Here is a 57,671-nt window from a genome sequence, read left to right as displayed (position 1 = left end):
GATTAAACATGTACAAACCGATGACATCGGTGGACCCGTACGGCCCGCCATTTGTCAGGATGAGAATATTTTCGAAGCTCTTCAAGGTTCCAACGACTAAGAAAAGCACTGCAACCTTAACAATTGGCATAATAAGCGGCATCGTAATTTTAAATAATCGAGTCATATGGCCTGCACCTTCAAGAATGGCTGCCTCGTATAATGATTTTGGTATTGCCAGCATCGCATTAGCGAAGATGATCACATACAAGGCGACCCCACCCCATACCCAGGGCGGGATTACTGCTAAAATCGCAGTCCGTTCGTCACCAAGCCAATAAAAGTTTTTCATGTCGAATCCAAACAGCTCAATGATCCCATTCAATAAGCCATACGAGCCGTCATAAATAAACGCCCATAAGAGCGCGATGACAACCGTAGAGAGCACGTTTGGAAAGAAAAACAACACTTTCAAAAATTTATTTTCATGATAGTTTTTATTCGAAATTAAATAACCAAGCAGCAGTGAAATCAACACAACAAACGTTGGGATAGCCAGCATAAATATAACGTTGTGTCCGAGCGCACGCCATACATATTTGTCATTGAAAGCCGTAACGAAGTTATCGAACCCTACAAACTTTGGTTCTGTAAACCCGTCCCAATCCAGAAAAGCATAATAAACAGATAGTATATTCGGAAATAGCGTGAACAGTAAGTACCCTCCGAAGGGGGGGACGATGGCAACGAACAGAAAAATCCATTTTTGCGTGTTCTTTTTATCAAGACCCAGTCTTTGCAGCCAAGTGCGCTGTGTCTTTACTACAGTCGTATCAGACATGGGAGGACAGCTCCTATTCTACAAACTTAAGCGGCTGGTGCCGTTATTATTTTAAAATAAGGAAGCGGAGAGGAAGCCCTCCCCGCTCGCTCGCAGCAAAACTGTTTATTTCTGCGCTTCTAAAGCCTTCGTCAGCAATTTTTCTGCTTCTTCCAAAATTGGCATCGGATCTTGCTGACCCAAGACGATCTTGATTGTATTTTCATCCATTAGTTTCGTAGCTTGAGCATAGTTTGGATCGGAAATACTAACAGACCTGCTTGCTTTATAAGCTCGTGCATCGTTTTCTGTGATGTATTTCAGAACAGCTTGTGCCGAGCTGGACAGGTTAACCGTTCTAGCGGCATCTTCTGTCAAGTCACTACGCATAGGCAAAGCGCCCGCTTTCTCAGCGATATATTGCTGATTATCCAACGTCATCAGCTCAACGATAAATTCCTTTGCCCATTTCTTGTTCAGCTCAGGCTTGTTTGCCCAAATGTAATTGAAGTTTGTCGTTCCGCTTCTTACCCAAAGCTTCTGATCTGTGCTCTCTCTGAAAGGAACAATCATAAAGCCCCAGTCAAAGTCTGTCGGTGTCGCTTCCTTCATTTCATTCTCAACGTGGCTTCCTGTTGATACCATTGCAGCTTCTTTTTGAATAACCTGCATCTGAGATTGCGTATGAGACAAAGCTGGCAAGCCTTCAGCAAAATACCCTAGTTGTCCCAGTTCATAAAGGCGATTCCAGTGCTCTACAACCTCTGTGCTCTTATACTGTGGGAGCGTAAAGATTTTGTAGTCCTCAATATATTGGTCTGCGTGACCGTTCATGTCGGCTAGCTCAAATAATTTCGCTGCTCCGAAAGCCCAATCGACATAGTTCGGATGCATGCCTGGGAAGGTAATCGGAGCGATTCCATCCGCCTTAATATCCGCAAGCAGCTGCTTGAACTCATCCCATGTTTTAGGATTTTGGTTCCAGCCATGCTCATCAAACAGCTTTTTATTGAAGAACAAGCCGCCGAAGCTGCTGGACGCTGCGAATTCATATCTTTTACCATTGATCAAAGTGGTCGATTCGTACATGCCCGGCAGTGTGAGGTCTTTAACGGTTTTATCCGGTGCGTCCGGAAGCTTCATATCCCAAATGTCATCCATTGGCTCAAGCTTACCCGCTTGCGCGAGGGATACAATTCCGCCCGCTGGCGTTGTGTTGAAGAGGTCGAACATCTCCTTATCATCGTTTGCGGAGATTTTAGTCGAGAGGATTGTTTTCATATCAGCTGAAGCTGTAATATCAAACGATACATTTGGATACTTTGCTGTAAAGTTTTCAACTGCATGATCGAACCATTCGCGTCCGTATCCGCCAACGAAGAAGCCGACCTTCAAGGTAACCTTCTCATCCTTAGGAAGCCCATTTTCATATACAGCGACTTCTGCAGGCGCGTTGCTTGCTGCTGGTGCATTTGCAGCGTTGTTTCCGCTGTTTGCGTTATTGCCTCCGTTACCGCATGCTGCAATAACGGCCATTGCTGTAACCAGACCAACGGATGCAAGCTTCTTAAACGTTTTGTCCATAAATTTTAGAACCCCCCAATTAATAAATAAATTTGATTTATTCAACTTCTAAAGTTATTTTATCGGTCTTGTGTTATCTAACTGTCATGAAATAATTAAGGTTATGTAAATTATCCCTGTTGAATAACCAAAACAAAAAAAGCCTCAAGATTACCCGTAATCAGCGGGTAATCAAGGCTTTCTCTTCCTCACCTACAGGTTAAGAAGCGGTCTGATAATTGGCGCAAGCGACTGCGCTATGCGAAGAAACCCTAGGTCGGTCAGATGTGTTCCGTCAACGGTAATTTCGCTGATGGAGTCCTCCCCGAGCAGCTCGAAGCCATTTGCAAAATGGATATGACTATCCCCTTCTGCCCGCCTCTGTTCAACGTTCTCAATCTGCACCAGCCTTCGGTGATTAAACAGCTCCTGCCTCTCCTCATAGAAATGGTCGCCGTCATTGCGGATTTTGGAGACAATTAATATAGGAACCTCAGGATGCCGCTCTCTTAGTATGTTGATGAACAGAGGCAACGTTCTTGCTATGTTCTCAGCTGCTCCAGTGTTGCCTTCATAATCCAGCACATAGAGCCCAGGTTCTTCAATATCCGCCATGATCTGAGCCAGCTCCGGCTCTCCTTTGCCAGAACCGGAAAAGCCGAGATTCACGAACGGCACCGGTAACGTGCGGCTGAGGATGTTGGAATAAGCCATGCCTGGTCTCGAAGCGCATCCGCCTTGTGTAACGGAGGTACCATAGATGACAACGGGTCTATTGCTGGAATAGGAAGGAGGAGCACTGACAGCAGCATCCTCATCTATACCTATCAAGACCTCCTCCACGCCTTGATATAATGGAAAGTTCAAGGTTACAGCGAAATCTCTTTTGGTATTCCACCGAAACAGCTGTGCTTCATATTCTATATCTTTATGATTAAATTTGGTTGTGGAGATGTACTTCTGGTTGCCGGGATCCCCTAAATAGCAGTCAAAACCACACTGCCCGGTTGCGGGCATATGGTACATATTCGCAGGACCAGCTAGACGCACCTTAATAACTAACCGTGAAGTATTCGTTCGAAAACGAATCTGGCCTCCAGCAGTGCAATAGGCAAGAGTATCGACTGCGGATGGCAAAGGCACCCCCGGATTAAGAGGGAGACGACGATAAACACCATCCTGGGCTAGCCATGGGAAGCCTACAATTTGAAAAGGAGGCTTAAGCGGAGAAAGCCACTTCAGCGGTTCTCCTTCAAACGTCTCCGGGCCTGCTTCTCCACCTAGCAGGTTTATGTCGATTTCTTTCGATTGAACGGACATCTGTAACCACTCCTCTATATTTTTACGTTCAACCCATACCGTTTTTTTACTCCATATCAAAAACATATTTCCGTATCGCTAGAGCAACCCCATCCTCATTATTAGAGGCGGTTATTGCACCCGCTATCGCTTTGACGTGCTCCTCGCCATTGGCCATAGCTACGCCAAGCCCTGCTGCTTGCAGCAGTTTGACGTCGTTGTCGCTGTCTCCCATTGCGATGACATCAGACATGGAGATGCCCAGTATTTCACAAACCTCGCGTACTCCGCTTTCTTTGGTTACCCCTTTAACGGAAATTTCAAGGTTAGTCGGGGCTGACCGGGTGATCTCAAGCGTTCCCCAGCTCTCTAGCTCTTCCCTTATCTGTGCAAGCATCATCACATCATGGCTGCCGATGCCGAACTTCATCCAATCCCGCTCGAACATCTCTGGCGTCCAGACATCCTCGTTCGTCAAGCTTTCCACACTGTAGCCCCAATACCATTGCCCCCGCTGTACGGCAATCTCGTGCAGTCGCCGAACAGTGTCCCGAGGTAGAAAGGTACGCTTCCGCAGCCTCCCGGGGCCTTCCCAAATTTCCGCTCCATTAAGAAGCACCATTGGAGAATCCAAGCCAAGTTCATCCCAAAATGATTTGGCATTCTGCAAGCCTCTGCCGGTTGAGAACATAACCTTAACGCCGTGATCGACCGCGTAGCGGAGCCACTTTTTGGACTCATCAGAAATTCGTTTGTCCTCCGTCAGCAGCGTTCCGTCCAGATCAAGGGCAATTAACTTATAGCCCGTCTTTACGGTATCCATAACACTCATCCTTTCACCGCTCCCATCGTCGCGCCTTCCATTAAAAGCTTTTGGAACATGATGTAAATGATAATGGAAGGGACCATTGCAATCGTAACGCCAGCGAACAGCGTCACCCAATCAGCCGTATACTCCATTTGCTTATTCGCTGAATACATTTGCACGGCAATCGGATATTTCTTAGGATCGCTCAAATAAATGAAAGGGCCTAAGAAGTTATTATAGTAGCCAAGGAACTTAAATACGGCTACTGTAACAATTCCCGGTGTCGATAAGGGAACGATTACTCGCCAAAACTTTTGGAACAAGGTAGCGCCGTCCATCGTCGCGCTCTCCTCCAGCTCCATCGGCAGAGAACTCATAAAGCCACCCAGCAGCATGAGATAAAATACACTTTCCCCCAGGCTGGACAACAAAATTAACCCGGTTAAGCTATTCGTCAAGTCCAGTTCCCGCATAATGACATACTGAGGCACGAGCGCATTGACGCCTGGCAAGAACAGGGACAGCATAATCAGACTCCAAATGATTTTTCTACCTTTGAAATTCATTCGCGTAAGCGCATAAGCGTTAATCGTCGTGAAGAACAGGCCCAGCACGAGGCTTCCGCCCACATAATAAAGGGTATTTAACAGCGATTGTCCAAAGCCATATTGATTCCAAGCCTTCGTATAATTTTGCCATTTGAACTCCGAAGGCAGCGCCCATATATCTTGGTAAAACTCAGGATTACTCTTCAGTGATTCATAGATAACCCAAATTAGCGGAAATATGATCGTCAGCGACCATGCATAAAGCAGAATGCGCCAGACGACATCCATTAATGTCCGTTTTTCCTTCAAGCTTATCCCTCCGAACCTTCAAATAGAAACTAAAACTCGTAGTCCTTGTTCGGCACGAATTTGTCGATCAGCAGTTTAGCTGTTACTAATATAACGAATAGAATCATACCGACAGCAGAAGCGTAGCCGTAGTTCCTATACTCTTCTCCGAAAGCTAAATTAAACATGTAAAGACCGATAACATCTGTCGACCCGAATGGCCCCCCATTCGTCATAATGAGAATGATCTCGAAACCTTTCATCGTTCCAACGACCAGGAACAAAGCGCTGACGCGGATTATCGGGGTAACCAGCGGCATCGTAATCTTGAACATGCGGGTCATATGCCCGGCTCCTTCAAGAATAGCGGCTTCATACAATGACTTTGGAATCGCAAGCATCGCATTAGCAAAAATAATGACATACAAGCCAACACCGCCCCATACCCATGCCGGAATAATAGACGCAAGCGCAGTGCTCTCATTGCCGAGCCAATAAAAATTGCCGATGTTGATTCCAATGAATTTAAGCAGGCCATTTAATAAGCCGTAGGAGCCGTCATAGATGAACGCCCATAAGAGAGCGACTACAACCGTGGACAACACATTCGGGAAGAAGAATAATACCTTCAGGAAGCCGGTCTCGTAATAGTTTTTATTTGTAATGAGATAGGCCAGTAACAGCGAAATAAGAATAACAAAAAAGGGCACGGTTATCATGAAGATAAGATTGTGGCCCAGAGCACGCCATACATATTTATCCTGGAATGCGGTGATGAAATTCGCCAGCCCGACAAACTTCGCATTTGTAAATCCATCCCAATCAAGCAGCGCATAATAAACGGATAAAATATTAGGAAATAACGTAAACAGCAAATACCCGCCAAAAGGAGGAACGATCGCAATGAACAAAAATATCCACTTTTGCGTACTTGCTTTATCTAGACCCAGCCTCTGCATGGGGGTCTGCGTTGTTTTCACTACAGTTGAATCAGACACGGGAGGTCAACTCCTATCATACCAGCGTTTGTAATGAGAGCGGAGAGGTATCCTCTCCGCTCGACAGTCTCTTATTTTTTCTTCTCAGCCTCTAACGCTTTCTTCAGCAGCTCTTCCGCCTGCTCCAAAATTGGTTTCGGATCCTGCTTTCCAAGTGCAAATTTGACTATATTTTCATCCATTAATTTCTCTGCTTGAGCCAGATTTGGATCTGAAATGCTGATGGAACGGCTTGCTTTATACGGATGAGCATCATTATCCGCAATGTATTTCAGAACGGATTGAGCCGAGCTGGAGAGACTAGCCGTCTTAGCGGGATCTTCAGCTAAATCCTTACGCATAGGCAGCGCGCCTGATTTTTCGGCTGCAAACTGTTGATTTTCAAGCGTTAAAACCCAAACGATCAGCTCTTTTGCCCATTTCTTATTCAATTCCGGCTTGCCCGCCCAGATATAATTGAAGTTGGTCGTTCCGCTTCTAATCCATAGTTTCTGGTCTGTGTTGTCTCTGAATGGAACAGCCATGTAGCCCCAATTAAAATCAGCCGGCGTCGCTTCCTTCATTTCATTTTCTACGTGGGTTCCTGTCGATACCATCGCCGCTTGCCCTTGAATAACCTGCATTTGCGATTGCGTATGATTCAAAGCCGGCAGTCCTTCAGCAAAATATCCTTGTTGACCCAGCTCATAAAGTCTGGTCCATGTTTCAACCGTTTCTGGATTTGTATATTGCGGGAGGCCATAGTTTTTATAATTTTCTATAAATTCATCAACATGTCCATTGATATCTGCCAGTTCAAAGTTTTTGGCTGTTCCGAATGCCCAGTTATGATAGCTTGGATGAATGCCAGGGAACGTAATCGGAGTGATGCCGTCAGCTTTAATGTCCGCTAGAAGCGCTTTAAATTCATCCCATGTGCGAGGATTTTGGTTCCAGCCTTGCTCCTCAAACAGCTTCTTGTTAAAGAACAATCCGCCGAAGCTGCTGGCCGTAGCAAACTCATAACTCTTTCCGCCAATCAAAGTCGATGATTCATACATCCCCGGCATCATGAGATCCTTCACCGTTTTATCTGGTGCATCCGGCAGCTTGTAATCCCAGATATCATCCAAAGGCTCAAGCTTTCCTGCTTCGGCGAGCGATACGATACCGCCTGATGGGGTCGTATTGAATAGATCAAACATATCTTTGTCGTCGGTTGCAGAGATTTTGGTGGAGAGGATTGTTTTCATGTCAGCTGATGCAGTAATATCGATCGTTACATTTGGGTACTTCGCTGTGAAAGACTTTACCGCATAATCAAACCAATCACGTCCATAACCGCCTACAAAGAAACCGACCTTCAGCGTTACCTTCTCGTCCTTTGGCAATCCGTTTTCATATACTGCAGCTTCCGGTGCCGGCGTGCTGCTGGCAGGCGCCACGGTTCCTGTGCTGCCGGTGTTTGTATTATTGTTGTTCTTACTGTTATTGCTGTTGTTGCCGCTGCAGGCTGCGAGCAACGTAAAGGACATCATTGTTGTTAAGCCGATGGTAAGAAGCTTCTTCCAACTCGTCTTCATGTGATAACCGCCCTTTCTTTGACACTTCATTTATTGTTTGCAATAACTGTTTTCCCGAATAGCCAATATGCAGCCCTCTCAACCGCTAAGCCCCACCTCCTATAAGCATCTATTGCGTGCAATTTGTATCCGCTTTCAAACCTTGCTTTAGAAGGAGCAGCCTTCTCGGCTGCACTTCCATCAACCAGCGGCATTTTGCTCTTTTCTGTTATTGATTGACCGCGCTATTTGTCTTCAAGGCTTTCTCAACCCAGGGCAGTGTCAAACGGAATGCGCGAATCTCGAGGAAGGTTAACCGAAGCTGCAGCGTCAGGATACTGCGTATATCCCTTTTGGCATAGAAAATAGCCGAAATGCCAAGCTTCTTCATAATGTACTTCATTCGCCGAATATGAAATGAATTGGAGACAAGTACGCACGTGCTGAGTCCATGTTGCCTGAGGAGCTGTCTGCAGTTGACTACATTTTGCACCGTATTGCGCGATTTCATTTCTAAGATCAGCCTCTCTTCAGCAATGCCCTGCTGGACCAGGTAGTCCCGCATAAGCTCTGCCTCTGAACGGTCCGAGCCTACAGCTCCGCCGGAAAGCATCATATAGGAATAATCATATTGACGGAAGAGCTTTATAGCCGTATCGAGCCGTTCCTTCAGCAGCGGATGAATACTGCCGTCATCGGAACGATAACCGAGTACAATAAGAGCGTCGGCGCGTCCCCGTCTCAGGCTTGCTGTATGCATCCAACAAACAAACACAAGTGGAATGCAGAGTACAAACATGATGATTACAATTCCAGCTATCCACATTTGCTATTCACGTTCCTCTTAAAGTAGGTTATAATAGGTGTATTATTAATAAATCAAATGACTTTATTAATATTCTACACAAACTGTATATACTGTCAATCAAAATTTAATAAAGTGAGGTACAATTCGTGCACGCCTTAAAAAACACGAGCAACAAGCTGCTGAAATCCATCAACCAGCAAAAGGTACTTTATTTGATATTTTCTGAAGGATCCATTTCGCGCGTTGAGCTGGCACATAAGACAGGCTTGAGCCAACAAACCGTAACCAATATCGTCAATCGCCTGCTGGAGGATGGTCTCGTCTTCGAAGGCGAACATATGCCATTAGAAGCCGGCAGCGGCAGAAAGCGGGTCGCACTCTCCGTCAACAGCTCCAGCCATTATGCATTAGGCATTGAAATCGCCGGCAAATATATCCGGGGCTGCGTCTATAACTTCCGCAATGAACGGATATCATTGACCAATCGTTCCGTGGATAAGTACAAAAATATAGACAACCTGCTTCAGCTGCTGCATGAAGTCATTGATGAGCTGCTGGAGCAGGTTCCGGAGCTTGCCAAGACGAAAGGAATCGGGATCAGCGTACAAGGGCTGGCCGATTCGAAGCAGGGCATCCTGCTGCGTGTGCCAGGTCTCGGCTTCTTACAGCTTCCGCTCAAGTCACTGCTTGAGGACAAGTATGAGCTGCCTGTCTATCTTGAGAATGATGCCAATTTATTAGCGGTTAATGAAAATATGAACGGCTGCCTTAGCGGTTCCACAGACAATATTACATTGAAATTCGATTACGGAATCGGCGGGGCGATCTTTTCAGATACGCGGCTCATCTCCGGATCGTCCTTCGTTGCAGGTGAATTCGGTCATTATAAAGCTTTCACGGGGCCGGAAGCTTATCCATGTCATTGCGGAGGAACAGGCTGCCTGACGACGTTGTTATCCATAAGCGGACTCCAATTTAATACTGGGCAATCGCTTGAAGCTTTCCAACAAGCCGTCCGATCAGGCGACGAGTCCATGATTCATTTGCACGATATAATGATCAAAACCCTGGCTCTAGCTATCAGCAATTTGGTGACCTTTCTAAACCCTGACCGCGTGCTGCTGACAGGTAGAGTATTAGATTCTTGGGGCAGTGATATCGTTTCGAAGCTGAAGGCGACGCTTATGGAAAGCGTTCCTATGACAAGCCGCGGCGTTGAACTTCTGTATATGGAGCAGATGCCGGATGAAACCCTTCTTGCAGCAGGCCTAGTACTAAAGCATGTGTTCGAAATTCCACTGGATGCGTTATCGTTATAAACGAGTGGTCGCAATACTGGCAACAATCCTCCATGCATCTTTGGCATGGAGGATTGTTTTGTCTTATCGACTAATTTTGCCAGCCGTTCCATAGCTGTATCAGTCTTTGTGTTTTCTCCTCTAAAAGCTGCTTGGCATCCTCAGACACAGATGAGGCTAATGCTTCATTCCACAGATGCTTGAGAAAGTCCTCCAGCTTCTTGACTGCTTGGTCATGATGACCATTCACCTTATGATACTCCGCCTGCTTTAGAGAATTGCTCAATTGATTCGTAAGCGGACTTAGCACCCCGCCTGAAGCGATCAACTGGTCAAGCGTTGCTTGAAGCGAAGCAAGGGTGATCAGTGTGCGGACAACCAGCTCTTCACTCGGCGCTGATACAACCCCTGATTCATGCACCGCTATGACTTTAAAACGATACTCCGTATCCGGCTCAAGGCCTCCAGCCGCATAAACGGATTCCGTAACCGTCGCAGCTTCAGCACCATTGACGGAAATACGATAAGCCACCGCTCCGCCGTCGCTCGGGAAGACTGGATTCCAGCTTACCAATGCTCCTGCCGCATCAATGTCAGATGCCTGCAGCCCTGTCGGAGCAGGAACGACGAGACGTGTGCGGAAGCTCGACAGCTCTGACGCTTTAAAGCCGCCGAATGCATCTTCTGCAACCGCGTACCAATAATAGGTCTGGCTTCCGGCAAGACCGCTCCATGTCATCTGCACGGTATCCCCGCTTGCAGCTTGAACGGTGCTTCCGATTGCCTCATCCGAATAAATCCGCACCTCCAGCATATCGGTAGCGACTCGTTTTACTTGAGGCTCAAGGTCCATCTTAAGCGTCCATTCGTCCTTTTGAGGCTCATAGTAATTATAATCATCAAGTACAGGCGAATACGTGTTGACGTACACCTGACCCGTTTCCGTATCGAAATGGAACAGCTTCAAATAGCCGGAGCCGCCGGTAACGCCGTCTTCAATTCCTTGGTAATCATTAAGAATTTGGTGCACATAGCGATCAGCCGTTCCGTCGTTATTGTCGTCAAGCGCATCGGTTTTTACCGAACTGCCGGTATAGTGGCCGCTAATGACCATGACAACGTTCGGGTTAGGTATAACTACGCCGTTATAAATCATTTCTCCTGTTGCGGAACGAGTCGCATTCGCCTTCATGTATTCGTGGAACACTAGTATCGCTTTTCGTTCCGGATGTTGCTGCAGCACCTCGTTCATCCAGTTCATGTCTTCCTCATTAACGCCCCAGCCCATGTAGACGAAAATATAGTCATTGCCGCTCGCTGAGATCAAGTCGTAATGACCGCGATTGTCCTTATAGGATTCACCATAGAAAGATTTATCCTCGAAGCGTGCCTTGCCAAAATACTGTGAAAACGCCGAGTAATCCGGTTCCGAGTTTGCTCCTCCATCAAATACATCATGGTTCCCGGCTACTACTCCGTATGGGATGTCAGCATCCTCAAGCACCTTCATGAACTTATCCGCCCGGTCCCACTGATCCATGTTAGCTGAGAAATTAACGATATCACCAACGTGCGCCACGTAGCGAATATTCATCGCTTCCTTATTGTCTCGAATCCATTCGACCTGAGCTTGGAAGTATTCAGGTATAATTTCCGCATAAAGCTGCGTATCAGGCATGGCTACAAACGTATAGTCGTAATCATCCGGTCCCGGAATCAGGTCCTGAATAAGCACTTGAACCCGGCCGTTGCTAACATATTCAGCGGCTGGTACGGAAGCAGCCAATGTGAAGTCCTCCTCTGAAAGGGCAACCATCGATGCGAGCGGCTTCCATTCTCCCGACCGATAGTTCCAGGCGTACAGGCTTACTTTCCGGCCTTCAAGTGAGTGTCCTTCCCAATAGAGCTCGATAAGATCACCCGCTCCAACATCGGGACCAACTTCCACCTCGAACCTTTGATAAGGGAATTGTTGGGTTGCATCTATTGTTACGTACTCATTGTCAGAAACGGCTAGTTTAGCTTTCTCGCTTTCTGACAGAAGCGCGTCGCCCGGGGTAACGAGCGTAAGCGGCGGCTCCCTGTCTATAGCATTGGCATAGGCTGTTACGGCTTCACTTCCTGCGCTAATCCGCTTCCCTTGGTAGAAGGTGACTTGCATGGAATCACCTGCAGGGTCCTGAACCTTCACCTGCAGCACGGCATCCGTATCGGCATCTGTCGTTCCATTTGCAGGTGCTTCCGGTACCGGTTTATACGGTTGTTCCTCTGGCGTAACGAAATGGACTGTTTTCTCCATAGTCTGTCCCGCTGCATCTGTCGCTTTCATATTCAGCACATGCCCCCCTGCATCCAGAACAGCTGAAGATGCCGAATAGGGGACTTGAATTGCAGCCCCATCCAAAGTTACCTTGAACGTTGAGATTGTCGATACAGCATCATTGGCCTCCGCAGTTATCATGAAACTGCCCTTGTATGACTGGCCCTCTGTCATATTGCTCGTAATGACCGGACCATTATTGTCTACGAGTACATTAGCGACAACACTCTGGCCATCCGCTGACGCCAGCGTCACTTGACTCGGTCCATCCGCAGCTTCTGTCGTATCCCAACGATAGGAGACCGCATTCCACTTATCTTCCGGTATAGCAAACTCGAAATAAACAATCGGCAGGAAGCGACCGTTATCCCCCATATCAAATTTAAGCGTTGGACTCGCATACTTAGGGTCCCTCAGCTCTGTGCCGTCAGCAAGCACAAGCCGAACGTTGCGGATATCGAAGTCATCCAGGCCGCCCTCCGGCGCATGCTCGTAGTAGGCTCTGTTCACCGAGCCCGCCCGGATGGCGATGCGATTCGGCGATGTCGAACGGAACAGCTCCGGCCTGACCGGAACAGCAATCGTTGTGTAGTTCGTCGTGCCAAGCGGAATCATGCTTATCTCCTCACGGCCAACTGTCAGATAATTCCTCCCGTTGTCAATTCCATTAGCTTCAAAGACGAAGTACGAAGGCTTGTCCATCGCCTTCTCGATACCTGACGTCTCCACCCACCCACTCTCTGGAATGTCGTAGTTGAAATTGACGATTGGCAAGAACCTGCCGTCATCCCCCATATCAAAATTAGTCGCAGGCGCGTATTGCGGGTCCCGCAGCACTGTACCGTCTGCTAAAATAAGCCGTACATTGCGGATATTATAGTCATCCAGATCCAGCGTCTCTGGAGCTTCCTCGTAATAAGGCCGATTAGTCGATCCAGCCTGAACGGTTATGGTGTTCACTTGCCCATACTTAAATAGATCCGGACTGACCGGTATTTGAACCGTTACATAGCCGGTCATGTTATGCGGGATGATTTGCACAATGTCCCCATCAACCGTAATCGCATTTTGACCGGCATTAATACCACTGGCTTCAAACGTAAAATAAGCTAGACCGGCTAAGCCCATTTTCGTTCCGGCGCCTTCGATGGATAACGTTAGGTTATTCGGCGAAATGCCATTGCCCGAAGCAACGACAACCTTCTCTCCGGATATGACGTCACCGTCTTTTAGATTCAACGCCGGTACGTTTTGCTCTCCTAGAAGTGATAGCTGCACATAGCTTGTCTCCGTCACATTCGTACCGTCGGATACCCTGAAGAAATAGTCTATCTTCGTGCTGCCGTACCATTCCGTAAAGTCCAGAGAATGTCGGAACAATCCGTCCTTGCCCTTGGCAATATGGGAATACTTATAGACCTGATCCCCGGCCTTTTTATAATGAAGCACAACCGATGTAAGCAATCGGTCATCATTTGCTTCCGCAACGAATTCGATCGGATGGTTTAAGTCAGGCGCGGCTGTGCTCGTCATATTCCGGACGGTCGGCGCAACGAAGTCCGTTTGAATCGAAACAGGCTGTGCCGGTGCTTGTCCAGGTTCGAGACTGCCCGGTGTTCCCCGCACTACCTTAGAACTCAGCAGATTCATCTCGAGACTCCCAGTGTCTGGAATAGTATAGATAATGCCCATATTCGGCTTCGTATCCACGACACCTTTGTTATAGCTGGCTGTCACAATATCCTGCCCCGTGCTGGTCGCTACCGCAATCGTGCGCTCACGCAAGTCATTCATCCCGCTGGGGATCCGGATAATGTTTACATTCTCGACAAGATTTGTACCGTAGTTCGCATTGAATTCGCCGACTGTCCGGTTTGGCGTATCTGCTGTTGTCATCCCCCAAAGCACTAATGTTTGCTGCGGAGGTATAATAACTGATGCGTAAGGCCTCCAGTGTAGATCATCGTCTGGGGCTCCCGGGTACCGGTAAACAATCATATAATCTCCAAAGTTGATCGGCTGATCGGTATTGTTGTACACCTCTACATATTCGTAGGCGTCCTCATCGCCAACATTCGTGGATTCAGGAACAAGTTCTGTTATGAGCAATTTTGGAGGTGTATCAGAGCTCTGTACCCCAGACGTATCAGCTGCAGCATAACCTATTGGAAGCAAAGAAACCCCAAGCATGACTGCCGTTAACAAAAGAGACAAATGATACTTCCATCTTTTTGCTGCCATTAATCCCTTCATCTCCTCTTCTATTCATTTCGCCTCGATTCTGGATGCAATTACGTTAATCAAAACTCGATAAGTTAAAATTGCCTGTTCATCACCACCTTTCAGAAGTCCGGCCAATAGGAAAGAAAGAGCAATATGCCATATCACCTTTTTTATTAATCCATTTGATGTATTAATTATTCTTCGCTCTTTTTATTTAAATTCCTTTTTTATCAAGCCATTGTTACAAAAACTTATAAGAACAAATCACCTGATGGTGAAAGTAAAACATAAAAAAGATCCCCATCTTTCGACGAGGATCTCATATAGAGATGATTTAATCCAGGGGCACCTTCTGCCCCTTTCACTTTTTAACCGTTCTGCACACCTACATCCGCTTCAAGTTAAGGCATTCTGGATAACACAATAACATTGGTATAACCTTCAATAATAATCAGGTATGGATATCTGAATATCGCTCGACGCATCGGCAACGAACGTGTTACCTGTTTGATAAAACGTCAAAAAGATTTTGCAAATTTGCGATACCTCGCACTTGTTCAACTAATGCATAATCAATGTATTGAAGGGATTGATAAGCAATTTCTTTTGCTTGTGAAACATCGTTGTTATCAAGCCCTATCAATACTTCTCGAACAATATCCAAGGAGTAGGCTACCCTTTGAACGGTTCGGATTATAAGCACCTTGCGAATATCGGTTCGATAATAAATACGGAATCCACTTTCTTTTTGGCGATCAGGTTTTATTAATCCTTCTTTTTCCCAATGCCGAATTGAAGAAGTGGATACATTAGCTATTTGGGCTACCTCTCCAATCGTAAATGCACTCTTACTAAGGTACCTTGGAATTTCTGCATTTTCTATCAAATCAATCATTTCAATTGCTCTTAGTACAGTTTCCTTTTCAGCATGGAGGTTCACTTGTGCTTTATTAATTTTCCATAAAATATCAAGTTTCCCCCCCTTTATGATTAGCGGCATGATTGCTCGAACCAAATCCATGCCAAACCCAGGAATCAGAGCACGAATACATTGAAAGTATGCCTCATGTTCCATTGTGTAGATGCGATACCCATTTGAAGCTCTCTTAATCTCAGGAATAAGTCCCCACGACTCATAGTGCCTTAATGCACTTGTGCTTATATTCAATTTTTTTGCTATCTCAATACCTTTCATCTCAATCCCATTCCTTACAACCTATAATTTATTATTAAAGTATACGACGGGTATTTGTATGTTTCTAACTTTAACACAATAGAAAATGGACTTAAACCTTATCATTTGCATGAATGTTATACTATTGGATTTTAAGATAAATTTTCGACAGGAGTTGAATTCTACTGAATAAAATCATACCTATGCTACCGTGTCAATCAATAAAGGAGCAGGTTGCCTTTTATGAGTATTTGGGGTTTAAAATAATTCAAATTACCAATCGTCCTAGTCCATATGCGGTTGTGAAGTATGGTGAACTTGAGATCCATTTTTATGGAAGCAAAAGAACATTGCCTAATGAAAACCCAAATATGTGCTATCTATTAGTTGATGATGTAAGTCGTGTATATGATGAGTTCACTTCAGGATTAAAAGAAAATATCGGAAAAATCCCCCGTTCTGGTATACCCAGAATATCAAAATTGAAAGATTTGGCAGAAGATAGAAGATTCATGGTAACAGATATGGGTGGAAATACACTTTTTGTTGGAACACCGAATGCTAAGGGATCCGATCCTGCTTTTTTTAGAATAATCGAAAGTACCGACTTCGCAAAAAAATTTGAAATTCTCTACGATTTAATGTACTCAAAAGAGGATGTCAATTCAGCGTTCAATATGTTGATAAAATTCTTTCCTGAAGATCTAATATCAATCAAAGTTGAAACGTTGGATTTAGCAAAAATATTACTAGTTGCATTGGATATCCATTTGCAACGTAATAAAATAATAAATCAAAGAATTAACGATAGGCTTAACGAGTTATTTAACGGTTGCGAACTACAAAATCCTGATTGGAAAAAAATCTTGCATAAGTATGACGACCTTATTAGCGGTGAATAAATTTCTTCATAAATAAGTGCAATGGAAATCAAGAAACAGCGATTGCCAGGGACGTTAAAATAAGTCCCGTAAGCGAATTTGTGAGTTGTAATTCTCTTTGTCATGGAAAACAGCACTTTTAGGAGTGTTTTGTAACGTCTATTTGGCACTCGCTGTAGACAATGGTGACGTACAATAGTCTGTGTACCAAGTTTTGGAGTCTATTCAAAACACAAAAAAGTAGGGTATCCTCGGAATTACTGAGATCACCAAGGAGGAACCCTACTCGATGAATATTGTACCCGAAAACCTAATGAATAATCTATTTGAAAATCTTGTCACCCAATTCGTGAAAGACAATCTTGAATCTATCAAGAGAGCTGAAATTCAGCAGTTCATGGCGAATGAAGAGGCAGGCCAGAACAACAGCCGTAACGGATACTACACACGTAATCTGCACACCAAGTATGGAAACTTAGAGGATCTGGAAGTCCCCCGTGACCGAAAGGGAGCCTTTCAAACCCAAGTCTTTGAGCCGTATCAACGGCGGGATGGTTGGCTGGAAGAGGCGGAAATCCAGATGTATAAAAGTGGAATGGGTGCGCGAGACGTAGCTCGATTCATTGAAAGCATGTTTGGTAGCCACTACTCGCCCACGACCATCAGCAACATTACCGCTACTGTGCTAGAAGACATCCAAAATTGGCAGACGCGTCCGCTCTCTAAACGCTACTCCGTCATCTACCTAGATGGGCTCTATGTAAAGCTCAAACGCGGCACGGTCAGCGGTGAGGTTATCTATTTCGCTATGGGGATCGATGAAGACGGACACCGTCAAATCCTTGGCTTCTATGTGGGTGGACAAGAGAGCGCAAATGGTTGGCGGGATGTGCTGAAAGACCTCTACAACCGAGTGGCACAGGAAGTCTTGCTCGGTGTGTTTGACGGTCTGCCGGGGCTGGATACGGCGTTTAAAGAAACGTATCCCAAGGCCGATGTACAGCATTGTATCGTACATAAAGTACGCTCCACGTTTCCTAAAATTCGAGTTCAGCACAAGACGGAAGTCATTGAAGATCTAAAGACCATTTACACCACTAGTGACGAAGACCTGGCACGGGCTGCGTATGATACGGTGAAGAACAAGTGGGGCAAACTCTACCCGAAAGATATGGGTATGTGGGAAGAACAGTTACCGACATTGCTAACGTTCTACAAGTACCCAGCGTTAATTAAAGAATCTATCTACACGTCCAATCCCATTGAGCGCATGAATAAGGAGATTCGAAAACGTCTGAAACCGATGAACAGTCTCACAAATATGGACGCCGCAGAGAAGATTGTCTACCTCAATGTCATGGAGTATAACGAACGCTTTGCGGACCGGGTCATCCGAGGATTTGGCGTTCCCGAGGTCAAAAAGGAATTAACCGAGATGTTTGAAGAACGCTACCCCACTGTGGAAACTCAAGAAGAGTAGTAACCGGATTGCCAGGTGAGGGTTCCCCCCACCTGTAACCACTAAAGTATACCCGATAAGATACTTCTACCGCTTACACAAACTTCTTGACGCTACCGATGTATTTACCTTTGACTGTATTTCATTCAGGCTAATCACCTGTTACACAGATAAAAAGCTTCTAACGACCTATTTGACTGTATCTTTTCCATTCAAACTCATTTATATATGGAATTTAAGCTGTTTGAATGTACAAAATCCACTCAAAACACATTCCTCCCCTCTTTACATACGTTGAAATAAAAAAACGATTCTTCAAATTAGAAGAATCGCTCCATGTTCCCTTTATCCCTTAACAGAACCCGCTGTGATACCTTGAATGATATATTTTTGCATAAAAATATAGAATAGAACCAGCGGCGCAACAGCAAGGAACATCATCGGGAAGAAGTTCGTCCAATCCACCGAAAATTGTCCGATGTTCCGGAATACCTCCAGTAGAAGCACCCCCTTCTCTCTAGATTGCAAGAACAATAGCGGTGTCATGAAATCGTTCCATGTAGCTAAGGCATTTAGTATGGCTACTGTTGCAACAACTGGAGTTAACAATGGAAATACGATTTGCCAATATACCCGCCAAACTCCGCTGCCATCGACTCTAGCTGCTTCTTCCAACTCTATAGGAACGGTAGATACTATAAATCCACGAAACAAGAAGATTGAGAACGGTATGCTATAGCATATTTCGATCAGAATGACGCCAGTTCGTGTATTCATTAAATCCATTTGACTAACCAATTTATATAAAGCCAATATTCCCATCTGGTAAGGAACCATCATCCCCACCATGAAGAGTAGAAACACCATTCGATTGATGTGGTTTTTCCGTCTTGCGAGACTATATGCAGCCATTGAAGAGAAAACGATAATACTGATAACCGAAGTTACCGTAATAATCAGATTGTTAGTAAGAGCTTGAAGATAGTTCATTGCTTTGAAGGCGCGAATATAATTATCCAACGTAATATCCATAGGCAAACCCATTGGATGCGCAACTGCTTCATCTGGTGTTTTAAAAGTCGTTACTATTAGATAGTAAATGGGAATCAAAAAGATCGCAGCTACGACGATCATGATCACTTCCAGGAAAATGTCTCTTCTACCTCGTTTGATCATGTTCACCGCCTCTCCCACAGTCTAATGATACCCATATGAACAGCAGTAATAATCGCTACTATAATGACGAAGACAATACCAAAAGCAGCCCCATAGCTATAAAACCCTTCACTGAGCCCTTTTTTCAGCATGAGCGATACAATCGTTTCGGTAGAATGCCCTGGCCCACCACCCGTTAGTGCGTATATAATATCAAATACCTTCAAGCCACTAATCATGCCGGTAACCGTACTAAATGTAATGGCTGGAAGCAGCAGTGGTAATGTAATGTATCTAAAAGCTTGACCTCCACTAGCGCCATCAATCTTCGCAGCTTCGTAGTAATCAATTGAAATACTTTGCATATTAGCTAAATAAATAACCATCGTATATCCGACCCACTGCCATATTTGCGTAAAAATAACGGAGTAAATCGCGAGGTGTTGATCACCAAGGAAATTAATACGTCTAAATCCAAGCGCTTCTACAAACTGATTGATTAATCCAAAGTCAGATGGTGAATACATGAAATTCCAAAGGAAACCTATAACTAATACACTGAACACCGCAGGAAGGAAGAAGGCGGCGCGCAGTAGATTTTTCGTTCTTAAGTTTTTATGCAATATAACCGCTAAAGGAATGGCCAAAACATTTTGTCCTATCATTGTAAAAAAAGCGTAAATGAGCGTATTCGTAATACCGTCTAAATAGACAGTATCCTTAAACAGTGATATATAGTTGGCTAACCCAACGAATTTAACATCTACAGGGACAACATCTGACCAATTGGTAAAGCTATACCAGGAGGTTTTAAGCGTAGGTAATATAAAAAACACACAATAGATGACAAGTGCGGGAAGCAGCATGAGAAAGTAGCTCGTCTCGTGTTTAAACAAGTTTATTTTTTTCATTGAGGATCAGCCTTCTGTTAGTAGGATAGAAGGAGGCATTATGTTATGCCTCCTTCCTCAATGCATGTAGTACCCTTCGCTTATTTAGATTTAGACAGCATTTCTAATTGTTTTTTATCCGCTGCTTCGAGAACTTGTCGCGGTGTTTTGCTGCCAGCCAATAAATCCTGAAGCCCCTTGCCAAGCTCTGCAAAGGTTGTATCACGTCCTACGCCCCAAACATTCGGTGGATAGAACACATTCCCCGCCTTAAACGCTTCTTGCGCACCGTTGTATTCTATAGGCATTTCGAATACTACGCCTTTCAAATACGATGAACCGCCTTGGTTATCCTGCCAATAAGCCTGCTGACCTTCCGGTGTGGATAATAGCTCAAGCACTTCATAAGCTGCTTCTTTCACTTTGGATTTCGCGTTGATCCCGAAGGAAACGCCGGGTCCCCCAATCATCCAGCCAGGCCCGCCCTTTGTTCCTAAATTCGGAAACATATCAATCTTCATGTCTGGTGCTTTTGCTTTGAACGTCTCCATGTACCATGGACCTGATTGGAACATCGCTGCTTTCCCGCTTGTGAACTCATCGATGGCTTGTTCCTCTTCTAGTCCTAACATCTCTTTCGTAAAAATTCCTCTTTTTATATACTCCGTCCAAGTCGTAAGCGCAGGCTCTAACACGTCAGCCATCTTTAGTTCACCCTTGCCGAAGCCATCATTGAACGCTTTTCCTTCCGAAAGCCCCATGTAGTCATTCATCGCCAAAGCGATAAAAGATTGTGCAGCTACATTCATATTTTTGAGGCCAATGGCTTGAGGTTTGATTCCATTTTCCATAAACGTCTCTGCGACTAGGAAATATTCATCCAACGTTGTAGGTACTTTCAACTCATATTTATTAAATAATTCCACGTTATAAAAGATACCGTTGAACCAGCTTGCTTGAGGCAAGCCATACAGCTTGCCGTCATAGGTCACATTCTCCGTGCCCGATTCGTAGTATTTGCTGCTAAAAGATGCTGTCAAATCTTCGAAATATCCGGCTTTAACCATGTTCGGGTCCGTCATCATTCCCCCGATAACGTCTGGTCCTTCCCCAGCAGCGAGCTGAGTTTTCAGAATATCCGTATACTGCTTGTTATCAATAAATTGATATTCTAGCTCCACTTCCGGCAGCTTATCCTTCACCAGCTGGAGGAACGTCTTAATTCCATCCTCCTTGTTCCAGTAAGACATTCTGACTTTCACTTTCTTTACGGTTTCAGGTTTACTCGCATCTGTAGACTTGGGACTTTCCTTCGCATCATTAACGGTTGGCTGATTCTGACCGCAGCCCGCTGCTATTATCGAAAATATGAGCGCAGTTATTATAAGAAATAACTCTGTTTTTTTCAATTCAACAGCCTCCTAGTTTAGAGCTAGTTTTGAGCTACTTCCTAATACCACCATTCTGAAGTGTGAAACTCATTCTAGTTGTCCTTACTTCAATACTCGCTGCAAAATCATTGCCGCTTCTGCACGAGTTGCAACTCCGTTAGGGACAAACTTGCCCGTTTTGCGTCCTTCGATTAAATGGAGTCCAGCCGCCGCCCTAACAGACTCGAGAGCCCAGGAGGATACATCTTCCTCATCCGTAAACGACGGAGAGGTGCTTCCATCCAATTTAGTTCCTTTATATAGGACATAAGCCCGCATCATCATGGTAACCATCTCTTCTCTTGTAATTTGTGCTTCCGGATCGAAGATGGCTGCACTTTTTCCTGTAACGATACCCGCGTTGAAAGCAATCGAAACATCTTTGTCATACCAAGCATCTGACGCTACATCACTAAATTTCTGTTCGCTCTTTGCGGACAGCTTCAAGCCTCTTACGAGCATCGATGCAAACTCGGCACGAGTCACATAACGTTCTGGACCAAATGTCGTCTCGCTGTCGCCTTTCAAAATCTGCTTGGACGTTAATGCTTCAATAGCATCTTTTGCCCAATGAGAAGAAGGTACATCTGCAAATACTTTTTTCATTTCAAGTACAGCGTACTTACTGAAATGGTCTACTTCAGCTACCATTTCACCGTTAAGTTGTCTTCCTCCAACATACTCTAGTCCCTTTTCATCACTGAGATAATAGATGCCAGTCAAACTTGGGCTCGATATTGGATCGACTTTCAATTTCAAGACTATCGGTTTATCGAATTTCGTTAGGCTCCATTTCTTGCCGTCCTTTGTTTCGATGAATAAACTAAAATCGAATATGGAACCGTAAAGTTTGATCTGAGTCTGACCGCCTGATTGGTTTTTGGCTAGCCAAGCACTCGCCTCGGATTCGGTCAGCTGATTGATTTCCAGCTTGATGCTACTATCCTTTAGATCACCAGCCGGCATTTGAGAAGTCAACTGTTTGATCAATTCAGGAGTCAAAGTTAATGAGAGTTTATCCAACTGTAGGACCAGCTGATTTTTCCCAAGCAGCTCGAGGCATTAATTGGAAGTGTGATCCGTTTCCTATCTCCCTTAACCTGTATCGTCACCACTCCATTTACCGAAGGATTGTTTAAATCCTGAGGTGTAACAACATGTATATCCGGATTAACTTGAATAGGACCTGGGTTGTATACATATTGTGGCTTAAAACTAACATCAATCGCATGGTTTCCTGTTACATTTTTGAAAGTATAGACACTGCCAGTTACTGTGACCGCCTCACTATCAACCGTAACCGTATCAATGTCGTATCCGCTATTTGGTGTGATTGTAAATGCCTGATCTGCACCGTCATTTACCTCAACTTTCCCGCTAGGGCTGATTGTGCCATTCACTCCCGCATTCGCTTGGATGTGATGAGGGACTTTCACCACATCTATGACGAGCTGTCCTCCTTCTAGAACATTTGCAATTTCAAGTTCAGTAATTTCATAGTAAGCAGGTACTTCATAAAGTCGTCCACCATGAACCTTGACTCGCATTTCAGTGATGTCTGTTTGGCCCAATATTGGCAGTTTCTCATGACGGTAAGAACCCATTTTTTCTAAATGGATGTCATTATACATAGGCCAAAATAAGGTGTCTCCATTTTCTGTCCAAACTTGACCGTCATTCATAAGTTGAACCCAACTATCGCCCTTCTTCACGGCTATCGATAGCATGGACGGTATATGATCCAACGCTCCGGCCGGCACGACAATGTCTATAAAATTAAAGCTCTGAGGTTCATCCCATTTAATCGTATACGTATGAGGGAAATTAAATTCTGGTACTGAACCGTAGATACCGTAAGTCAAGGCTGTCTCATAATTATCGTCAATGAGATTATTAACTACCGTTTCTGCAACTGGTGGTTTATCCAAAGTAATCGAAGAAGCTTTGCTCGCAAGATTATTAATCCTCTTGATCGAGATCTTATATTCTTTGACTATTCCTTCATCACCAATGACTTTTACATCTAAAGTGCTTATACCTTCAGGAACCGTAACCATAGCAGTCTGATTTGGTTTTGCAGTCACACCATTAAATGACAGTTCTCCGTAATTATTTTTCATCGTTGATGTAATCGCTATTTTATTCGTTTCGCTACCCAGATTGAGTGAATAATTTCTAATGCTTGGATCAAATGAGAAATTAATGAGCTCTCCACTGTTTGCATCATTCATATTTAATTCAGTCAACGCTACTTCTCTTGTGATTTCTAAATCTTTTAGTTCTCCATTATCAGGAAGGTTGTAAATCTCAAGCTCGTAAAGGGCATACATACTCCAAGTTGTATAATAAGCATCGTTAATCTGTATTCTCAGTTTCTTCACACCATCAACTGCCGGTATGTTCGCATACGTATATTCAATCACACCATCATCTTTGCTGCTCTTCCAAACGACAGGTATGTGCTCGGATATTTTCGACCAAGTTGCCCCATCTTTAGAAACCTCAATGTCTATATCATTAATCCCCTGCAAGAGACCTGACATATTTGCCATAACTATCGTGTTAAAGGCTTGCGGTGTATCCCATGAAAGAACAATCTCATGCGGGAAGGGATGCGTGCCGATATAGTCCCGCTGACTCGCAAACATACTGCCGTAACTACCATCCACCATTTTCTTAGGACTATAGTCCTCGCCCTCACGTGCTGCCGTTGCGGTGATTGAAGAATAGCTTCTTGCCAAGTTGGATTCGACATTGTTTACATTGCCCTTAAGAAAATGTAATGTGTATACTTTCGTAGTTACTCCATCACTGGCTATTGACTGTATGCGGATCGAGCTTTTACCTATCGGAATAGTAGCAGAGAGTACCTGGTTGCTATCCGCGCTTATATCATTAATCTTAAGTGTTCCCTTCTCATCTGTTTGCCGAAGTCCAATGGAAATCTTATCAACATTTGAAGGAATCACAAACTGATAATCAGTAATCTTATTGTTAAAATTGAAAGCCGGTACATTGGAAATATCCAAGCTTTTCAGAGTTGCATCGTAAAGGATTTGACCTTCATACATTTGTACCCTAAAAGCGTCAATATAAAGGTTTTTGTTTTCTAGATTCACAACCTTAATGGTGTGCGACCCTTCTGAAAGATTGCGTTTACTATAAATGGTGAAGTAATCATGCTGCACCAACTCATACGCATCCAGAATTACTGGATCATTTTGATCTATATATACAGCCAATTTCCCAGCCCCGTTATTTTTCTCAACAACAAGATCAATTCCCGTACCGCTAAATTGATATTCCACTGCAGCATTAGCCACTGTCGTAGCTTTAACACCGTCCTGATAGGCATATTGTCTACTCTTGTCATACCAACTGCCTGTATATTTGAGATCGCTATTACTGCTGTCGGCCATGTATGTCATTGGAATTTCTTGGCCAGAATAGGGGCTGGTCGCAAAAGAAATTTCGCCGACATCCTCACCAGCTGCCGCTTTTACCAAATAATCATGAAGCGTCTTGATGTATTCAGGATCAAGCGTATATTTTCTTGGGTCGTCCGGACTTACTGCGCTATCAGCGATACGCTTCGCTAGTTCGGGATTTGTTTGTTTGATTTTGAACATGAGCTCGTAATCCTCGATGCCATCCCTTTGCGCTTCATAACGGAGTGAGCTTTTGACTCCCATATTTTTCGTGTCTGGATAGACAATAGAGGAATCACCACCCCATGGACCCACATACCATGCGTTCCACGCCCAATGCAAAGCACCTTGAACGCCATCTTGGCTTAGATTCCAGAACAAAAGCCTGCCTGTTAAAGTAGGCTGGGTCCAAAATCGGTTCAACCATGGAGGCGTATTTACTTCACAAGTGTAAACCCACATATCTTTGCCCACCAATTGCTCCGCTTTGTACAGCGCTTTCTTCTCTTGGAAAGCAGGCGTTAGTGGTACCCATACGTCTACATAAGGCTTGCTAACTTCGGCCATCAGAATACCGTTTGGATCTGCGTCCATCGTTTTAAACTTTGGCGCAACCTCTTTAAGTTTTCTCGCCACATACGTCCAGAAATTCTTTTGGCTCTCTGTAATAGGCTCATCTAAGATATGCTGATACCATGTGAGATCCTTATCTTTCCACTCTTCTTTTTCCTGTACATGCTTACTAAGAGCAGTCAAATAATTAGTAAGAAATGCATCTGTTACTGGTAATTTTTCAGGCACTCCTGTTTTCCAGATATCGGCTGACAGATGTTCGTTCTCAGGCATATACTTCAGTTGTCTGATCAAATGAATATTAGCGAAATCAGTGACACCCCTATCAATAAATGTCTGAACATATTGATCAAACTTCGACCAGTTAATTTTATCAGGAATACCCGTTTCGAATGCTTTAAGATCAGTTCCTGTCGCATTTAGTAATAGGTCTGTTCGTATCCATATCATATTCTGTCTGTAGTCCGTCATTGTCTTGGCGTAATTGTCCATTAATTTGAACCATTCATCACTGTAAGTCTCTAATCCATAATAGTACTTTCCTACGTCATATCCCTTCTCATTAACTCCTTCACCGTATTGATACCCATCCGACATAAAACCATTGGTCATGGACCATTGATAATTGACGAAATTAGCTTCCGAGGTTTTAGGGATTTCAACATCTGCAACTTCAACACGAATAGGTACTATGTAGTCTCCTAGAGTTGTCTTTACGTTAACTGTACCGCTATAAGTTCCAGGTGAAGTAGTTGTAGGAACATAGTTAGTAATAAAAATGGGCTGGGTTGAATTGGCTTTTACTAGCATGGATACTTCGTTGGATAGCGGATCAGGCATCTCAGATTCTGGATAGATAAACCACCCCTCTCTATTCGGGAAGATATAATTCTCTTTAATCGTATCTGTTAATCCGTATTCCACAAAATGATAAGCTAGATTACTTCCAGCTATTTTTTCGTCTGATGCTGATACCAAGTCTGAGAATTCTACTTTAGTAATTTCAAATGCCTCTTTATTTCTAACTGCGATTATAGCGCTTTCATATTCGTTTTTAGCTGACACTAAGGAGATGTTTTGGATAGGTTCCGCGGGAATGGTACTGGTTCTGTACACCGTTTTCAACGAGTTGACCACCCAGAAGTCAACCATGTCACTAGCAACTTCACTAGCAATGTCATTAGTTACACCACTATCCGTATTACTTTCGGTGCCACTCTCCGCATGAACAGGTAGAGATGCGACGGATAAGAAAAGACTCAAGACAAGAATTAAACTTAACATTTTTCTTCTCATTATTAGACCTCACTTTCATTATTCAAAATCGTACTTCATTTAGTAATTGCCTCCAGTTTTATTGTAGTAGCATCGGAAACTTCAAGACATAACAAATATTTTCGAAATATAACAGAATTCAATGGACAAAAAAATGGAAGTTATCCCGTTGATCTCCTCCGTTTATTAAGCTTGATTTTTTTGGTGATTGTACTTTGGGATTTTAATGGTTACGGTCGTTCCTTGGCCAACACTACTCTCCATAGACAAGCCATATTCCTCTCCAAAAAATAGCTTCAGTCGATCTCTTACATTTTTCAATCCATATCCTTGACCCTCTTGTACGAGTAACCGCTTGATATCCTCCTTCTCTATTCCCACTCCATTATCTGCGATAACGAAGAGGATATCTTCGCCAACGATATTTGCCTTCATCTCTAACTTGCCTCTACCTTCTCGCAGTTGATCAATACCATGTACAATCGCATTTTCAACAATCGGTTGTAAAATAAGATGAATCATTTCGTACTGAAATATCCGCTCATCCACCTCGTACACAACATCAAATCCAGCATTATGCATAGCAGACTGGATATGAATATAAGCTTGAATATTCGTCCATTCATCCTGGATGGAAATCACCTGTTGGCCTTTATTTAGAGTCGTCCTATAAAATTTAGACAATTGATTCACTAGATGACTAATTTCCATCGCGTCCATTCGAATCGCTTTTGAATTAATGAGGGAAAGTGTGTTATAGAGAAAATGGGGATTTATTTGTGCTTGAAGTGCTTTTAGTTCAGCTTCCTTCTGAATATATTTTGCCTGGTACACCTCATCGATAAGTTGATTGATTCGCATAAGCATAGAACCAAATCTTCGTGTAAGCTGACCGATCTCATCCTTGGAATAGGCTGTAACGTTAACATTGAGGTTGCCTTCCTCTACCATTTTCATTTTCGTATTTAATCGAACAATCCCTTTCAAGAATGTTTCCGAAAATAAAAAAATAATAAAACTGAGAAAGACCATACAAAGCAAAACAATGATGCCGGTTGCACTTAAAATATCGCCTGTACTTGCTGTGCTTTGTCCTTTTGGTGCGAGGTAATAGAGTGTCCAGTCAGTTTGCGGGATTGCCTCATGGACAACAATATATTTGGAGCCATCAGCCTTTATTTGAGTCGTTTCAGTGTTCGCTTGAAGAGCGTTTGAAATCACTGCTTCTTGTCCCTTGAGCTCGGAAACAACTATTCTGTTCTGACTGTCCATTATGATGACGCCATGGTCTGCAATTTCTCGGCTCAATACCTCGCCTAATATTTTATCAAAGTTGAACCTGACATAAAGCTGACCAATGACCTGATGAATATCCGGATCATAAATATTTCGTGTTGCAAATAGCCTGTCTTTCTCATACCACCACCATGTTGTATTACGCTCATCGTTTTCTTTCATCAACCAGTACCAGCTGCTGTTTTCAACGTTTAAAGAAGGGGCGATATAGTTGCCAAAACTCTCTTTACGGTTTTCTGAATAGATCATAATTTCATTCATATCACCTACATGATAAAGTAAGTTGAACAGAATCGGCTCGATCTTTTCATTCATCGTCTTAGCGAGAAAATAAGGATCCTGATTCGAATTACTCATCATATCTATTACATCTGGATGATAGACGATCGATTTCATCGGTGCCTCTTGCCGCTGCAGCCGGTAGCTGATTTCCATCGTCATTTGCTTTGCCGTATTCGTTGTACTTTGCAGCTGCAGGTGCTCAGCTGAGGATTTCGAGCTTTGATACGCATATAAGCCGAGTGCTATTGTCGGAAGGATGATAACGGACAAATAGGAAAGAATTAATTTTTGTCTAAGACGAAGATTATGAAAAATAGGCAGCAACTTCAACGTCTATCGCCTCTTTCTCTATATTGAACGGGTGTCATATCAAAGTATTGTTTAAACATCAAATTGAAGTAAGAAGGATTTGTATAACCAACCTGACTGCCTACATCGATCACTTTGAGCGTAGTATCTCTCATGAGCTCTTTCGCACGCTCCATACGGTATCCCGTTATATATTTCCCCAGACTTTGACCTACCACTTTCTTGAACAAAAAACTCAAATAACTAGAGGATAAATGAACCTTTCCAGCCAAATAGTCAAGCCCAATATCATCCCCATATTCCATATGAATGAGACGGATAACTTCCTCAATTACCTTGCGGTTATTCTCATCACTTCGATCATCTAGCTTAACTAGCTTTTGGAAAATGCTGAGGCACAACTCCTTCAACTGGGCAATCGTCTCACTTCCTGCTATACGATCCAGGCCAACCGTTAAGGTTTGGTTCTCCTTTTTCCCAGACGTTTCGTAAACGGTTTTTATAATACTTGTAAATACTAGCTTCACATAAAGTGAATTCATACTTTCAGATGCATGCAGCCTCTCTATGAGGATTTCCAAGCATTGTTTCAGATCATCATAATTCCTTTGTTCAATCGACTTAAAAATGGGCTGCAGGAGGTCATCCATCTCGTTGTCTACCAAATTACTTGTTAAACAAGTACTCCCTTTATCCCATACAAAGCTCCCAGTAAGTAGTTGTTTCTCAAGTTCCATACGCCTTAGATCATTCTCACAAAATGCAATGACATCTTTCATTACGGTCAGAAATTCATCTACTTCAATTGGTTTTAAAATATAATTAATCGTACCTAGCTGAATGGCTTTCTTTGCATATTCAAATTCACCGTAAGCGCTGTAAATGATAATTTTGAGATCTGGTAATATCGTTTTGGCTTGCTTCGCTAGCTCGAGCCCATCCATAAATGGCATTCGGATATCCGTAAATAATATATCTACATGGTTATTCTTGATATAAGCTAATCCGGTTTCCCCGTTATTTGCCTGTGCTAAAACCAAGGGAAGAGAGTGCTTCTGGATCAGCCACTCGATAGCATCAATCTCGATTTGTTGGTCATCAACGACTAGAATCTGATACAAATCTCATCCCTCCTCAAACAACTTTTATTTATGAAAATCTTTCACCCCACTATTCATGACATATGTGATTTAGATATTCGTTCCAGATTTTATATTTCCTTTATATAATTCAATATCTGGTTGTTTTATTGCGAATCTAGTTGTCATGTGGGCTGCTTTAACCCGCAAATTTGATGGACACTTGCGCGAGAATTTCTTTCGTCATTTTCTCCAAATTATATTGTACGCAAAATCCCCATTCTTCCTTGGCAGCAATGCTCTCAATGGCATTAGGCCAGCTATCTGCAATCGCTTGTCTGACCGGATCCACATGATAAGCGATTTTAAAGTGAGGAATATGCCTTCTTATTTCTGCAGCAACCATTTCTGGCTCGATACTCATTGCCGAAACATTAAAAGCATTGCGATGCTTGAGCTTGGAAACGTCTGCATCCATTAATAAGATGATAGCATCAAGGGCATCTGGCATATAAAAGAGCAGAAAAAAAGACTGGATATTTGGTCGGGAAATCACCGACCAGTTTCCAGTCTTTAGTGTTTTGAAGACAGTTATTCATGTTGACGGACAGGAATTATTGTTTAGTTAAACCCCCGCTGCCGCAACCCCTCATACAACAGCACCGTCGCAGCCATCGCTACATTAAGCGATTCCGCTTGTCCCACAATCGGAATAATGACAGACTCGTTTACATGCTCACTTACTTGTGGTGATAAGCCCTCGGACTCACTGCCCATGAACAGCCATGTCGACTGAGTCCAGTCGTAGCTGTAGTAAGTATTCTCAGCTTGCAAGCTTGTCCCGACTAGCTTAATGCCAGAGTCCACCGCTTTTGGCATCAACTCTAACAAATCACCTTCAATAATAGGCAAATGAAAGAGGGAGCCCATCGTTGAGCGGACTGTCTTCGGGTTATAGAGATCAACGCAGCCTTTGCCCAAAATAACTGCATCTGCTCCAACCGCATCTGCGCTGCGAATGATTGTACCAGCATTACCAGGATCGCGTACGCCATCAAGTACAACAACTAGACAGTTGCTTTTGAATAAAGCAGCAGTGTCTGAAGATAGCTTGGACAGTATGGCAAAGACAGGCGGAGGTGTGTCTGTACCTGTACATTTTGCCATGACGGCGCGCGATGCTTGTATCCACTCTAGTCCCAATGTTGCTGATGAATCATTTGTTTCTCTTTCATGCTTCAGCTCCGCAGGTATGCCGCGCTCCGTGTCATAGATGATAGCAGTTACATCGGCATTCCCCTTAAGAGCTTCTAGTACCAAATGGACACCTTCAACTAGAAACTGCCCTGAGCGATCGCGATATTTCTTATCGAGCAGCGACGCCCACTGCTTAACTCTTTCGTTTTGAACAGAGGAGATTATGGAATCAAAGTTTTCATTCATAGTTAGGTTTTGCCTTCCGAATAAGCGATTTCTAGATTTTTTAAATCTGAATTTTTACCGACTATAACAAGTACATCTTCATTCCCGATCAAATCATCGGCATATGGGGCAATGTTCATTTCCGAGTTGACCTTAATAGCCATAACATTACATTTATATTTAGCGCGAATATCGAGCTGCTTTAAGCTTTTGCCAATCATCTGCTGTGGTGCTTTAATCTCAATAATACTGTAGTCATCCGAGATTTCAATATAGTCAAGAATGTTCGGTGAGACGAGATGATGAGCGACGCGTAAGCCCATATCGCGTTCAGGAAATATCACTTTATCAGCACCGATTTTGTGCAGCACTTTGCCGTGAAGCTCATTTTGCGCTTTTACAATAAGTGCTTTCACACCAAGATCCTTTAATATGAGTGTGGTCAAAATACTTGACTGAATATCTTGTCCGATTGCAACGACTACGACATCGAAGTTACGAATACCAAGCGCCCGAAGCGCATCCTCATCTGTTGAATCTGCCGCCACGGCATGTGTCACCGTATTAACGACTTCTTGAATTCTTTGCTCATTTGAATCGATTGCCAGCACCTCGAAGCTCATCTCCGTCAATGCTTTGGCAACGCTGGAACCAAATCGTCCCATTCCAATAACCGCGTATTGCTTCTTAGCCATCGTTACGAAATCCTCCTTTTAGGATGATTGCACTGCCATCTCCATAGTATACCACAGTAAGCCTTCATGGATGAGCTCATCTACCGTCGGGCATAGTAATGGAGGAAATCGAAAGCGGCAGGAGGTTATTCAGGTTGAATACTATTGATTTGCGCCAAGCGATTATTCAGCGTGTGCAGGATAATTCAGTTAAAGAACTAACAGAAGTTATTGAGGACTCCATTGGTAACGATGAAAGAACACTTCCCGGACTTGGTGTGCTGTTTGAAATGATATGGCAGCAATCGACAGAAGCAGAACATGTCCAAATGGTCGATTCACTTTACAAGCATCTTCATCATACCGAGCATGCTAATCCATCTCAATAACGAACGGAAGCCGTATACACAATATGGCCTCCAACGATTGTATTCGTAACCCATGGCAGGGCTTCGAAACGGTCAACTATAATAAGATCAGCAGCTTTGCCCAGCTCAATGGATCCAAGCTCACTGTCCGTGCCTAAAGCCTGTGCAGGATGCAGCGAAGCCATTCGCACCGCAGCTGGCAAAGCTGCTATTCCATCATCGGCTAATTTGAAAATAGCGGTTAACATGGAAGATGGATGGTAGTCTGAACATAGAATATGTGCCGCGCCTGCCGTAATGGCATCGACAGCACGCAAATTTTTGTCATGTGAAGCGCCTCTAACGACGTTCGGAGCGCCTACACATACACGAAGATCCCTGCTTGCCGCATGCTTAGCAGTCTCCAAATTAATCGGGAATTCACAAACAGATACACCATTAAGTATGGACTCCTCTAGTTTAGAGATAGAATCATCATCATGTGAAGCAATTGCTATATGCTGCCTAGCCGCAAGCTTGCTTAATTGAATCAAATTGTCCCAGTTAATTTGCTGCTTTCGTTCCAATAGCTCCTCTACGATCGTACGAACCTCATCGACTCCAACACCTTGATTTTTCATTACATATCGTTCAAATGAACCCGGTTCCCTATATTGTCCTTGACCTGGAGAATGATCCATAAACGACAAATAATCGATTGCCCGCTCCTTTATGTACTGCTCCACAATAGGCAGTCCAGCCAAATAGGACACCTCGTACCTCAGATGGATACGATTGCGAATCATCGAGCGTTTATTTCGGTATCGATGAATGTGGTCAACCATGCCCGTGAGTAAATGATCACCTCGCAAGCTTAAACCAACGCCAAGCGACAAAGAATGATACATCGTTGTAATGCCATGAACAGGCAGCTTCCGTTCAAACTCCAGTAAAGCCATTTCAATCGGAAATAATGTATTAGGTCGAGGCTGAACTTCCTTCTCAATCGCGTCACAATGGATATCAATCAGCCCTGGCAGTACATATCGCTGCTTCGCATCTAGCACAGTCACTGATTTGCGGCTGTTCGTCCATTTCTCGATTGCTGCCTGGTCGAAGAGAAGGGCATCAATTCGTCCATCTACTACAGCAATTGCGCACTCCTCAACGACATCTTTCAGTACGACCTTACCGTTTATAATAATCATAGGGTGCTTATTTTCATGCAGGCGGTCCGTCATCAACTGATCGTCCCCTTTTCCCCAATATTTATTTTGGTCTATTTAGTCTTCCTCTAACGGAATAAATTTATAGATTTCTCCTGTTTCAAATGAATCAATTAGACGATCCAGCCATTTATAATATTTTAAAGCTTCATCTATTTTCAATTCATCATTGTCCAGTATGGCCTGAAACTCTGAATCTTCCTCATATTGAAGCTTGATTGCTTTGATTTCCTTACTTGAACGATTTAAATTACTCATATTCTGCTCGACTGCTTTCCTCCATTTAATAGAGAAATAATCAGCAAAATTTTGGTGCCAATCTGCTTCTACTTCATATAAGTCTTTTCTGGAGCCTTTGCCCCACACCTTATTTATCATCTTCAAATCATGAAGGGTCCTCATGCCTGTGCTCATTGATGTCTTGCTCATACCCATCGTTTCGCTCATTTCATCCAACGTTACGGGTCCTCGATTAAAGTACATATTGCCGTATAAATGACCGATGGACAGCGTAATTCCGTATAAATCCATATTTTCACCAATTGATTCAATTACGCGTCGGCGTGTCTTCAGAAGCTTCGTGCGCTGTTCGTCTGTTAATGCCTCAAGTTCTTTCATGTCTTTCCCTCCTGAGGAATGGCGTTACCCCTATCCATCCTACATTTAGTATTGTAATCAAATGCCTGTCCATCTGTAAAGATTGTAGTTGATCCGAAATAGGGAGTTATCAAGAGTATACAGTACGTAAAGTTCGTAAAGTTATAACTGTACACTCCTTACGAAGGCTCACGCCTTTTGACCTGGGCAAAGATAACCCACTACACTTATAGGAGTCGAAATATTCCACAAGGGGGCAGAACATGGCGATTATAGAAGCCAAGAGGCTGACAAAAATATTCGGATCCGATCCGAAAAAGGCAATCCCGCTGCTGGATAAAGGATGGTCTAAAGAAAAAATACTCGCAGAAACAAAACTAACTGTAGGTGTGAACCAAGCCGATTTCACGATAGAAGCCGGACAAATTTTTGTCATTATGGGCTTGTCAGGCAGCGGCAAGTCGACATTAGTACGTTTACTTAATCGGTTAATTGAACCTACATCCGGCCAAGTATTGTTTAACGGTGCAGATGTGCTGCGCATGTCGCCCGAGCAATTGAGACAGTTCAGACGAAAAAACGTAGGCATGGTATTTCAAAAGTTTGCTCTATTTCCTCATCGAACAGTCATCGAGAACATTGAATATGGGTTAGAGGTACAAGGCATCGACAAGAAAAAACGCAGGGAAATGGCGATGGAATCGCTTGATCTCGTTGGATTAAAAGGGTGGGAACACAGCTACCCCGACCAGTTAAGTGGAGGTATGCAACAGCGTGTAGGTCTCGCGAGAGGGCTTGCTAACGATCCTGATGTATTACTTATGGATGAAGCGTTCAGCGCTCTTGACCCGCTTAAAAGGAAGGACATGCAGGATGAGCTGCTTGAGCTACAATCAAAAATGAAAAAAACGATTGTTTTTATAACTCATGATTTGAACGAAGCACTGCGAATTGGAGATCAAATTGCCTTAATGAAGGATGGCAGTATTGTACAAATTGGCTCTCCAGAAGAAATTCTTATGCAGCCAGCAAACAAATACGTGGAGCGTTTTGTAGAAGACGTTGATTTCTCCAAAGTATTTACGGCAGCACATATTATGGTTAAGCCCGAAACAATCACCATCGAAAGAGGTCCTCGTGTTGCCCTGCAATTCATGCGAGATCGCGGCATATCCAGCTTGTATGTAGTTGATAAAGGGATGCATTTGCTTGGTGTCGTAACGGCTGAGGATGCAATCCATGCCATTAGAACAGGACTGAAGCTTGAGGAAGTGATGCAGCGCGAGGCGCCAACAGTCGCTCCTGAAGCCGTGCTTAATGACTTTTTTGAAATAATGAGCAATTCCAAATATCCTGTTGCTGTCATTGGCGATAATGGGAAGCTTAAAGGAATTGTCATTAAAGGAGCAGTTCTGGCTGCATTAGCCGGAAATGCTGGATTGGAGGCAAGTGAATAAGATGAATTTACCTAAAATACCGCTCGCCGAATGGGTGGAATGGGCAGAGGCCTGGCTAGAAAACCATTTAGGCCCTCTCTTCGATCTCATTCGTATCGTTGTCGGTGAAACAGTTAATGGATTAGACACTGCATTAAACGCGCTTCCCGCGCTGGTACTGATCGTTATTTTCTCCGCGGTTGCCTGGTATATCGGCAAGTGGAAAATGGGACTGTTTACGTTAGTCGGTCTCCTTATTATAGATAACTTAGGGTTGTGGAGCCAAACGATGCAGACACTTGCACTTGTACTGACAGCTGCCTTTATATCCGTATTGATAGGAGTACCCGTTGGTATTTTATGTGCGCGAAAAAATAGTATCCAGAAAATCGTCACACCTGTGCTTGATTTCATGCAGACGATGCCGGCATTCGTATACTTGCTACCTGCTGTAACCTTTTTCTCACTCGGCGTTGTGCCTGGAGTTATTTCTTCCATCATTTTTGCGATCCCGCCAACAATTCGTCTGACTAACCTTGGTATCCGCCAGGTTCCCTCGGAGCTCGTCGAAGCGGCTGACGCCTTCGGATCAACACCATCGCAGAAGCTATTTAAGCTTCAACTCCCCATTGCTTTGCCGACTATTATGGCAGGCATCAATCAGACCATTATGTTATCGCTCTCTATGGTCGTCATCGCGTCAATGATTGGCGCTCAAGGTGTAGGTGCTTATGTGTATCGTGCTGTTACTCAAGGAAATACCGGTGTTGGCTTTGAAGCAGGCCTCGCCATTGTTATTTTAGCTATTATTCTCGACCGTCTGACCCAACAGGTTATTCGTAAAACCAAATCAGTCTAACAATTAATTTATTTACACGAAATGTAAGGAGTGATTTTTTGAAATTCAACAAAATGAATGGAATTATTGCAGCTATTATGGTGATGACATTACTCGCTGGTTGTTCTACAAGCGGAGACAGTAAAAAGAAAGTAACTCTTGCCTATGTCGCTTGGGATTCTGAAATCGCAAGCACCTACGTAGTCAAAGAAGTGCTAGAGCAAAAGCTAGGCTACAAGGTTGAAATGCTTCAAGTAGATGCTGGTCCAATGTGGGCAGGTGTATCCGACGGAAGCGTTGATGCGATGGTTGCAGCATGGCTCCCAACGACACATGCATCTTACGTTTCTAAGTACAACGGTAAATACGAAGATCTTGGAACTAACCTAGACGGCGCAAAGTCCGGTCTCGTCGTGCCTCAATACATGGATATTAACAGCATTGAGGAATTGAATGATAAGGTTGGTGCTTCTGTTGACTATACGATTATCGGCATAGAGCCAGGAGCAGGACTTATGATGTCCACTGAGAAAGCACTAGATCAATACGGTTTACGCGACAAGTGGACATTGCTGGAGAGCTCATCCGCCGCAATGACACAAGAGCTTCAGAAAAAGTACAATAAAAAAGAACCTATTATCATCACTGGCTGGACGCCACATTGGAAGTTCGCCAAAATGGATTTGAAATATTTAGAAGATCCTAAAAACGTATACGGCAGTGCGGAACAAATCCATACGATTGCTCGCAAAGGATTGAAGGATGATCAGCCAGAAGCTTATGCTTTCCTTGATCAATTCAACTGGACACCAGATGATATGGCTGCTGTTATGATTCAAATTCAAGATGGCAAAACCCCTGAGGCAGCTGCCAAGGAATGGGTAGAGCAAAATCAAGATAAAGTCGATGCTTGGTTGAAATAAGTGTAATCATGCGAAAAGCTGTCCTGGCTGGTCATATACAATGACCGCAGGACAGCTTTTTACAATATTACTAATCTAAACAATGAGGTTGTAAACCAAGTGGAAATGGCGCTGGTTTCTCACAAGTGCTCTTCATCACATAATGTACGCCTTGCTCGGATGCATCATGGAAACCGTGCATCGCTTCAAGCACATGATAAGCAAGTTCTCCATTTGCACGATGCTTACGTCCGGTTTGAATCGCTTTAGCCATATCGGCTGCTCCTACGCCGCGATCGTTAACATCGAAAGCGAGTGGAATGTCTGACCATTCACTAGTGCCCGGGCGCCAAATTTTCACAGGTCCTCCGAATCCATTCGGGTCTGGTACTAAGAGTGTGCCCGCGCTGCCGTATACTTCAATACGAGGCAGCGTGGAATTGCCCTTCACATCGAAGCTAGTCAGCAAAGTTCCGATTGGTCCCGATGCAAAATCCATAATACCTGCAATATGAGTAGGTACTTCAACCGTAACCTTTTGACCATATTTCGGCTGGCTTGTAATCGTTCTCTCTGGATAAGTAATGCGAGCTGAGCCGGTTACTCGAGTAATCGGTCCGAGCATTGCTACTAGTGCCGTCAAATAATATGGACCCATGTCGAACATTGGGCCGCCGCCCTTCAGATAGTAAAACTCTGGAGACGGATGCCAAGTCTCGTGGCCGCCACATGTCATAAATGCAGTTGCGCCAATCGGCGTACCAATCCAACCATCCTCGATAAGCTTGATGCTTGTTTGGATGCCGCCGCCAAGGAATGTATCAGGCGCACTACCAACTAACAACCCTTTTCTCTCAGCAAGCGCTAGCACTTCTTGAGCTTCCTCTCTCGTTACTGCAAATGGCTTCTCCACATAAACATGCTTACCTGCTTCAAGCGCTTGCTTGCAAACTGAGGCGTGTGCTTGCGGAATCGTCAGGTTAATGATCATTTGAATCTCAGGGTCAGCTAGCAATTCTTCAACGGAACAACCGCGAACACCATATTCCGCTCCCTTAGCTTTTGCCCGATCAACATCCAAATCCGCACAAGCAACGACCTGAAGCGAATCGTAGCGATTACCATTTCCAAAATAAGCACCGCTAATGTTACCTGTACCTATAATACCTGCTTTGATTTTTTCCATGATCCTGACTCCCTCGTCTCACATCTAATTTTTTTAAAAAAATAATATCCTTATCTATTAATCAAAATATCGCTTAAAGTTGATTATCGGCCATGCCACTATATGCTGCAGCGCTATTGCCAGCCTCTTCAGCCAAAGCTTTACCCTCAGCGCACCAAAGGAACCCGCGGCGCATAAGCTCCTTCACATCATCAATCTCCATAATATTCGCTTGGTGACCAAGCGAGTTATAATAAACGCGGCCCACTCCCCAACGCTTTGTCCAGACAACAGGCATATCAACCGCTTTGTTCAATGAATGAGGGCCAGCTGTTATCGGAAAACGTGTCGTAGCGAGCACCTCTACCGCTGGATCTACATGCAAATAATATTGCTCGGAGCGAACGGTAAAATCTTTCATCCCTTCTGTCAGGCTGCTTGAGGAATTGCTAATATTGACGACATATTCAAGCCCGTCATTACCCGGGTGAGCAACCCATTGGCCGCCCGTCATAAACTGCCAGTCCACATTTTCACGGAAAGCGTCGCACATTCCACCATGACAGCCCGCGAGGCCCACTCCGCTTTGAACAGCCGCTGATACATTATCGACTAGCTTTTGATCAATGCGATCCATTGTCCATACTGGAATAATAAGATCAAGACCCATCAGCTTCTCCGCATCTGCGAATGCCTCAAGCGTATTGGACAGCTCCACCTCGAAGCCTTCACCTTCCAAAACCTCACGGAAGATTTCACCTACCTCCTTCGGTTGATGTCCATCCCAGCCGCCCCATACGATTAATGCTTTTTTCATTTCCACTCACTGCCTCTCCACTCATCTATTTCATTCCATTAGGATAGTTCACTAATCGCAACCCAACGACGCTCCGTAATCGAACGTTCTACCGCTTCCAGCACCTCTTGGCATTTCACTCCATCCACGAAATTCGGAACCGGTTGACGATCCTCTTCAAATGCCTTCATCAGTTCATGCATCTCATGCGTAAACGTATGCTCATAGCCAATCGTATGTCCAGCAGGCCACCAAGCATCCATGTAAGCATGAGCTGGATCGGTAGCAAGCACACGGCGAAAGCCCTGTACGTCTTCTGCATCATCTGTAAAATAAACCTGAAGTTCATTCATTCGCTCGAAATCAAACTTGATGCTTCCTTTGCTGCCGTTAATCTCAAAGCCATTCGTGCAGCGGTGACCTGCTGCAAACCTTGTCGCCTCAAAGCTTCCCAGCGCACCATTTGCAAAGCGTGTCATGAATAACGTCGCATCATCAACGGTTACCGCTCCGCGCGGCGCATCTGCGCTCCCTTTGGCGCTCAGCCCTGTCATCGCCGATGCGATTGGACGTTCTTTAATGAATGTCTCGCTCATTCCGATTACTTCGTTAAACTCACCAACAAGGAAACGGGCCATATCGATCAAATGAGCACCTAGATCACCGTGCGAACCTGACCCTGCAATTTCCTTTTGCAGCCGCCATACGAGAGGGAAGCTAGGATCAATGATCCAGTCTTGCAGAAATACAGCGCGGAAATGATAGATTTCACCAATGCGTCCGTCCTCAACCAGCTTCTTAGCCAGTTGCACCGCCGGCGCAAACCGGTAGTTAAAGCCAACCATATGCTTCACGCCAGCCGTCTCGGCCGCTTCAAGCATTTCACGCGAATCTTTCAATGTAAGCGCAAGCGGCTTTTCGCAAAAAATATGTTTCCCCGCTGCTGCTGCTGCAAGTGCAATCGCTTTGTGTGCATCACTCGGAGCATTGATATCAATTAAATCGACATCATCGCGCTTGACTAGCTCATTCCAATCCGTTTCAGAGCTTTCCCAACCAAACTGTGCGCGTGCCTGTTCGAGACCCTCGGGGTCTCGTCCACATATCGCCTTCATTTCCGGCTTTACCGATTTCGGGAAAAACATGGGGAGAGCTCGATAAGCGTTACTATGCGCCTTGCCCATAAACTTGTAACCAACCATACCAATTCTCACTTTTTTCATCTTTATACCGCCTCTCGTGGATTAGGATGTTTCCCTTGCAATAAAGCTAACGGGTAGCACGTCCTGCACAGATGAATTACCCGCTTCTTTGCTTTCATTATCGAGCAGTCTAGCAGCAGCCAGCTTTCCCATTTCATAAAAAGGGACCGCTACCGTAGATAATCTTGGGCTAATAATACGCGAGCCGTCCGAGTCATCGTAACCAACAAGCGCATAATGCCGCCCCGCCTCAAGCCCACATTCACGCAGACCCTGCATCAGTCCAATTGCCATTCGATCATTCGCTGCAAATACGGAGTCTATGCTGCCGTCTCGGATTTTTTCTGCAAGGCTCACTGCCAGCTCGTAACCGCTCTTGCGACTATAATTGCCGACATAGACTAACGGTTCCTCAAACGCTATTCCCGCTTCCTGAAGTGCAGCTTGGTAGCCAAGCAGCCTGTCTGTGCTGTTAGAATAAATCGAAGGTCCATTTACGAATGCAACTCGTCGGCCGCCTTTCTCAACTAAATGCTGAACTGCCTCCTTGCTGCCTGCTGAATGGTCTGCATCCACCGTCGTATACTCATCTTCATCGTATCGTTGATTAACGAGGCAGAAGGGGTAGCCTTCGGCTTTAAGCTCTGCGAGCGCCGCTCGCTCTTCTGGAACATTTTGCGAGCCAAGGACAATACACGCATCAATTTTTTGCGTTCGAAACAGCTTTGCGTAATCTCTTGCTCCACTTGGTTCTCTGAAGATGAGCAGCAAGTCATAGCCGCATCGCTTCGCCGTCTCTCCGATTCCACTCAATATTTCAGAGAAGTAATACGTCGAGAATAAATGAACCTTTGGCACAAAAGGTAGAATTACGCCAATATTGCCGCTCCTTCGACGAGCGAATTGCTGCGCAAGCGCATTTGGAACATAACCAAGCTCGGCAGCTGCTTGCAGTACACGTTCACGAGTCTCCTCTTTTATTGGACCAACTTTGTTAAGAACTCTAGATACGGTGGCCTCCGAGACGCCAGCTAATTTTGCTACTTCTTTCCTGCTAATGGTTATTTGCCTCCTGTAATGCTATTATTCACATCTGCTAATTTCATTTTATGTACACGCGTACATTATTGCATGAAAACGGTTTATCGTCAACAAAATTGATACGATAAATAATCACTTCTCCGCAACCTCATTGATCCAATCACATACTAGCGTTAAGGCATCCAGTTGCTTGCTATTGCCCATTCTTTGTTTATACGTATAACGCTCCTCATATAGCCGGGTGACGCTACTACAAAGCGTTTCCTCTGTAAGCTGCTCCTCGTACAAAATATCGCAGTACCCCGACTTTTCAAATGACTGCGCATTCAGAATTTGGTCACCTCTGCTCTGCTCCTTTGGGAGCGGAATGAGCAGCATCGGTTTTCTTAGCGATAGAAACTCAAAAATCGAATTAGAGCCCGCTCGCGAAATGACGATATCAGACATTGCAAAAATATCCGGCAATTGCTCATTAATATATTCATATTGTTTGTAATCCAGTGATTCGATCAATGTATCTATATTGTTTTTCCCGCATAAATGAACGATTTGAAAACGCTCAGTTAAATAAGGCAATGCCTGCCTGAGCGTCTGATTAATTTTTCTTGCTCCCAGACTTCCGCCCATAACTAGTATAACTGGCTTTCTTTCGTCAAAACCGCAGAAGTCTCTGCCGCGTTTTGCATTGCCCCGCTTCACTTCCTCCCGAATAACAGCTCCTACATGCCGACATTTATTTGGCTGCAGCATCTTTGCAGTCTCCGGAAATGTTGTACATACGCCTGTTGCGAATGGAATAGCGATTCGATTTGCCAAACCAGGCGTAATATCCGATTCATGTATGAGAACGGGTACCCTATTCAGCCAAGCGCCCAACACGACAGGAACAGATACGAATCCTCCTTTTGAAAATAAAACCTTCGGCTTGCGCTTATTAATTAGTCGATATACTTGGAAGACGCCTTTTATCGTTTTGAAAGGATCCTTTACGTTTTGCCAATCCATATACCTTCTTAGTTTCCCAGTTGCAATCGCATAATAATTAACGGATGGGATCGCTGAAATTATATCCTTCTCTATACCAGTTTCCGAACCAATATAGTCTACCGCCCAGCCTTCTTCGAGGAAACGAGGGATCAGCGCTAGATTAACCGTAACATGCCCGGCTGAGCCTCCTCCAGTAAACATTATTGTCTTCATTTACACTATCCTCTCCATTCCTAGTATCAGGAAGTAAACCGAATCCTACACTATTAAAGCCTATTGCTGTTACATCTTACATTATTATTTCACATTAGTTGTCGTTGAAGAAACTGTTTGCTCCAGCATCGGTTCATACATCATAATGGCATGGTTTTCTGTAATAAATTCATCATCGATAAGCACTTTCTCCAAGTTATAAGCTTTTCTATAAATTTTATTATGCCTGACATAACCACCCCAGTACTCACGAGTGATCCAATGCTCCTTTTCATAAACTTCAAAGGTTCTAGTATGCGGGACAACTGTTCTCCATTCACCCACTAAATCGGTTTCCGTCAAATAAATATTTAATTGATACGTATGATCGGTCTCATTTTTAATCTGCAAATCAAGATAGTTATAGGCACAGGTGGCGCCGCTCCCAAACGGTTGGTTTCTTTTGGAATCTGGAAAAACGTCATAGCTATGACGGTATCTCTCCGTAATCGTTAAAGGTGAATGCAGTGTCAACCAATAAATCAAATTGGACAATTGACATAACCCGCCCCCAACTCCCGTAAGTACTTTACCGTAATGCAAAATCATACCCTCCACATAACCTTTTCTTTTGGTAGGGTTCCCAATCAAGCGCCAATATGAAAAGGTTTCACCTGGCTTTATCATCACTCCGCTTACCCTGCTTGAAGCAATTGTGAGGTTCTTTACCTTATTATGCTGAATCCACATATCAACATCCTTAAGCTTCCGAAGCAACGGGGTTCTATGCTCAAATACGATATAGGGCAATAAGGACTTTTCCTTGCGCAAAGCTGCAAATTTTCTACCGCCAAAGTACCAGTTAGCATAACGCTTCAATCGATAGTACTTCTTCCCAAAATAGATCCTTAACGGACTTCTCTTTATTGGTTTCAGTGACGTCATCCTTGCACCCTACCTCCACTATTATTCATATTCGAGCATCCATTAAATTATCTTAAGTACTTCGTTCTTTACAAGCTTATGTAAATTACCTCATTCCCCATATTCACCATCATATACGACATGCGGAAACGTTTTGTTTCAACAGCTTCTCTAGTAATTTACATACATTAGGGTAAAAAATAAGCATCTCAGCTAAGCGCAATAATACGCCGTGCGGAGATGCATATTTCATAACGGTATACTCGCTTATTAAGGCGCGGTTTCCAAAAACTTAGAAGTCGGGTTTTTGTCAATTGCCGTACGCATCGCATACTCATTCTCGAACAGAACGACATAATTGCCCTTCTTGTCCTTTACTAGCGTCGTATTAATACGGAACTTGCTCGGATCAATGTTGTCGTCTACGATCCAGCGTGCGAACTGGAAGGTCAAACGATGTAATTGAATTTCAACCCCATATTCCGCTCGCATCCGATGCTCGAACACCTCAAATTGCAAATGTCCGACAACGCCAAGGATCGTTTCGTCGAAGTTGCCGGTTGAATGGAATACCTGAATGGTACCTTCCTCGGTCAGCTGATCGACACCCTTCTGATACTGCTTATGCTTCAATGCATTTTTGACTGTTACTTTAGCGAAAATTTCCGGTGAGAAGGTCGGCAGCTCATCGAATACAACTTCTCCGCCCTGTGACAAGGAATCGCCGATCCGGAAAATACCTGGATCGAACAAACCGATAATATCACCAGGATAAGCGGTGTCGACAATGTCGCGGTCCTGAGCCAAAAACTGCTGAGGCTGCGCCAGCTTTATATCTTTGCCATTGCGAACATGGCGGACGCTCATGCCACGTTCAAATTTGCCGGAGCAAATGCGAAGGAAAGCAATTCTGTCACGGTGAGCAGGATTCATATTGGCTTGAATTTTAAATACATAGCCCGTAAATTTCTCATTTGTTGGATCTACCGTGCCAGTCGTGCTGTTGCGCGAGGTCGGCTTAGGTGCAAGCTGCAAAAAGTTCTCCAGAAAAGTTTGTACGCCGAAGTTGTTTACCGCGCTTCCGAAAAATAACGGTGTCAATTCTCCTGCTTGAACCTTCTCGAAATCGAACTGATCCCCTGCTACATCAAGCAGCTCCAAATCTCCGATAAGCTGGTCAGTCAAATAATCGCCCGCCATCTCACGAATAACGGGATCATTATAATCGCTAACAGGACGAACCTCAATCTTCGAATGATCGTTACCTTGGAACAGCTCCACTTGGGATTTCATTCGGTCATATACGCCGCACAGCTCACGTCCCATACCGATTGGCCAGTTCATTGGCACCGCGCGGATACCTAGTACCCGCTCCAGCTCCTCCATCAATTCAAAGGGGCTTTGTCCTTCACGGTCTAGCTTGTTAATAAACGTAAAGATCGGAATGCCGCGCTTGCGGCAAACTTGGAACAGCTTAATCGTCTGTGCCTCTACGCCTTTGGCGACGTCAATAAGCATGACCGCGCTATCTGCTGCAGTCAGTGTCCGATAAGTGTCTTCACTAAAGTCTTGGTGACCAGGCGTATCAAGAATATTAACGCGATGTCCCAAATAATCGAACTGCATTACGCTTGATGTTACCGAGATCCCACGTTGTTTCTCAATTTCCATCCAGTCGGATGTTGCGTGACGGCTCGCTTTACGAGCCTTGACTGATCCTGCAAGCCGAATGGCTCCACCAAATAGAAGGAGCTTTTCAGTAAGTGTTGTTTTACCTGCATCCGGGTGAGAGATAATCGCAAATGTACGTCGCTTATCTACTTCCTGTTTAATTTCATCTTTTAACGTTTGGCTCATGCTTGACTTCCCTTCATCGTGCTGGGCGACTCACAACAGCTTATTTACCGCTGCTTGATACCCAAATAACATTGTCTTCCTCTTGACCATTAACAGGCCACCAGTGGAAACCATCCTCCGCAAGCAGCTCATTAGCTGCTTGAGGGCCCCAAGATCCCGCAGGGTATGACTTCAAATCACTTTTTTCTTCACGCCATGCTTGTGCAATCCGATCCACGAACGACCAAGCTTGCGAAACCTCATCCCAACGCGTGAAGTATGTGGAATCACCGCGTACTGCATCATGAATGAGGCGTTCATATGCTTCTGGCGTATTAAGGCCAATTTGGCAGCTTTGACAAAATTCCATAGCCACCGGCTGAACGGAATTATCCGCGCCAGGCGTTTTTGCATTTACTTTAATATATATGCCCTCAAGCGGATTTACGCGAATGACGAGTAGGTTTGGAGCCAAATCATGACGCTGTGCAAACAGTACATTTTGTGGCATCGATTTAAATTCGATTACGACCTCTGTTGTCTTTACCGGCAGACGCTTACCAGTTCTGATATAGAACGGTACACCTGCCCAGCGGAAGTTGTCGACGAATACTTTTGCCGCAAAATAGGTTTCCGTGGTCGAATCCTCACTTACAGATTCCTCTTGTCGATAACCTGTCAAAGGCTTGTCCCTATAGCTGCCTTCGCTATATTGAGCGCGTACTACTTTCGCTCGGACATCCTCACTCGACGTATAGTCGCGTAAGGAGCGAAGCACCTTAACCTTTTCATCGCGAATGTCTTCACCATGCAAGCGGCTAGGCGGCTCCATAGCTATCATCGTAAGCATTTGCAGCATATGATTTTGACCCATATCACGCAATGCGCCTGATTTGTCATAATATCCGCCGCGATCCTCAACGCCTACTGTTTCTGACAATGTAATTTGAACATTGGCAATATGATTATTATTCCACAAAGGCTCAAAAAAAGCATTTGCAAATCGGATAACCTGAATATTTTGTACCATTTCCTTACCGAGGTAATGGTCGATACGATATATTTCTTCCTCTTTGAAAACCTGATTGATTTGCTCGTTCAGCTTTTGAGCCGATGGCAGATCATAGCCAAAAGGCTTTTCGATTACAACGCGATGCCAACCGGAAGATTCCAACAGGCCTCCATCACGAAGGTTGAACGACACAGGACCAAATAGTGATGGGGCTAACGCCAAGTAAAACAATCGATTTCCAGGTATATGGAATTTAACATCCAGCTGTTCCGATAAGCGGCTTAGCTCACGGAAGCCGTCAACGTCATTAATATCAAGCGACATGTATTCAAAATGTTCCGCAAAACGGTTCCATAGCTCAGCATCGTCTGCTTTATAACGACAGAACTCAACGATAGAATCGTATAAGTCAGAACGGAATTGTTCATTCGTCCGAGGACGGCGAGCAAGACCGACTACTGCGAAGTTTTCCGATAACTTGCCTTCTTTATATAAACTGAACAGCGCTGGGAACAGCTTACGCCGGGCCAGATCGCCGGTAGCTCCGAACAGGTAGTAGACAGCGCCCTGAGCGGAAACGGAATCAAGAGTAGTAGTTGTGGTCATTTGCCTCATTCTTTCCTATGAATTTTTATACAACTTTACATGCTATGTAGTTTAACATATTCATCCTTAAATCGCTATTCAACCCGCCATAAAAAATACTGATGAGCAGCCAAAATTGTGCTGATCAAAGTCTGTTAATTAAGGTTGGATGTTCTCACTTGAGCTGTATTCCCCGGTTATGATAGGAATTCCAATCGTCAAAGCTATATTTTCCGAATGAGTCTGCTTGTGCAATGCGATTTGAATATTTGCGAGCTTCCCGCCTCCAGCCGCTATTCTTGACTGCAGCTGGTTAGTGTACAGCATCTCGCTTCTCGTTCCTCCATCCTCGAACCGATCAACAGGCGATGCTTGGGCTTGCCTGATCATATCTTCTATAGCATACTTGCTTGTCGTAAAACCTTGAACCTTTATACTGCTAGTAAATGTTGGAGCGAGCTTCGAAATTTCAACACCAATGTCTGATGCTACATGAAGCAATGTATTCTGATCCGGCTGCTGCCCTGCGCTCGATTCATAGAGGATCATAATTTGTTCACGACTATTCGTCTCTTCAACCTCGACCAAGCTTACAGAAATCTTCCCGCTGTAGACCGATGCTCCTGTTATTGTTTTCCCTTCATTTTGTACTAGCTTCTCTATCGCATCACCATTTTTATCTGAAAAAAGCTTTTTCGAAAGCTCATCCATCGCGCCTGCTTCTGCCGCTACATTCCAGCGAATAGACCAAACCGCGTTCTCCGCCCCATTAGTGAGCAGAGGGTCGCTCCACTTCCAAAGCATCTGTAAGTCATGATTTAAATGTTGTACGGCTGAGGCTGCCGTGCCAGGCTCCTTATCCGCTTTCCAAATCGCCCATCCTGTACCTAATAAAAGCACTAACAATGCCGCTATTATGCCATTTTTGCTCCGTCTTAAACGCTGCTGCTTCGACAACTGTCCTTTGACGGGATCCATACCTTTTGGAATGTACATGCGTATAACCTCCTGAAAAGTTTTACGACTGAAATAATAGCCTCAAAGAGCAGCAGATGCTTTGTTTCTACGTTTAATGGGTAAGTACCCATACCCGTTTACTATTAGGTGAATACACTAGTTGCAGAATAGTGAATGGAGGTGTCATCCGTTAATGGAACAGATTTATCCGTTACACGAAGAGGTAGTCCAACAATTTTGCGGTTATCCGGTATGTGTAGTAATGAGGGACGGATCTCGGCATGTCGGCATACTCAGCTCTTGCAATAATGGCAGGTTATGGCTCAATGGAGATAATACGCATAATAGACCAGAAGCGACTTTGACAAAGGTTCAGCCAAAAGAGATGAAGAAGAAGAAAAAATATAAAAATCAGAATAAAGAATTGAACCATAAGTCGGAACAAGCAATTACACAATCCTATCCTTATGATCCATACTATGAACCATATAATCCGTGGGGTGGAGCGTTTTTTCTTGATTTAGCCCTTATCGCATTACTTTTTTTATTGATATAAGCAGTCAAGCGGTGAGCTCAGTTGAGAGTCGCCGCTCTCTTTCCAACTGACAGATTTCGCCAGTCTTTTCAAAAACCTTATAGTATGCTATCGCTGAAGGAGCAACATTAATCAAGGAGGCACTATACATATGTCTGGTTACATTCCGCCTATTCGTAGAGTTGAACGTCCTATTGCCTATTCACCCGTACAAACGGTAATCAAGTATGCTTCGTATCCTTATCGTCAGCATGAGTCACAGATGACGTCTAACCGCGCGAATGATTGGAATCGCATCTATCAACAAGCCGCCAAGAGTGCAGCCGACTGGTTTAAGCTGGCTAATCAAGCTCAAACTGAAATTGATCACTTAATAATCAACTATAATCTACATACTACTAATGATGATTTATCAGAGCTTAGTTTGCACAAGCTGACTAGCAAATTAGCCAAACTACTGAATACTTTGGAGTCCAAATACAAACAGTATAATGGTGATTTGAAGCCTGAATTGTGGACCTCCATTGAAGAAGCTTTGCAGCATCCGGCTGCGGCCGCGCTTGGTCTGAAACGCAGCGATGACAATGGATTATGGACGACAAATTCTCAAGATCCGAGCCATATAGGAACAAACTTGTCTATACCCGTTCGTCCAATTGCAGCAAGTGAGCGACAAATTAAACAGCTGCTGCTTGGAGTGGACGGTTTACTATCGGGCTTAAAGCAAGCATTATGTTATACCGACAAACCAAGTGTTGTTGATTTCGTGCAAAAGCGTTTATCGACTACACTTCCATACATTGCTTATTATAACTCTGTACAATCGTACAGCCCGATTCCTTTTACTGGCATTATTATTAATCGTTACCTATAACTAGATTAGCATCGCTTTGAAAATAATCAATAGTTTTATAGGAAGCTAGCAGTTAACTGTCCACCTACTTCAAACCAAAACACCGGCGAAACCACATTGGTTTGCCGGCAAAAGAATACTATATATGAAATGATATTGGAGCTAACCGTTCCAAATTATTCCGCAATTCCTTGCTTATGCGCATAAATGGCAGCTTGCGTGCGATCTTCCACTTCAAGCTTATTAAAAATGTTGGTAATATGAAATTTCACCGTCTTCACACCAATATACAGCTCATCAGCAATTTCTTGATTGGACATCCCTTGAGCCACATGCTTCAGCACATCCATCTCACGGTCGGTTAATTCTTCATGCAAAGGTGCCTTCTCGAGCTGCTTTGGTTGACGGAAGCGATTCATCATCTTAGCTGCCACCTGTGATTCCAGCACCGACTGTCCACGCGCTGCCGCACGGATAGCATCCGCAATTTCAGTGGCGCGGGACGTTTTCAATAAGTAGCTGAACGCGCCAGCTTCAATGACCGGATATAGCTTGCTGTCATCCAAATAGCTCGTCAATACAATTACCTTACACTCTGGGTATAACTCCAGCAACTTAGCTGTAGTCTCAACGCCATCCATTCCATCCATAACTAAATCCATAAGAACAACGTCAGGTTTGTACGCTTGAGCCAGTCGGATTCCGTCCATGCCATTGCTGGCTTCACCGACAACCTCAATTCCATCCTCTGTATCAAGCACAGCAGCAAGCCCGATTCGTACCATCTCATGATCGTCTACGAGCAGAACTTTAATAGGTTGACTCAATTTCTCAATCAACTCCATGTCTCACACCGTCCTTTTTCCTTCAATTCATCCGTATTTTATTTCTATGATCATTTCGTTTCCCTTAATCCATCCATCGGTACCCAAATCTGAATCAAAGTTCCTTCGCCTACCCTAGAATTCATTTCTAAAGAACCACCGAGCTCATTTATCCGTTCTTCCATCGTTAGTAATCCATAAGATGTTTGCTTCTTCGCTTCCAGATCAAATCCAATTCCGCTATCCCGCAAGCTCATATGCACTTGGTTTCCGATTCTAAGCAGCTTGATTACCATGCTATCAGCTTTCGAGTGCCGCAGAGTATTGGAGAGAGCCTCCTGCGCAATGCGGAACAGATGGTCCTCAGCCCTTGGCTGCAGCATGATCGAATCATCTACCTCTAACGTAATCGTCATCGGTACCTTCTGCTTCAGCTCGTCTACCAGCACCATCAGAGCTTGGCCCAAATTTTTACCTTCCAAATGTACTGGACGCAAATGCAGCAGCAAAGCCCGCATTTCTGACTGAGCGACGGATGCCATTTCTTCGATTAGCTGCACCTGACGTTTTGCTCGCTCCCAATCCCGATCTATCGTACGACTAACAGCCGTTGCCGTCATCGAAATAGCGAACAGCTGCTGACTGACAGCATCATGCAGCTCACGTGCTAGCCGTTGCCGCTCTTCAATAACAGCTGAAAATTTCACCTTAGCCGTCCAACTCGGGTCACTTTTCTCCTCCTCAGACAACTCGCCTTCAGCAGCGCCTAAAGGATCAATGGTTACGGAGAACCTCCGCTTCATCTGCTGCTCGCTTAACCGTTTCAATGACTCCTTAAGTCTCGAGTTTTGTAGGTAACTGCCCAGTGTAGCGACCGCCAAGGCTGCTCCAATTATAGAAAGCCCCATGACCGCCCATTTCCCTCGAAGCGTAAACAGCTCCAAGTAGCCAACACCCTGAAGCACGATAACTACCAAGCTGACAATGATAAGCAGCCACAAAATCGTTTCCGTTATATTTCGCCTGCGGGCCGCATGATTCGGTTGCTCGCCCGGCTTGCCTTGCTCCATACGGCTCACTTCCTTCTATGTAAGAATTTTACCAATATCGAATCATGAATACTAGCCTTATACATAAACAAATGAAAGAGCAGACCGTTATTAACGGTCCGCTTCTTACAGGAACTATCAATCTATTCTTCAGACGCTGATTTGCTCAATGAAGTTGGTGCGCTTTGCGTGCCCAGCTTGTTCTTAAGAGCTTGCAGCTGCTCATCAACCTTATGCTGCTTCTCAGCATCTGCTGCGTTAAAGCTGTTAGTTGTTCCACTGTACGAGTATGGAGTACGAAGCACATCAGCTTCCGCTTCCATTTGCATAATCTTTTCTTCCATCCGCGAGAAGCCGCGCGATGCAGATCCGCTGTCAATTGAATGATTGCTTGACAACTGCGCCATTTGCTTTTGCGCTTTCGCAATCTGTGCGCGGGATGCTAGCTCATTACGTTTGTTGCGCATTTGGTAGAACTCATCCTTCATCGTATGCAATTGCTGCATCAATTCTTCAGCTTGCGTCTTCGATTGTGCGTGCAAATCGATATATTCCGTTACCTTCTGGTCAAAATACAGCTTTTCTTCCAACAGCTTGCGAGCAAGCTCCTCTTGACCAGCTCTCAATGCCGCTTCCGCTTTGGACTCACGGTCTGCTACGCTGCGTACCGCTTCCTCAACACGCTGCTTCATCCGACGCTCATTCGCCATTTGCTTCGCTACCGTTACTTCAGCTTGATGAATCTCCGATTCCATATCACGCAAGTATTGATTAAGCATTACAATCGGGTCTTCAATTTTATCCAATGCCTCATTTACCGAAGCCTTTGTCATATCTTTCATCCGTTTGAAAATTCCCATGTTAAAAATCTCCCTTCTCGTATTTAGCAATTTTAGCTTTCAATTCTTCAATTTCTCTGCGAAGCGCTTTTTTCTCCAAATCATCCATCATGCTATCGAATTGCGATGAAGTCGACGCTCCAACGCCCGCTCCTGGGTTACCCCAAGTACTTGAATCCTGCGGCGGGTTTTTGTAAGGACCGCCAAATGGTGATTGGGATCCGAAGCTTGAACCATTATTGTTATAGCCTGGGTTATACCCTCCGCCATAGTTATTGCCATTTGGGCCAAAGCCTGAGTAGACTGGCGGTTCTTTTGGAACAACCAGACCTGCAATTAGATAGATCAAGATAACAGCACCGCTTGTAAAAATCGTTACAACAATAAGCAGGATTCGTAGCAATGTAGCATCAACGTTTAACATTTCTGCTAAACCGCCGCAAAGGCCGAATAGCTTCTTGTCTCGAGATGAGCGATACAGTTTTTTCAAGATGACCATCCTTCCTTCTCCAGCTTCCGTTTCAGCTGTTCAAGCTCTCTTTCGATAACGGAGTGTACCGTGTTGCCTGCTTCCGTTATGAATTCCTGACCCATTCTACGAACCTCACGCAAGCTTTTTGCCTCATGCTCCATACCGCTTATGCGATCCTCCAAGCGTCTGAACACGGAGCCTGCTTGAAGCCCTTGATCGCCGAAGCCTCCGTTATTGCGACTGTTCATTCGTTGCTGAAGTCGAAGCGACTCCATACGTGCAGCGTAATATTCCCGTTTATCGTATACGGTTTGATATTCACTTCGCATCTCGCGAAGCTGTTCTTCCAAATCAATCGTATTTTGCCGACTTTGCTCGTATAGCTCTCGGTATTGAACCGAACGCTCTTCACAGCTTGCTTTCTCATGCAAAGCAATGCGTGCCAGTTGTTCTTCGCCAGCCTTTAAAGCGGTCAACGCCTGTTGCTCACGACGTTCCTTCTGTTGTTCAGCCTGCAGCCACTGAGCTTTCAGGTGATTGCTATGACCTGCATATTGCTGATAAAGCTTCTCCGCTTGTATAATATCTTCTCTTGTCGACCATAGAAACTGATCAATCAATCGAACCGGATCTTCTGCCTTCTCTAATCTCTCATTTAGTGTGGCGGCCGTAATGTCGCGAACACGTTTTATAATGCTCATTGATTGTCCTCCTCCAAGTCTTGCTAAGCAAAACTAGCTTCTTATCTCTATTTAACTCCAAATTGATTAATAAGCTTTATGTTTGTTTTTCTTGAACAAGCTTATTCCAGCTACGATCAATCCGATTGCCAGAGCCAGCATGATAAGTCCGCCGAGCTTGCCTAGCAGCATCATTGCTCCGATTACGATAAGGATTCCGCCAATCCATTTCTTGTTGTTCATCCAGCCGATTACACCAAACCCAACTAAGATGAACGGAAGCAAGAAACCGATGATGGAGCCGAGGTTAATTCCAATAAAGTTAAGAACCGCGATGCTTCCGACAATAACCAGCAGTACGCCTAACGCGCTTTTTCCATTCATGTTCCAATCTCACTCCTTTCAATTGCATTTATTTTGTTTGCCGTATCGTGTTAGAAAGTGTTTCTCTTGCTTATGTACTTAGTTTAGATCAATTCCCCTAATTATAAAACAGACCTTCGGCGGTTTTCTCACTAGACTTAGGTCGAGTCTGCGGTCATTCTATAGTGGTAACAAAAGAAAGCCAACCAAGCCGTAACAGCTGGGAGGCTCTCTCTATCGCATTTCACTGCTTATTTATTGGCAAGATATTTATCGAACTGCGCTTGCTTTACTACCCATTTTTTTCGAACTATTTCATATATTACCATCTTAAGCGTTTTGTTAGTTAGTTTACACAAAAAAAAGAGTACAAGGGTCACGAAGCCCTCATACTCCAAAGCAGCAGGTGGATTTACAGCTCCACCTTTTTGTTTAATAAATACGTCATTAGATATAATAACGCTGCAACAAACACCATCTCTAACAATATAGGTCCTAGTGGGATGTCGAGATCCAAGGATGAAGAGAATGAAAAGGAATCATTGCTTATTTCACTTTCTACAGAAACACCGCTTAATGATCCTTCAGACTTCTCAAACAGCACGTGCTCCAACCAACCTATTAGACTCATGACTGCAAAGAAAAAGATGATCCCAATCCAAGTCGCATGTTTACTACGGAAGCAGCGTGATACAGTTGTAGCTGCCATAATGACTATAAGAAACGAAGAGTACGCCCATATAGAGACAGCTACCAGTTTGATTACCGTAAGGGAGTTGAAAGTTATCCCCTCTAATAACTCACTTATATTCATCCCCTTGAAAGCTATATATAAGAGGATATGGATAACTGCAACAGCAACAACGGCGATCGCTGTCATCAAGCTTAGTAATACGACAGCTCCAACTCCTTTCAACGGATGAAGCGACAACAGCCTGCGGCTGAAAGATTTGATGTTATGATCAAATGTTCTGCAGCAATTGACGTATAGCAGTATAGCTACTGATGTGTAACCAAGTAAACTTAGAACAAAGACAATTTGCTTATCCCAGTCTCTTACTTCTCCAACAATGGTAAGTGCGGCTTGCACGATAATGAGCACTGCAAGTGTACTAAGCAGAAGAGTACTATTACGTTTCCAATCGTATTTCAAAAGATTCATCATTCTGCGAACACCTCCTTGAACATCTCATCAACGCTTTTCCCACTATTAACCCGTATATTCTCTACTTCGTCCTGCAGCACAATTTGACCATTTCGTATAAATATGACTTCATCAAAAATCCGTTCAATATCCCGTACAAGGTGTGTGGACACTACGATACTACTCTCCTCATTATAATAGTTTACAATCGCATCCAATATCTTAGCTCGCGCGACTGGGTCTACCCCTCCAATTGGCTCATCAAGTAGATAGAGCTTTGCGTTCCGAGATAAGGTCAATGTAAGCTGCAGCCGCTCATTCATCCCTTTGGACAATGAGGTTACGCGATCTCTTTTGCTCAGCTTCATGAATGAAAGCATTTCATTTGCTTTCACACGATCAAAATCTGCATAAAAATCAGTGTAAAATTGTATCGCATCATCTACACGCATCCAGCTTTCTGTCAATGGCCGATCTGGCATGAACGACGTAATGGCTCTCGTTTCTCTATTGATAAGCTGACCGACTATTCTTGCCTCGCCTGAAGCTGCTGGAATTAACCCGGCCGCGATTTTCATCAGTGTGCTCTTGCCGCTTCCGTTACTCCCTAGAAGTCCAACAATTTTTCCAGGTGCAACTTTTAGTGATACATTATTTAATGCTTTTTTGCCTGCATACGATTTCGATATACCGTTCAGCTCTAAAATGCTCTCCACTGTTGATTCACTCCTATTCTTTAATTTCAGCCTGTACAGCTTCTGAAACGATTGTAATGATGTCGTTATTCGCAAATCCAAGCTCTTGCATGCCTTGTATAAAGTGACCGAGCAAGTCGCTGGCCATTTCCTTCTTAATCTCCATAATTTTCGACTCCTCACTAGTTACATATCTTCCAAGACCACGTTTAGTTTCTACGATGAGCTCACGTTCCAGCTCTTGAAAGGCACGCTGCACGGTATTCGGGTTAATTTGCAATTCTAACGCTAATTCACGAACTGCTGGAATTTTATCGCCCGCCTTTAAGTTTCCAACAACGATTTCTTTCTTCATATAATTCATGATTTGCAAGTAAATCGGTAAATTGTTATCAAATTCAATACTCACAATTGTTTCCACTCCTTTCTACTGCCCTGTAAGATCAATCACTTATTCAGGGGATTTCCTTTTCACATCTGTTTATTCAATCTGTATCTGTGTGTTAGTTAAATAGTACACTAATAATATAGTGTTGTAAAGGAGCAATATTAAAATAGGCTAAAACACAAAAAAACTCTTGAGATCTAATGATCTCAAGAGTTTGGATTGAAAGATTTGGTGCCGATGAGAGGACTCGAACCTCCACGGTTTCCCTCACGATTTTGAGTCGCGCGCGTCTGCCATTCCGCCACATCGGCATTTCAATAAGTTAAATATGGCGCGCCCTAAGAGATTCGAACTCCTGACCTTTTGATTCGTAGTCAAACGCTCTATCCAGCTGAGCTAAGGGCGCAAAGCATTTCGAGAAAATTGTGGAGGCGCCACCCAGACTCGAACTGGGGGTAGAGCTTTTGCAGAGCTCTGCCTTACCACTTGGCTATGGCGCCAACTTAATGGAGCGGAAGACGGGAATCGAACCCGCGACCCTCGCCTTGGCAAGGCGATGCTCTACCGCTGAGCCACTTCCGCAAATAAATGGCTGGGGATTCAGGGATCGAACCTGAGAATGACGGAGTCAAAGTCCGTTGCCTTACCGCTTGGCTAATCCCCAACAAAGTTTTGTTGCATTTTTTTGAATAAATGGGGCGATCGAGGGGAATTGAACCCCCGAATGTCGGATCCACAAACCGATGCGTTAACCACTTCGCCACGACCGCCATGATATAAAGTTTTAATTGGCAGGGGCAGCAGGAATTGAACCCACACCAAAGGTTTTGGAGACCTTTGTTCTACCTTTAAACTATGCCCCTAAGGTAAACTGGTGGAGGATGATGGATTCGAACCACCGAACTCTGAGAGAGCAGATTTACAGTCTGCCGTGTTTAGCCACTTCACTAATCCTCCATGTGGTGCCGTCGAGAGGACTTGAACCCCCAACCTACTGATTACAAGTCAGTTGCTCTACCAGTTGAGCTACAACGGCATATTCAATTGGAACAAGTACTACATAAATCTTAAATGGTGGCTCGGGACGGAATCGAACCGCCGACACGAGGATTTTCAGTCCTCTGCTCTACCGACTGAGCTACCGAGCCTGATGTTTTTTGAATGGCGGAGCTGACGGGATTCGAACCCGCGGTCTCCTGCGTGACAGGCAGGCATGTTGGGCCACTACACCACAGCTCCACATCATAATCTCGGAAACTTCCGATAGGTAAAGATTTGGTTGCGGGGGCAGGATTTGAACCTGCGGCCTTCGGGTTATGAGCCCGACGAGCTACCGAGCTGCTCCACCCCGCGTCATTATTAAGTCTATATGGTGGAGGCTGACGGGATCGAACCGCCGACCCTCTGCTTGTAAGGCAGATGCTCTCCCAGCTGAGCTAAGCCTCCGTTGCTGAGCGACCCTTATATCTTACCACAGGTCTTAGGTTAAAAGCAAGTACTTTTTTAAAAAAAGTTTTTTTGGTGACCCGTAGGGGACTCGAACCCCTGTTACCTCCGTGAAAGGGAGGTGTCTTAACCACTTGACCAACGGGCCGCATACTGGCGGAGAAGGAGGGATTCGAACCCTCGAGACCCGGTTAGAGCCTACACGATTTCCAATCGTGCTCCTTCGACCACTCGGACACTTCTCCAGTATATGGCTCCCCGAACAGGACTCGAACCTGTGACAACTCGATTAACAGTCGAGTGCTCTACCAACTGAGCTATCAGGGAAAATTAAAGATTTACAAGACGATTTACGCCCTGAAAACTGGATACGAAAGTTGTCTTACTGAACCTTAGCTGTTTGTCTGCCGGATGTATGGGTCCATGCAAACTTTTTTAGGATAAGCCCTCGACCGATTAGTATTCGTCAGCTCCACACATTGCTGTGCTTCCACCCCGAACCTATCAACCTCGTCGTCTT

Annotated in this window: 48 protein-coding genes, 16 tRNA genes, 1 rRNA gene and 1 pseudogene (1 of these 66 running past the window's edge); 9 read left to right on the top strand and 57 right to left on the bottom strand. The window is 44.3% G+C overall.

Going from position 1 to position 57,671, the window contains the following annotated elements; translation table 11 throughout:
- From AC0YN7_RS24385 to AC0YN7_RS24350, 8 genes are all read right to left on the bottom strand, one after another.
- On the bottom strand, positions 1–820 hold the 5' portion of the coding sequence (locus tag AC0YN7_RS24385; RefSeq protein WP_475812622.1) for a carbohydrate ABC transporter permease. The gene continues 128 nt to the left of window position 1, outside the view; 820 of the gene's 948 nt are visible here — the first part of the coding sequence; it begins with the start codon at positions 818–820; its stop codon lies beyond the left edge, outside the window.
- Between the two features lie 105 nt (positions 821–925).
- A complete protein-coding gene (locus AC0YN7_RS24380; protein WP_475812621.1) occupies positions 926–2,383 on the bottom strand; it encodes an ABC transporter substrate-binding protein in 1,458 nt (485 codons plus the stop codon).
- A gap of 192 nt (positions 2,384–2,575) precedes the next feature.
- Complete coding sequence (locus AC0YN7_RS24375; protein ID WP_475812620.1) at positions 2,576–3,682, bottom strand: SGNH/GDSL hydrolase family protein; 1,107 nt, start codon at positions 3,680–3,682, stop codon at positions 2,576–2,578.
- A gap of 46 nt (positions 3,683–3,728) precedes the next feature.
- Positions 3,729–4,493, bottom strand: a complete 765-nt coding sequence (locus AC0YN7_RS24370) for a Cof-type HAD-IIB family hydrolase (protein ID WP_475812619.1) — start codon at positions 4,491–4,493, stop codon at positions 3,729–3,731.
- Positions 4,490–5,326 (bottom strand): carbohydrate ABC transporter permease, encoded by an 837-nt coding sequence (locus AC0YN7_RS24365; RefSeq protein WP_475812618.1) that lies wholly within the window; start codon positions 5,324–5,326, stop codon positions 4,490–4,492. Before AC0YN7_RS24365 ends, AC0YN7_RS24370 begins: the two co-directional genes overlap by 4 nt.
- A gap of 29 nt (positions 5,327–5,355) precedes the next feature.
- A complete protein-coding gene (locus AC0YN7_RS24360; RefSeq protein ID WP_475812617.1) occupies positions 5,356–6,303 on the bottom strand; it encodes a carbohydrate ABC transporter permease in 948 nt (315 codons plus the stop codon).
- A gap of 71 nt (positions 6,304–6,374) precedes the next feature.
- Positions 6,375–7,865 carry an ABC transporter substrate-binding protein gene (locus tag AC0YN7_RS24355; RefSeq protein ID WP_475812616.1) on the bottom strand — a complete coding sequence of 497 codons (1,491 nt, stop codon included), beginning with the start codon at positions 7,863–7,865 and terminating at the stop codon, positions 6,375–6,377.
- A gap of 208 nt (positions 7,866–8,073) precedes the next feature.
- Positions 8,074–8,670: a YdcF family protein gene (locus AC0YN7_RS24350; RefSeq protein ID WP_475812615.1), complete on the bottom strand. Its 597-nt coding sequence runs from the start codon at positions 8,668–8,670 to the stop codon at positions 8,074–8,076.
- Between the two features lie 128 nt (positions 8,671–8,798).
- On the opposite strand from AC0YN7_RS24350, the gene AC0YN7_RS24345 reads away from it, so the two are divergent.
- Positions 8,799–9,971, top strand: a complete 1,173-nt coding sequence (locus AC0YN7_RS24345; RefSeq protein WP_475812614.1) for an ROK family protein — start codon at positions 8,799–8,801, stop codon at positions 9,969–9,971.
- Positions 9,972–10,041: 70 nt separating this feature from the next.
- Here the strand turns inward: AC0YN7_RS24345 and AC0YN7_RS24340 are convergent, their stop codons facing one another.
- Both AC0YN7_RS24340 and AC0YN7_RS24335 read right to left on the bottom strand, forming a co-directional pair.
- Complete coding sequence (locus tag AC0YN7_RS24340) at positions 10,042–14,511, bottom strand: FIMAH domain-containing protein (RefSeq protein ID WP_475812613.1); 4,470 nt, start codon at positions 14,509–14,511, stop codon at positions 10,042–10,044.
- A 481-nt stretch (positions 14,512–14,992) separates the two neighbouring features.
- A complete protein-coding gene (locus AC0YN7_RS24335) occupies positions 14,993–15,688 on the bottom strand; it encodes a MerR family DNA-binding transcriptional regulator (RefSeq protein ID WP_475812612.1) in 696 nt (231 codons plus the stop codon).
- 230 nt (positions 15,689–15,918) lie between these two features.
- On the opposite strand from AC0YN7_RS24335, the gene AC0YN7_RS24330 reads away from it, so the two are divergent.
- Both AC0YN7_RS24330 and AC0YN7_RS24325 read left to right on the top strand, forming a co-directional pair.
- On the top strand, positions 15,919–16,569 hold the full coding sequence (locus tag AC0YN7_RS24330; RefSeq protein WP_475812611.1) for a VOC family protein: 651 nt from the start codon (positions 15,919–15,921) through the stop codon (positions 16,567–16,569).
- Between the two features lie 268 nt (positions 16,570–16,837).
- A complete protein-coding gene (locus AC0YN7_RS24325; RefSeq protein ID WP_475812610.1) occupies positions 16,838–18,028 on the top strand; it encodes an IS256 family transposase in 1,191 nt (396 codons plus the stop codon).
- Positions 18,029–18,352: 324 nt separating this feature from the next.
- On the opposite strand, the gene AC0YN7_RS24320 is transcribed toward AC0YN7_RS24325, so the two are convergent.
- The 10 genes and pseudogenes from AC0YN7_RS24320 to AC0YN7_RS24275 form a co-directional block, all read right to left on the bottom strand.
- Entirely contained in the window at positions 18,353–19,183 is an 831-nt protein-coding gene (locus AC0YN7_RS24320) for a carbohydrate ABC transporter permease (RefSeq protein WP_475812609.1), read from the bottom strand.
- 2 nt (positions 19,184–19,185) lie between these two features.
- On the bottom strand, positions 19,186–20,073 hold the full coding sequence (locus tag AC0YN7_RS24315) for a carbohydrate ABC transporter permease (RefSeq protein WP_475812608.1): 888 nt from the start codon (positions 20,071–20,073) through the stop codon (positions 19,186–19,188).
- A gap of 80 nt (positions 20,074–20,153) precedes the next feature.
- On the bottom strand, positions 20,154–21,461 hold the full coding sequence (locus AC0YN7_RS24310) for an ABC transporter substrate-binding protein (protein ID WP_475812607.1): 1,308 nt from the start codon (positions 21,459–21,461) through the stop codon (positions 20,154–20,156).
- An 84-nt stretch (positions 21,462–21,545) separates the two neighbouring features.
- Positions 21,546–22,505: an S-layer homology domain-containing protein gene (locus AC0YN7_RS24305; RefSeq protein WP_475812606.1), complete on the bottom strand. Its 960-nt coding sequence runs from the start codon at positions 22,503–22,505 to the stop codon at positions 21,546–21,548.
- Complete coding sequence (locus tag AC0YN7_RS24300) at positions 22,487–26,779, bottom strand: glycoside hydrolase domain-containing protein (RefSeq protein WP_475812605.1); 4,293 nt, start codon at positions 26,777–26,779, stop codon at positions 22,487–22,489. The genes AC0YN7_RS24305 and AC0YN7_RS24300 overlap by 19 nt, the downstream gene beginning before the upstream one ends.
- A gap of 165 nt (positions 26,780–26,944) precedes the next feature.
- On the bottom strand, positions 26,945–28,666 hold the full coding sequence (locus tag AC0YN7_RS24295; RefSeq protein ID WP_475812604.1) for a sensor histidine kinase: 1,722 nt from the start codon (positions 28,664–28,666) through the stop codon (positions 26,945–26,947).
- The gene (locus tag AC0YN7_RS24290; protein ID WP_475812603.1) at positions 28,663–29,766 is read right to left on the bottom strand and encodes a response regulator transcription factor; all 1,104 of its coding nucleotides are present in this window, start codon (positions 29,764–29,766) and stop codon (positions 28,663–28,665) included. Before AC0YN7_RS24290 ends, AC0YN7_RS24295 begins: the two co-directional genes overlap by 4 nt.
- A gap of 157 nt (positions 29,767–29,923) precedes the next feature.
- A pseudogene (locus AC0YN7_RS24285) lies at positions 29,924–30,244 on the bottom strand (UDP-glucose 4-epimerase); the annotation flags it as partial.
- Positions 30,245–30,345: 101 nt separating this feature from the next.
- Positions 30,346–31,167, bottom strand: a complete 822-nt coding sequence (locus AC0YN7_RS24280) for a TrmH family RNA methyltransferase (RefSeq protein ID WP_475812602.1) — start codon at positions 31,165–31,167, stop codon at positions 30,346–30,348.
- 2 nt (positions 31,168–31,169) lie between these two features.
- A complete protein-coding gene (locus tag AC0YN7_RS24275) occupies positions 31,170–31,841 on the bottom strand; it encodes a potassium channel family protein (RefSeq protein WP_475812601.1) in 672 nt (223 codons plus the stop codon).
- A 134-nt stretch (positions 31,842–31,975) separates the two neighbouring features.
- Between AC0YN7_RS24275 and sspI the strand changes: the two genes are divergently transcribed.
- Positions 31,976–32,209, top strand: coding sequence for a small acid-soluble spore protein SspI (sspI, locus tag AC0YN7_RS24270; protein ID WP_475812600.1), 234 nt, complete (start codon positions 31,976–31,978; stop codon positions 32,207–32,209).
- Here sspI and AC0YN7_RS24265 read toward each other — a convergent pair.
- Together AC0YN7_RS24265 and AC0YN7_RS24260 are read right to left on the bottom strand one after the other, a co-directional pair.
- Positions 32,203–33,408, bottom strand: a complete 1,206-nt coding sequence (locus tag AC0YN7_RS24265; RefSeq protein ID WP_475812677.1) for an alpha-D-ribose 1-methylphosphonate 5-triphosphate diphosphatase — start codon at positions 33,406–33,408, stop codon at positions 32,203–32,205. The genes sspI and AC0YN7_RS24265 overlap by 7 nt on opposite strands.
- Before the next feature lie 42 nt (positions 33,409–33,450).
- Positions 33,451–34,011 (bottom strand): GbsR/MarR family transcriptional regulator, encoded by a 561-nt coding sequence (locus AC0YN7_RS24260; protein ID WP_475812599.1) that lies wholly within the window; start codon positions 34,009–34,011, stop codon positions 33,451–33,453.
- Between the two features lie 242 nt (positions 34,012–34,253).
- Between AC0YN7_RS24260 and AC0YN7_RS24255 the strand changes: the two genes are divergently transcribed.
- The 3 genes from AC0YN7_RS24255 to AC0YN7_RS24245 are packed head-to-tail and all read left to right on the top strand — an operon-like array spanning position 34,254 to position 37,187.
- A complete protein-coding gene (locus tag AC0YN7_RS24255) occupies positions 34,254–35,447 on the top strand; it encodes a quaternary amine ABC transporter ATP-binding protein (protein ID WP_475812598.1) in 1,194 nt (397 codons plus the stop codon).
- A gap of 1 nt (position 35,448) precedes the next feature.
- On the top strand, positions 35,449–36,285 hold the full coding sequence (locus tag AC0YN7_RS24250) for an ABC transporter permease (RefSeq protein WP_475812597.1): 837 nt from the start codon (positions 35,449–35,451) through the stop codon (positions 36,283–36,285).
- 53 nt (positions 36,286–36,338) lie between these two features.
- Complete coding sequence (locus tag AC0YN7_RS24245) at positions 36,339–37,187, top strand: glycine betaine ABC transporter substrate-binding protein (protein WP_475812676.1); 849 nt, start codon at positions 36,339–36,341, stop codon at positions 37,185–37,187.
- A 70-nt stretch (positions 37,188–37,257) separates the two neighbouring features.
- Here AC0YN7_RS24245 and AC0YN7_RS24240 read toward each other — a convergent pair whose 3' ends face one another.
- From AC0YN7_RS24240 to AC0YN7_RS24200, 9 genes are all read right to left on the bottom strand, one after another.
- Positions 37,258–38,352 carry a Gfo/Idh/MocA family protein gene (locus AC0YN7_RS24240; protein ID WP_475812596.1) on the bottom strand — a complete coding sequence of 365 codons (1,095 nt, stop codon included), beginning with the start codon at positions 38,350–38,352 and terminating at the stop codon, positions 37,258–37,260.
- A gap of 73 nt (positions 38,353–38,425) precedes the next feature.
- A complete protein-coding gene (locus AC0YN7_RS24235) occupies positions 38,426–39,148 on the bottom strand; it encodes a ThuA domain-containing protein (RefSeq protein ID WP_475812675.1) in 723 nt (240 codons plus the stop codon).
- A gap of 38 nt (positions 39,149–39,186) precedes the next feature.
- The gene (locus AC0YN7_RS24230) at positions 39,187–40,350 is read right to left on the bottom strand and encodes a Gfo/Idh/MocA family protein (protein ID WP_475812595.1); all 1,164 of its coding nucleotides are present in this window, start codon (positions 40,348–40,350) and stop codon (positions 39,187–39,189) included.
- A gap of 21 nt (positions 40,351–40,371) precedes the next feature.
- A complete protein-coding gene (locus AC0YN7_RS24225) occupies positions 40,372–41,394 on the bottom strand; it encodes a LacI family DNA-binding transcriptional regulator (protein WP_475812674.1) in 1,023 nt (340 codons plus the stop codon).
- Positions 41,395–41,502: 108 nt separating this feature from the next.
- On the bottom strand, positions 41,503–42,570 hold the full coding sequence (locus AC0YN7_RS24220) for an undecaprenyldiphospho-muramoylpentapeptide beta-N-acetylglucosaminyltransferase (protein ID WP_475812594.1): 1,068 nt from the start codon (positions 42,568–42,570) through the stop codon (positions 41,503–41,505).
- 84 nt (positions 42,571–42,654) lie between these two features.
- On the bottom strand, positions 42,655–43,494 hold the full coding sequence (locus AC0YN7_RS24215; protein ID WP_475812593.1) for a VanW family protein: 840 nt from the start codon (positions 43,492–43,494) through the stop codon (positions 42,655–42,657).
- 249 nt (positions 43,495–43,743) lie between these two features.
- Positions 43,744–45,330 (bottom strand): peptide chain release factor 3, encoded by a 1,587-nt coding sequence (locus tag AC0YN7_RS24210; protein ID WP_475812592.1) that lies wholly within the window; start codon positions 45,328–45,330, stop codon positions 43,744–43,746.
- Between the two features lie 40 nt (positions 45,331–45,370).
- Complete coding sequence (zwf, locus tag AC0YN7_RS24205; RefSeq protein WP_475812591.1) at positions 45,371–46,927, bottom strand: glucose-6-phosphate dehydrogenase; 1,557 nt, start codon at positions 46,925–46,927, stop codon at positions 45,371–45,373.
- A gap of 138 nt (positions 46,928–47,065) precedes the next feature.
- A complete protein-coding gene (locus AC0YN7_RS24200) occupies positions 47,066–47,902 on the bottom strand; it encodes a YwmB family TATA-box binding protein (protein WP_475812590.1) in 837 nt (278 codons plus the stop codon).
- 154 nt (positions 47,903–48,056) lie between these two features.
- On the opposite strand from AC0YN7_RS24200, the gene AC0YN7_RS24195 reads away from it, so the two are divergent.
- Positions 48,057–48,419, top strand: coding sequence for a hypothetical protein (locus AC0YN7_RS24195; protein WP_475812589.1), 363 nt, complete (start codon positions 48,057–48,059; stop codon positions 48,417–48,419).
- Between the two features lie 130 nt (positions 48,420–48,549).
- Positions 48,550–49,272: a hypothetical protein gene (locus AC0YN7_RS24190; protein ID WP_475812588.1), complete on the top strand. Its 723-nt coding sequence runs from the start codon at positions 48,550–48,552 to the stop codon at positions 49,270–49,272.
- A gap of 155 nt (positions 49,273–49,427) precedes the next feature.
- Here AC0YN7_RS24190 and AC0YN7_RS24185 read toward each other — a convergent pair whose 3' ends face one another.
- The 26 genes from AC0YN7_RS24185 to AC0YN7_RS24060 all read right to left on the bottom strand — a co-directional run.
- Complete coding sequence (locus AC0YN7_RS24185) at positions 49,428–50,096, bottom strand: response regulator transcription factor (RefSeq protein ID WP_475812587.1); 669 nt, start codon at positions 50,094–50,096, stop codon at positions 49,428–49,430.
- A gap of 50 nt (positions 50,097–50,146) precedes the next feature.
- Positions 50,147–51,145: a sensor histidine kinase gene (locus AC0YN7_RS24180; RefSeq protein ID WP_475812586.1), complete on the bottom strand. Its 999-nt coding sequence runs from the start codon at positions 51,143–51,145 to the stop codon at positions 50,147–50,149.
- Positions 51,146–51,267: 122 nt separating this feature from the next.
- Entirely contained in the window at positions 51,268–51,984 is a 717-nt protein-coding gene (locus tag AC0YN7_RS24175; protein ID WP_475812585.1) for a PspA/IM30 family protein, read from the bottom strand.
- Between the two features lies 1 nt (position 51,985).
- Positions 51,986–52,462, bottom strand: coding sequence for a PspC domain-containing protein (locus AC0YN7_RS24170; RefSeq protein WP_475812584.1), 477 nt, complete (start codon positions 52,460–52,462; stop codon positions 51,986–51,988).
- Entirely contained in the window at positions 52,450–53,136 is a 687-nt protein-coding gene (locus AC0YN7_RS24165) for a PspA/IM30 family protein (RefSeq protein ID WP_475812583.1), read from the bottom strand. The genes AC0YN7_RS24170 and AC0YN7_RS24165 overlap by 13 nt, the downstream gene beginning before the upstream one ends.
- A gap of 66 nt (positions 53,137–53,202) precedes the next feature.
- Positions 53,203–53,499 (bottom strand): LiaF transmembrane domain-containing protein, encoded by a 297-nt coding sequence (locus tag AC0YN7_RS24160; protein WP_475812582.1) that lies wholly within the window; start codon positions 53,497–53,499, stop codon positions 53,203–53,205.
- A 391-nt stretch (positions 53,500–53,890) separates the two neighbouring features.
- Complete coding sequence (locus AC0YN7_RS24155; protein WP_475812581.1) at positions 53,891–54,643, bottom strand: hypothetical protein; 753 nt, start codon at positions 54,641–54,643, stop codon at positions 53,891–53,893.
- Entirely contained in the window at positions 54,640–55,338 is a 699-nt protein-coding gene (locus AC0YN7_RS24150) for an ABC transporter ATP-binding protein (protein ID WP_475812580.1), read from the bottom strand. The genes AC0YN7_RS24155 and AC0YN7_RS24150 overlap by 4 nt, the downstream gene beginning before the upstream one ends.
- A gap of 13 nt (positions 55,339–55,351) precedes the next feature.
- Positions 55,352–55,726, bottom strand: a complete 375-nt coding sequence (locus AC0YN7_RS24145) for a GntR family transcriptional regulator (protein WP_475812579.1) — start codon at positions 55,724–55,726, stop codon at positions 55,352–55,354.
- Between the two features lie 208 nt (positions 55,727–55,934).
- Positions 55,935–56,016: transfer RNA gene (locus AC0YN7_RS24140), tRNA-Leu, on the bottom strand.
- 18 nt (positions 56,017–56,034) lie between these two features.
- A tRNA-Arg gene (locus AC0YN7_RS24135) sits at positions 56,035–56,111 on the bottom strand.
- A gap of 20 nt (positions 56,112–56,131) precedes the next feature.
- Positions 56,132–56,205, bottom strand: a tRNA-Cys gene (locus AC0YN7_RS24130).
- Positions 56,206–56,212: 7 nt separating this feature from the next.
- Positions 56,213–56,287, bottom strand: a tRNA-Gly gene (locus AC0YN7_RS24125).
- Positions 56,288–56,294: 7 nt separating this feature from the next.
- Positions 56,295–56,369 (bottom strand) — tRNA-Gln (locus tag AC0YN7_RS24120).
- A 30-nt stretch (positions 56,370–56,399) separates the two neighbouring features.
- A tRNA-His gene (locus AC0YN7_RS24115) sits at positions 56,400–56,475 on the bottom strand.
- A 19-nt stretch (positions 56,476–56,494) separates the two neighbouring features.
- A tRNA-Trp gene (locus tag AC0YN7_RS24110) sits at positions 56,495–56,568 on the bottom strand.
- A 9-nt stretch (positions 56,569–56,577) separates the two neighbouring features.
- A tRNA-Tyr gene (locus AC0YN7_RS24105) sits at positions 56,578–56,662 on the bottom strand.
- A 3-nt stretch (positions 56,663–56,665) separates the two neighbouring features.
- Positions 56,666–56,741: transfer RNA gene (locus tag AC0YN7_RS24100), tRNA-Thr, on the bottom strand.
- A 36-nt stretch (positions 56,742–56,777) separates the two neighbouring features.
- Positions 56,778–56,853 (bottom strand) — tRNA-Phe (locus tag AC0YN7_RS24095).
- A 14-nt stretch (positions 56,854–56,867) separates the two neighbouring features.
- Positions 56,868–56,944: transfer RNA gene (locus AC0YN7_RS24090), tRNA-Asp, on the bottom strand.
- Positions 56,945–56,981: 37 nt separating this feature from the next.
- Positions 56,982–57,058: transfer RNA gene (locus AC0YN7_RS24085), tRNA-Met, on the bottom strand.
- A 17-nt stretch (positions 57,059–57,075) separates the two neighbouring features.
- Positions 57,076–57,151: transfer RNA gene (locus AC0YN7_RS24080), tRNA-Val, on the bottom strand.
- A 73-nt stretch (positions 57,152–57,224) separates the two neighbouring features.
- Positions 57,225–57,299, bottom strand: a tRNA-Glu gene (locus tag AC0YN7_RS24075).
- 6 nt (positions 57,300–57,305) lie between these two features.
- Positions 57,306–57,396 (bottom strand) — tRNA-Ser (locus AC0YN7_RS24070).
- Between the two features lie 6 nt (positions 57,397–57,402).
- Positions 57,403–57,478 (bottom strand) — tRNA-Asn (locus tag AC0YN7_RS24065).
- A 109-nt stretch (positions 57,479–57,587) separates the two neighbouring features.
- Positions 57,588–57,671 (bottom strand): 23S ribosomal RNA (locus AC0YN7_RS24060); the annotation flags it as partial.

The organism is Paenibacillus sp. J31R122 (genome assembly GCF_056269185.1).
The sequence above is the reverse complement of the archived record's forward strand: the minus strand, read 5'-3'. Positions and strand labels throughout refer to the sequence as shown.

Coding starts and splice junctions, on each gene's coding strand:
- AC0YN7_RS24380 (WP_475812621.1), bottom strand. CDS start 2,383: ATGGACAAAACGTTTAAGAAGCTTGCATCCGTTGGTCTGGTTACAGCA.
- AC0YN7_RS24375 (WP_475812620.1), bottom strand. CDS start 3,682: ATGTCCGTTCAATCGAAAGAAATCGACATAAACCTGCTAGGTGGAGAA.
- AC0YN7_RS24370 (WP_475812619.1), bottom strand. CDS start 4,493: ATGAGTGTTATGGATACCGTAAAGACGGGCTATAAGTTAATTGCCCTT.
- AC0YN7_RS24355 (WP_475812616.1), bottom strand. CDS start 7,865: ATGAAGACGAGTTGGAAGAAGCTTCTTACCATCGGCTTAACAACAATG.
- AC0YN7_RS24350 (WP_475812615.1), bottom strand. CDS start 8,670: ATGTGGATAGCTGGAATTGTAATCATCATGTTTGTACTCTGCATTCCA.
- AC0YN7_RS24340 (WP_475812613.1), bottom strand. CDS start 14,511: ATGGCAGCAAAAAGATGGAAGTATCATTTGTCTCTTTTGTTAACGGCA.
- AC0YN7_RS24335 (WP_475812612.1), bottom strand. CDS start 15,688: ATGAAAGGTATTGAGATAGCAAAAAAATTGAATATAAGCACAAGTGCA.
- AC0YN7_RS24325 (WP_475812610.1), top strand. CDS start 16,838: ATGAATATTGTACCCGAAAACCTAATGAATAATCTATTTGAAAATCTT.
- AC0YN7_RS24320 (WP_475812609.1), bottom strand. CDS start 19,183: ATGATCAAACGAGGTAGAAGAGACATTTTCCTGGAAGTGATCATGATC.
- AC0YN7_RS24315 (WP_475812608.1), bottom strand. CDS start 20,073: ATGAAAAAAATAAACTTGTTTAAACACGAGACGAGCTACTTTCTCATG.
- AC0YN7_RS24300 (WP_475812605.1), bottom strand. CDS start 26,779: ATGAGAAGAAAAATGTTAAGTTTAATTCTTGTCTTGAGTCTTTTCTTA.
- AC0YN7_RS24280 (WP_475812602.1), bottom strand. CDS start 31,167: ATGAATGAAAACTTTGATTCCATAATCTCCTCTGTTCAAAACGAAAGA.
- AC0YN7_RS24275 (WP_475812601.1), bottom strand. CDS start 31,841: ATGGCTAAGAAGCAATACGCGGTTATTGGAATGGGACGATTTGGTTCC.
- AC0YN7_RS24265 (WP_475812677.1), bottom strand. CDS start 33,408: ATGACGGACCGCCTGCATGAAAATAAGCACCCTATGATTATTATAAAC.
- AC0YN7_RS24260 (WP_475812599.1), bottom strand. CDS start 34,011: ATGAAAGAACTTGAGGCATTAACAGACGAACAGCGCACGAAGCTTCTG.
- AC0YN7_RS24255 (WP_475812598.1), top strand. CDS start 34,254: ATGGCGATTATAGAAGCCAAGAGGCTGACAAAAATATTCGGATCCGAT.
- AC0YN7_RS24250 (WP_475812597.1), top strand. CDS start 35,449: ATGAATTTACCTAAAATACCGCTCGCCGAATGGGTGGAATGGGCAGAG.
- AC0YN7_RS24245 (WP_475812676.1), top strand. CDS start 36,339: ATGAATGGAATTATTGCAGCTATTATGGTGATGACATTACTCGCTGGT.
- AC0YN7_RS24240 (WP_475812596.1), bottom strand. CDS start 38,352: ATGGAAAAAATCAAAGCAGGTATTATAGGTACAGGTAACATTAGCGGT.
- AC0YN7_RS24235 (WP_475812675.1), bottom strand. CDS start 39,148: ATGAAAAAAGCATTAATCGTATGGGGCGGCTGGGATGGACATCAACCG.
- AC0YN7_RS24230 (WP_475812595.1), bottom strand. CDS start 40,350: ATGAAAAAAGTGAGAATTGGTATGGTTGGTTACAAGTTTATGGGCAAG.
- AC0YN7_RS24220 (WP_475812594.1), bottom strand. CDS start 42,570: ATGAAGACAATAATGTTTACTGGAGGAGGCTCAGCCGGGCATGTTACG.
- AC0YN7_RS24215 (WP_475812593.1), bottom strand. CDS start 43,494: ATGACGTCACTGAAACCAATAAAGAGAAGTCCGTTAAGGATCTATTTT.
- AC0YN7_RS24210 (WP_475812592.1), bottom strand. CDS start 45,330: ATGAGCCAAACGTTAAAAGATGAAATTAAACAGGAAGTAGATAAGCGA.
- zwf (WP_475812591.1), bottom strand. CDS start 46,927: ATGACCACAACTACTACTCTTGATTCCGTTTCCGCTCAGGGCGCTGTC.
- AC0YN7_RS24200 (WP_475812590.1), bottom strand. CDS start 47,902: ATGTACATTCCAAAAGGTATGGATCCCGTCAAAGGACAGTTGTCGAAG.
- AC0YN7_RS24195 (WP_475812589.1), top strand. CDS start 48,057: ATGGAACAGATTTATCCGTTACACGAAGAGGTAGTCCAACAATTTTGC.
- AC0YN7_RS24190 (WP_475812588.1), top strand. CDS start 48,550: ATGTCTGGTTACATTCCGCCTATTCGTAGAGTTGAACGTCCTATTGCC.
- AC0YN7_RS24185 (WP_475812587.1), bottom strand. CDS start 50,096: ATGGAGTTGATTGAGAAATTGAGTCAACCTATTAAAGTTCTGCTCGTA.
- AC0YN7_RS24180 (WP_475812586.1), bottom strand. CDS start 51,145: ATGGAGCAAGGCAAGCCGGGCGAGCAACCGAATCATGCGGCCCGCAGG.
- AC0YN7_RS24175 (WP_475812585.1), bottom strand. CDS start 51,984: ATGGGAATTTTCAAACGGATGAAAGATATGACAAAGGCTTCGGTAAAT.
- AC0YN7_RS24170 (WP_475812584.1), bottom strand. CDS start 52,462: ATGGTCATCTTGAAAAAACTGTATCGCTCATCTCGAGACAAGAAGCTA.
- AC0YN7_RS24165 (WP_475812583.1), bottom strand. CDS start 53,136: ATGAGCATTATAAAACGTGTTCGCGACATTACGGCCGCCACACTAAAT.
- AC0YN7_RS24160 (WP_475812582.1), bottom strand. CDS start 53,499: ATGAATGGAAAAAGCGCGTTAGGCGTACTGCTGGTTATTGTCGGAAGC.
- AC0YN7_RS24155 (WP_475812581.1), bottom strand. CDS start 54,643: ATGATGAATCTTTTGAAATACGATTGGAAACGTAATAGTACTCTTCTG.